Here is a 57,671-nt window from a genome sequence, read left to right on the forward strand (position 1 = left end):
TGAATATTTTAATCTATTGTCAGATATCGGCATTTATATTTGGAATTCTTTATGGTGAGTTCCTGGGATTCCCTCTGGCAAGTACACATGGAGAACACGGTGTGGTGCCAGGTTTGCTTCCATTCTGGGAAACAATAACCCTGTTCCCTTCAATTGGAGGTGAGGAATTTACATTCCCGATCCACAGGTCTCACATGGTAATGACAATGATTGCAATAAGTGTCTTTGTAGGACTGCTTCATTTAAACCTTGGTTTCCTATTCGGATTTTCAAACATTGCCAGACACCATGGTATGAAACATGCGGTCCTTGAAAAAGGCAGTTGGATCATTATCGAGCTTGGTGTGCTCGTTGCAGTTCTCGGCTATTTTGGCGTTGTTCCAGTGCTTACTTATCCAGGCGCTCTTATTCTCGTTATCGGCATTGTTATGCTCACCATGGGTGAGGGTATTAAAGGTCCGATCGAGTTGCCATCTCTAATGGGTAATGCACTTTCATACGCTCGTATTATAGCAGTAGGACTGTCTTCGATCTACATAGCAGGCACGGTAAATGATATTGCATTCAAGATGGTTTGGCCTGATCATTCTCAGATCGGCTTTACAGCAATAGCTGCAATACTTGTGTTCATACTCGGACATGGCCTTAACACTGTTCTGAGTATTATCGCTCCCGGACTGCATGCACTCAGGTTGCAGTATGTAGAATTCTTTGGAAAATTCTATGAAGGCGGGGGCAGAAAATTCAACCCATTCGGATATATAAGAAAATACACGGAGGAATAAAAAAATGACAGACGGAGCAACAGCAGGTCTCTTTTTGGACGCAGAAGGAATGAAAGCACTTGGTGCATCAATCGCAATCGCAGTAACTGGTCTTGCATCTGCAATAGCTGAAAAAGATATCGGTACAGCAGCAATCGGCGCAATGGCAGAAAACGAAGGATTATTCGGTAAAGGTCTAATCCTTACTGTCATTCCAGAAACCATTGTTATCTTCGGTCTTGTCGTTGCATTGCTTATCAATTCTGCTTAAATTTAAGAGCTTTCGCTCTTAAATCCCTTAGAGCATTGTTCTAAGCTTATTCGGGCTTTTTTTCCTTACCGAGTAAGCTTAGAACAGCTATAGTGCTCTAAGTTCCCCCTAGGTATCGTTGCACTCTAAGCAGCTTAGAGTTTTGCTCTAGGCTTTAGAGCACTTTTTTGCTCTAAATTTATTTGGAGGTGTAAGCATGGGACTAGAGATCGTTGTAAAGGACATCCAAGAGGGTGCAAGAGCTGAGGTTTCCCGTATAAAAGCCGAAGGCGATGCAAAAGCCTCCGAGATCATAAATGAAGCTAAAGAAATACAAAAGAAAATGCTCGGAGACAGCCTTGCCAAAGCGGAAGAAGACCTCCGAAATCTGCACCAGCAGGTCATATCAAGTGCAAACCTGGAAGTAAAAAGAATTACGCTTAATAAGCGTAAGGAACTTCTGGATAAAGTTTATAACCAGACAGTTGAAAAAATCAAGTCAATGCCAGCATCCAAAAAAGAAGAGCTGTTGAAGCACATTCTCAACAAGTACGAAGCAAGTGGTGCTAGAGTTTACTCTTCTAAGGATTCAGAAGAAATTGTCAAAAAGTTAACCTCTCTGACTTACGCTGGCAATATTGACTGCATCGGCGGAGTTATTCTGGAAAACGAAGATGGATCAATCAGGTTAGATTTTACATACGATTCAATCCTGAAAGACGTATATGAACGTTCATTGAAGCAGATATCTGATATATTATACGGGTGATGTTTAATGCCGCTTTTGGAGAAGCTCTGGGGGAGAAAACCCTCACGAAAATCCGATAAAAAGAAAAAAGGCAGTTCTAACTATCCTTATGCCGTAACCCGTGTCCGCGCGATGAAAAGTAAGCTGCTTCCTAAAGAAACGTACCCTCGACTTCTTAATATGGGGATTGACGAGATTACCCGCTTTATCCAAGAGTCTGAATATAAAAACGACGTTGACGAACTGGCAATGAAATATAGTGGTGGCGATCTGGCAGAACATGCATTGAACAGGAATCTCGCGCTAACCTATGATAAGTTGGTAAGAATAACTGCAGGAGAACTGAACTACCTCATTGTTGCATATCTAAAAAGATATGACATCTGGAATATTAAGACACTTCTCCGTGGTAAACTTTACAACGCATCTGTCGAAGATATCCTGGAATCTCTGATTGCTGCCGGGGAGTTTACTTACACTTCTATGTCAGAACTTGCAGCAAAGGCTACATACCAAGAAATCATTGATGCCCTGAAATATACCGAGTACTATCCCTTGCTGCAGAAGTTTGACGGAACTAACCTAGCATACATAGAAAACGAACTTGACAAGATGTATTATGCAGGCTTGTTTGAAGCAATCGGAAAGCCAAGAACCAAGGACCGCAAGCTCTTTACCAAAGTTGTCAGACTGGAAGTAGATGTTAAGAATCTTATAAACCTTTTCAGGCTGAAAAAGGCAGGAGTTACTCAGCTTGATGACATCATGCCCAACATGATTGAAGGTGGTCTCGAGTTAAATATCCAGAAACTGGCGTCTCTACCATATGACGAGTTTGTTAATGAGCTTCAAAGAACTCAGTACTGGGATGCAATCTCAGGCGTCGTAGGTTCAGAAATGACTTCTCTGACTGCTCTTGAGAGCAAGCTCACAAGATACTATCTTGAATCTTCAACCATTCTTTCGCATGTAGCTCCGATCACAGTTGTACCTATTCTGGACTATATCATTCATAAAAATAATGAGGCTAACAATCTCCGGATCATTTTCAGGGGTAAAGAGAGTGGCCTCAGTGATGAGTTAATCAAAGACCAGTTGGTGATTATTTAATGGAATTAGCAGTGATTGGAAAAAGCGAATTTGTTACAGGATTCAGGCTGGCTGGTATCAGTAAAGTTTACGAGACTGCTGATATCCAGGCTACTGAGTCCGTTGTAAGATCTGTGCTTGAAGATAAAAATGTTGGGATTCTTGTAATGCATAATGATGACATTAATAATCTGCCGGAAATTCTAAGGAAAACCTTAAATGAGTCTGTCCAGCCCACAGTAGTGGCACTAGGAGGCAGCGAAACAGGCTCAAGTTTAAGAGATAAAATAAGACAAGCGGTAGGTGTTGATTTGTGGAAGTAAAAGGCGAAATTTATCGTGTGGCTGGGCCTGTAGTTACCGCCATCGGCTTGGATGCAAAGATGTACGACCTTTGTAAAGTCGGTAATGAAGGGCTGATGGGTGAAGTTATCCAGATAGTAGGAAACAAGACCATCATCCAGGTTTACGAAGAGACAGCAGGCATAAAACCAGGAGAACCCTGTATAACTACAGGTATGTCTCTGTCAGTAGAGCTCGGTCCAGGTCTTCTTTCCAGTATTTATGATGGGGTTCAGAGGCCACTGCATATCCTGCTTGAAAAGACTGGTGGTTTCATTGGCAGGGGGATTACTGCAGATGGACTTGACCACAAAAAAGTCTGGGAATTCAAGCCTGTTGTCAAAAAAGGCGACCATGTAAATGGTGGAGACGTAATTGGTGTTGTTCAGGAAACCGTGAACATTGAACACAAGATTATGGTACCTCCTTACATCTCTGGTACAGTTGCTGATATAAAGAGCGGAGACTTTACTGTTGTAGATACAGTATGTACCTTAACTGATGGAACAGAACTGCAAATGATGCAGAAATGGCCAGTCAGGACACCAAGGCCAGTGAAGAGAAAACTTACTCCTGAAAAACCTCTGGTAACTGGACAGAGAATCCTTGACGGACTTTTCCCTGTCGCAAAGGGAGGCACTGCTGCAATTCCAGGACCTTTCGGATCAGGAAAAACCGTTACCCAGCAGCAGCTTGCAAAGTGGAGTGATACCGAGATTGTGGTTTACATCGGCTGCGGTGAACGCGGAAACGAGATGGCAGATGTTCTGTGGGAGTTCCCGGAACTTGAAGACCCGCAGACTGGAAGGCCACTTATGGAGCGTACCATTCTTGTCGCTAATACTTCAAACATGCCTGTGGCTGCAAGAGAAGCGTCTGTGTACACAGGAATGACACTTGCGGAATATTTCCGTGATATGGGATATGACGTCTCCCTTATGGCAGATTCCACCTCAAGGTGGGCAGAAGCCATGAGAGAAATCTCCTCTCGTCTTGAAGAAATGCCTGGTGAAGAAGGTTACCCGGCATATCTGTCTGCAAGGCTGGCAGAATTCTACGAGCGTGCTGGGGTTGCTGAGACCCTCTGTGGTGAGAAAGGTTCAATTACTGCCATCGGTGCGGTATCCCCTCCAGGCGGTGACTTCTCCGAGCCTGTCACTCAGAACACTCTGCGTATTGTGAAAGTATTCTGGGCTCTAGATGCAAAGTTATCCCAGAGGCGTCACTTCCCAGCAATCAACTGGCTGAACAGCTATAGCCTGTACAAAGATGATCTTAATGAATGGTTTAATGCTAATGTGGCTCCCGACTATGTCCCCATGAGGGAAAGGGCAATGGATATGCTGCAGACCGAATCCGAACTGCAGGAAATCGTGCAGCTTGTTGGTTCCGATGCACTGCCGGAAGAACAGCAGCTTCTGCTTGAGATTACCCGTATGATAAGGGAAGTTTTCCTGCAGCAGAATGCATTCCACCCAATAGACACTTACAGTCCGTTTGCAAAACAGTACAGGATCTTGCAGGCTATCATGAAATGGGGAGACGCTGCTATGGATACCCTGAAATCAGGTGTACCTATTTCAGAAATCCTCAAGATGGAATCAAAGGACGAGCTCCCCAAGGTCAAGTTCGAAGAGGATTTCGATGGTTCTATGAATGCGGTCCTTGCAAAGATGGATAAAGAATTTGCAGCCCTGGGAGGTAAGTAAGCATGGCAAAAGAGTATAAGACAATCACTCAGATTGCAGGGCCTCTTATCTTTGTCGAGAAAACAGAGCCTGTAGGTTACAAGGAAATCGTTAATATTAAAATGCCCGATGGGACCGTTCGCAGAGGCGAGGTGCTGGACTCTTCCTCCGACATTGTGGTTGTCCAGGTTTTCGAGGGTACTAGTGGGCTTGACAAGGATTGCGGTGTAATCTTCACCGGAGAAACCCTGAAGCTTCCTGCATCCATTGACCTTCTCGGCAGGATCCTCTCCGGTTCAGGAGAACCAAGGGACGGTGGACCAAGGATTGTGCCCGACCAGCTTCTGGATATTAACGGAGCTGCAATGAACCCGTATGCAAGGTTGCCTCCTAAAGACTTTATCCAGACAGGTATCTCCACAATCGATGGGACAAACACTCTGGTCCGTGGGCAGAAACTGCCTATTTTCTCAGCATCAGGTCTTCCGCACAATGAAATTGCTCTGCAGATCGCAAGGCAAGCTACTGTGCCCGGTTCTGAAACTGCTTTCGCAGTAGTATTTGCAGCAATGGGTATTACTAATGAAGAAGCCCAGTACTTCATGAGTGACTTCGAAAAGACAGGCGCTCTGGAAAGGGCAGTTGTGTTCCTGAACCTGGCAGATGACCCTGCTGTCGAACGTATAGTCACCCCACGTATGGCTCTCACAGCAGCCGAGTATCTGGCATACGAGCATGGCATGCACGTTCTCGTCATCTTGACTGACATTACCAACTATGCAGAGGCTCTCCGTCAGATGGGTGCCGCCCGTAACGAAGTGCCTGGACGTCGTGGATACCCAGGTTATATGTACACTGACCTTGCGACCCTCTACGAGCGTGCAGGTATTGTCAAAGGTGCAAAGGGATCAGTTACTCAGATTCCAATTCTCTCAATGCCTGGTGACGATATTACCCACCCGATTCCTGACCTTTCAGGATATATTACTGAAGGCCAGATCGTGGTTGCCAGAGAACTGCACAGGAAGGGTATTTACCCACCAATTAATGTGCTGCCGTCCCTGTCAAGGCTGATGAACTCAGGTATCGGAGCCGGCAAGACAAGGGAAGACCACAAGGCGGTTTCTGACCAGCTGTATGCAGCTTATGCAGAAGGGCGTGACCTTAGAGGTCTCGTGGCAATCGTCGGTAAGGAAGCTCTGTCCGAAAGAGACACCAAGTTCCTCGAGTTTGCAGATCTCTTTGAGGACAAGTTTGTCCGTCAGGGAAGAAACGAAAACAGGTCAATCGAAGAGACTCTGGAGATTGGATGGCAGATTCTCACTCACCTTCCTGAGAACCAGTTGGGTAGGATTGACAACAAATATATCCAGAAGTATCACCCAGCGCACAGAAAGAGTAAGTGATTGCCATGGCTCAGCAGGACGTAAAACCAACTCGGTCGGAGCTAATTAATCTCAAGAAAAAGATTAAGCTGTCTGAAAGCGGGCACAAGCTCCTGAAGATGAAAAGGGATGGTCTTATTCTTGAGTTCTTCAAGATCCTTAACGAAGCAAGGAACGTCAGAACCGAGCTGGATGCTGCCTATGCAAGAAGTACGGAAAAAATCAATCTAGCCTCTGCTGTGAATGGAATGATTGCAGTCCGATCAACTGCCTTTACAGCAAAGGAGTCTCCTGAAATCCAGCTTTCAGGGCACAACATTATGGGTGTTGTGGTGCCAAGGATCAGCTCTACTGGAGTTCGCAAATCCCTCTACGAGAGAGGCTACGGTATTATCGGGACAAACTCGTATATCGACGAGACTGCTGATGCCTATGAGGACCTTGTAGAAAAGATCATTACCGCTGCAGAGCTGGAAACAACAATGAAAAGGCTCCTTGATGAAATCGAGAGGACCAAGAGACGTGTAAACGCTCTCGAGTTCAAGGTCATTCCCGAGCTCATTGAAACCATGAAGTACATCCGTTTCGCCCTTGAAGAAATGGAAAGGGAAAACACCTTCAGGCTGAAGAGAATCAAGGCAAGAATTAGAGAGTAATCCTGATTTGAGCATGGCAGCGTGTAACGACCGACCGAATCTGGTTGAAAGAGCAATATATAAATTAGGTGAACCCGAAAACCAGGCCCGCCTGTTACAGGTGGCCTGGAGAATTTCCCTTTTAATGATGATTATGGGGTTCATCATTATAATAAAAACAATTTATCCCGAGTTTATGTGACCTGAATTTCAGGATATGAATAGTCCTGAAACCAGTCACAAACTCTTGTTTTATATAAGATTATCTGAATCTAGCATGTAATTTTTTATACCTCATGTAATTTTTACACTTGTTTTTGGTAAACACTATTTCCTGCTATCATTTAGTTTAATCTCGCATATGTTTAATTTTAAAACATCAGTTCAAAATTTTAATCTACTAGTAATACTGCTGAACGCTTTTAATTACTTAGAAAGCTATTTTAACGACAAGCTCAATCTTTATTTTATATGAAAAACGAAGCAAGGCTTCTCCATATTACCGGTACTGTGCAAGGGGTAGGCTTTCGCCCTTTTATATATCAGATTGCAAAGGCTCACGGACTTTTCGGATATGTGAAAAATCTGGGAAACTATGTGGAAATTCTTTTGGAAGGGAACCTGGAAAGCCTTGATAATTTTCTTGCAGATCTTCTGGAAAAAAAGCCCCCTCTCGCTAAAATTACGGAAATCAAAACAAAAAATGTCCCTGTTTCCGGGTATTCTGAATTTATTATTTTGCCCAGTGAATCTGGAGTTTTTGAAAATTCCATAATTCCCCCCGATACGGCTATTTGCGAACAGTGCAAGTCTGAAATTTTTGATCCTTCTTCGAGGTACTATCATTATCCTTTTACAGTCTGCACAAACTGCGGTCCTCGATATACGACTGTTCGATCCCTCCCTTATGACCGAAAAAACACCTCAATGGCAGATTTTCCTCTCTGCCCAGAGTGTGAGAAAGAGTATACTGACCCTCTTAATCGAAGGTACCATGCCCAGCCTGTCTGCTGCCCAAAATGCGGGCCGGAGATCTGGCTTTCGGACTCCGAGGGGAATGTACTGGCAAAAGGCTATAAAGCAATTGCATGTGCCTCGGATTTCCTCCAGCAAGGTTTTATCCTTGCTATAAAAGGTTTTGGAGGTTTTCATATTGCCTGTAACGCGCGAAAAGAGGAACCTGTAAAGGAACTCAGAAGACGGTTAAAGCGTCCGGAACAACCTTTTGCAGTTATGGCAAATAACGCTCGGGTTGTGGAAACTTTTGCAGAGGTTGAAGGTATAGGAGGGACGTATCTATCATCTTACCGCCGCCCTATTACTATACTTCCCAAGTCAAAGGAATTCAATTTGGCTGAATCAGTTTCTCCTGGTTTGCACAACATCGGTGTAATGCTCCCCTATACAGGCACGCAGACTCTGCTTTTTGACCGCATGCCTGATGCCGTATATGTCATGACCTCGGCAAATCTGCCAGGGAGGCCTATGGTCATAGAAAATAAAGAAGCGCTTGAAAAACTTAAGGGGATTGCCGATTATTTCCTGCTGCATAATAGAGTTGTTGCAAACCGGAACGATGATACTGTTATCCGGATTGTAAATGGGCAAGCAGCCTTTATACGGCGTTCAAGAGGCTATGTACCCGAACCTGTAGAACTGCCTTTTGAGGTCGAGGCTTCCATTGGCGTAGGAGCTGAGATGAACTCCACGGTTACTGTAGCAAAAGGAAAATTTGCCTATATCTCTCAGTATATCGGCAATACCAGCCATGTGGAAACCTTCAAATATCATTCCGAGGTTGTCAGGCACCTTATCCAGCTTACCGGAATCGAACCTCTTCGCTGGAGTTGTGACCTGCATCCCGCTTTTAACACAACTCGTTATGCGCTGAAGATGGGAGGAGAGAATACACTTAAAATTCAGCATCATATTGCCCACATGCTCGCACTTATGGCTGACAACTCCCTGCCTCTGGATTCAAAGATTCTTGGTATAGCCCTTGATGGCGTTGGATACGGCAGCGACGGCGCTATCTGGGGAGGAGAACTTTTTGAATCTTCTTATTTAGGACATGAACGCATTGGGCATTTACTTCCCCAGCCAATGCCTGGGGGAGACCTCGCATCGAAAATACCATCAAGAATGGTTCTGGGCATTCTTTTCGGGAAACTGGGGAGAGAAGAGCTTGAAAAACTTCCCCTTACTTTTCCGAAAGGAACTATGGAGTTATCAACTGTAATGAAACAGCTTGAGACAGGGGTAAATGTCATTCAAAGCAGCAGTACAGGCAGAGTACTTGATGCAGCTGCTGCAATGCTTGGGATCTGCGGAATAAGAACCTATGACGGGGAACCGGCAATGAAACTGGAATCTGCCGCGAGAATGAGTACACATGCCGTAGACCTTCCTGTGATCATCAAGAAAGACAGGAATACAGGTGTTCATGTACTTGACACAACCGAACTTCTTCTGGGGGTATATGAACTTTCCGGAAAGTATTCCTCATCTGATCTTGCTTTTGCGGTTGAGGAAAACCTTGCGAAAGGAATATCAGAAATTGCCATCTCTCTTGCGGCAAAAAAGGGACTTGAGAAGATAGGCCTCAGTGGTGGGGTTGCCTATAATGATCACATTACCTCGTGCATTGCAAGAAACGTTAAAGAAGCAGGTTTTGAATTTCTGGCTCATCACCAGGTTCCCTGTGGAGACGGATGTATTTCCTTCGGGCAGGCTCTTGCGGCAGGGTTGAGCATAAAGCTTAAGAAAGAATTTTGAGGAAAGTCCTGATTAACCGATATCCGATCTTCTGAGTGAATAAGTTTATATTTATTCTCAGGGGCTCAGATCTGGCACTCTTCCAGCATTCTTATTCATAACTATTTCTTTTTTTAGTAAACTTTGATCAATTTTATCATCATGCTGAAATTTGATCAGAAAGACTGAAACACAAAATTAAATAAATGATCCATGCTTAGATATGAGTGGGAGCATAAATGGGGCTAGGTAGTGTACGAATTAGAGTCGTGACAAATAGAGATGAAATTTCCAGCCTTAGAGCAGATGAGAAGGCAGTACACCTTGCTTTTAGACCATCGGCTAAGGATCTTTTCAGTCTGGTCAAGGCATGTCCAGGCATAGAATTACTTCAACTTCCCGCATCTTCCTATGATGGACTCTCAAAGTTTATCAGAATGTACCTTGCTTCTTCAGGTATTCATCTTGTAAAAGGAGATGTCAGCGGGCACTGGCATGATCTTAATAATTATTTTGTAATACCCGCTTATGTACTTGAAAAAATTAAAGAATTAAAAGTTCAGGGAAAAACCGAGGAAGAGATTATCGGGGAGGTTATGAATCTAAGGAAAATTAGTCCTGATATGATTCTCCACCTGCTTCACAGTTCATTCCTTACACCGAGCTCAGAACAGCCACGAATGAATAAAGTTTAAATAGAAGCTCCTGTTTCCGCTTCCTGCGGCTTACAGGCGTTTCCACCATTTTCTTGAGGCTTTCTGTTCTTCTATCTGCTTTAGCCCTTCAGATGCAAGTTTCTGTTGCGTCCGATATCTTCGGTTCTCTTCACTAAGCTTTGAAAACGCTTCTTCTTTACTTGCAAGTGTCATTTTTAACTGCTTTATGAATTCTTCTTTTTCTTTAAGCTGGACTAACAGTTTTTCTTCTCCTTCATAGCCTGAAAGCTGTTTCTCAAGCTTATTTATTTTTTCTTCAGCCGTGACAAGCATAGCTTCCAATGTATTTATTTTCTGTTCTTTCCTGGTAAGTTTTTCTTCAATTTTTCTTATTTCCCCAGCCTTTGAGATGACATCTTCAGCCAGCGTCTTAAGATCTTTATCTTTTATGGAGATATTTTCTCTAAGATCTTCGATTTCTTTTTCATTTTCCAGAAGTTTCTCCTCAAGGATGTTTATTTTTTCTCCTTTCTCCTTGAGTTCCTCAATAAGTCTTTCTATCTTTTCTTCTTTTTCGATGAGCCTGGATTCAAGATTCATAGTTTCTTCATTTTTATCCGCCAATTGCTCCTGAAGGGATCGCAGTTCCGAATCTTTATCCAGAAGAAGCTTTTCGCGCGCTTCAAGCTCTTTTTTTAATCTTTCCAGATCTTCTTCTTTGCCTTTAACCTGTTCACTAAGTGCTTTTATTCTCTGGACTTTTTCCTCAAGTTCGACCTCCAGCTTTTTCCATTCAGGCTGCTTGTGATCAGGCTGGGAACCAAGGGAATTCGACCCTAAACTCTCTGTGTCCTCCTGAGCAGTAAATGCCGGGGAGATTTCTTTTTCACCATAAGAAGCCTGTGGCTCTTTTTCATTAGAGAGAAGACTTATTTGCCCCCTGGCGTTTTCACAGATTCCAGCCCAGGCAAGAATAGAAGCTATCGGGGTTACTCTCTTAATTACAGTATCGCCTATACTGCAGCCATAGACTTTGCTCGCAATATGACCTTCAAGTGTGTCAAGGCCAAGGTTAGAGTCTCCCAATCTCGAATTTGTCGCGTTTCCTTTTTTTACCTTCCCACCATTTTCCCTTATAAAGTTAACAGCTTCGGAAAAGACTTCCCAGGGAAGAAATGGTTGGTTTTTCAGGTTGTCAACATAGACTCCATCCACTTCGGACCGAGCTTCAAAAAAACGTTTCCCGTTCATCAGCGGAATCTTTGCTGGATTTCCTTTCTTATCAAACTGGCTTTTTATTTTTGAGATAACAGGATCTTCCATGCGCGAGCCTCTTCAAAATAGTATATGGAGTATAATGAATACGACATTTTATAAAAATTGTGCGATTTTCCAGGCATGAATTCCGGTGTTTTGATCCTGGTGCGATTTAAGTTATTTCCGATGGAGTGGGTCTTCCTCTTCCGTAAATTCTCATTTCAGATCGATTTTTTTATAATTGCTTTTTAGATAAGCCCTTTAAATATTAGTTGACTTTTTATTATCAGCTAATTTCAAAAATTTCAGTTAATTTCTAAAAATTCTATAATTCTATAATCTTAGTTAACTCTTGAATATTATGTAATTTTAAAATATCAATTAATTTTGAAATACTGACCAATTTTAAAATATAGTTTCATCTTGAAATTTTAGCTAATTTTGAAAAATTTAAAACTGCCCTGACTTAAAGGAAAATAGATAATTTTCAGTAAAAAAATCGGATTTTTGTAAGTTTTGCTCTGCAGGTATCCTGTAAAATGTTCCCAAATATTTCGTTATGTCTTGTTAAAAACACTGTTCTACATATTGATTTTTGTTATTTAGATCTTAATTTTACAAAAATATCCGAAAAAACAAAAATAAAAATTGTTTTTAAATGATTCAAGCAAGATAGAAAAATATTTAATGAAGGATTTTTTACTATCATACAAAAAAAATAGGTAAATCTGGAGGATTAACTTTGAAAATAAGGGTTGTGAGTTCAAGAGACGAGATCTTTACACTGAATCCAAATGAGAGGGTAGTGCATCTGGCTTTCAGACCCTCAAATAAGGATATATTTTCGCTGGTTGAGAACTGTCCGAAGATTGAAGTTATACAGCTTCCTAAATCTTACAGGCGTACGGTTTCTAAATCTATAGAAATGTTCCTTGAAATGCAGCGTATCCAGCTCATCGAGGGTGATGTCTGGGGCCACAGGAAGGACATAAACGAGTATTACCGCATTCCTTCGTCAATCATTGAAGAAATAAGAGAACTCAAAACTGAAGGTAAATCTACTGAGGCTATTGAGGAAAAGATCTCAAGGGAAAGCAAACTTAACCCTGAGATGGTTGCTTACATTATTCGAAAGGATGTTACAGCCTGAGGAGCTAAAACAGTGGCTTTAACTTCCCTTTAATTTATTTCTTTTAAGCTTTTCACCTGCTATATTACAATTCAGGCTTTTTTCGCCATTCCGATTCTTCATAATCCAATTTTCTCTATACTTATAAAATATTATTATCTAGGCTCTGTAGAAATCCTTAATTTAATCCATAATAATTGTATTACTTTTTTGTTTATATTATAGACTATTAGTTTAACTTTTACTTCTTTTACTTGATTTCTAACCTTTCTTGCTCTTAATGTTTCTCCAAATTTTCTTTTTACAACAGATATTATTGTCTCTACTATATTCCTTCTATTGTATTTGATCTTATCAAAGTCTTTGTTTAATTGTTTTCTATATTTTCCGTTTATTCTCTTTCTTTTTCTTTCTCTCAAAGGTACTATTGAATCTGCTTTTATCTCTTCTCTTATTAGAGTATGAATTTCTTCGGAATCATATCCTTTATCCATCACATAACATTGAGACTTTCTTGACTTGTTTGATTGTCTTATCAGAGTCTTTGCATGCTTGACATCATGATCTGTTTTTTGGCTAATTTTCCATCCTAATATTACTTTTTTAATAGTGTCTACTGATATTGAAGTTTTAAGGAAGCTCCTTCGGAGCTTCCCTGTTCTCTTAGAATAATAATGACTTGCATAAGAACTCGTAAATCCTGTTGCATCAATTGCCGTAATGAGAACTTTTTCTCCATGTGAGTAAAATAGTTTTAGAGTTTTTGACAAAATTAGGTTAAACAATGAAGAGGGAATTCTGGACACAAACTTTTGAAGAGTAGTGTAATGAGGAACCTTATCAAGGTCAAGTTTTTCCTTTATACTGTTCATGAGGTCAACAAGTTCTACAAAGTCACGGTAGTCTGTACTTATATACTCCTTCAATAAAACAAGAACAAGAAGCTGATGTTGAGTATAAACACGTTTGGAATATTTGCAGGAGTAAAGGTTCAGTCTGGAAGACTGAACCGTTTTAAGACTGAGATCAATAAATTTAATATACTTATTTGATGACAATAGCAATTGCTCCTTTGTTTTTTGTGTGGACAAAAAAATTAAGGAGCATTTTTACAATTTTATTTTTATAATTTTTGGGTAAAAACAGAATTTAGAGGATTTCTACAGAGCCATTATCTAATATTATTCAATACTTTAAAATTTTAATTATTCTTTTATTTATTTAACTTTTTTATTTTCTATGATAATGCTTTCCAACATTTTGCAGACCTTTCTAGTATAAACTAAATGGGAGTGAACAAACTTTTAGAGATAAAGGTTCCCTTGTTTGTACTTACAACTGAAAAATACCTAACAAAATCATATTTAAAGTGCTGGAAAAAAGGAAAACCAGGTTTTAAAACCCAGTTTAAAACTCTGGTAGAAAAAGTGATTTTCTCTCATTCATATGAGAGGAGAAGTAAGTAGTGAAATAATAAGCAGGTAATTAAACAATATCCATTCAGGCAATAAATGGGCAGAGATAAAGCAGTGAAATCTCAGCAATCATCTTTTCATTCATCTATTGCTTTTTTATCCTCTATTGTTAAACCATATTACCAATCTTGTTTTGCCATCCTTTGGAAGCTCAATACAGCCTTCGATCTGTTCTACAAGAATATTTACAAGTTCAAGTCCCAATGAATCCGGATTTTTGAGATCAATTTCTGGGGGAAAACCTTTCCCATTATCCTCGATTGATAGTGTTTTTTAGAGCACGTCAAGATAGCCAGTTATTTATGGAAAGGCGATTAATATGAATACGGGAGGGACACCAGTGACCGCGACAAAATATTCTGCTGAACTGACATCGGTAGTAATGAACAAACTTCAAACTGCACCTGATGATTATATTGATGTTAGAGTCTTTCTGGAGCCGGATTCAATCCTTGAAAAAGTAAGTGCTGAGCTTGAAGCAAAAGGGATGAAAATCCGAACTATTATCGAGGGACCTGACGTTCAGGTCAGAGGTAGTATTGCAGTAAAGAATCTCAATGATATCAATGCAGTTGCCGAAGTGTATAGAATCGAGCACGATCATGTCCTTTGAAGGATGATCAAACATAAACCTGGATTGATCCTTTTGTTTAATCCTCTCTAATACTTTTTTACTTTATCAGGGTATTACTCACATGCATTTGGAATAATTATTTTTAAAAAAGATGATGAAAAATAAGAAGTCCAGAATCTGGGTTTTCAGGATGTCTGGAACTCCTTTTGCCTTATGCCCAGAAAAACCTCGAATTATGGTAAAATGTGATCTCTGCAACGCTGAGGTAATATTTCATGTGAAAAACAGGCGTGGAAAATCAATATTCTTCTTCTGGAATCCTGCAGCATTTTTGTGCCCTCCGCCGCCATATTGCTGGGCAATCTTGGCACAGTCAGGTGAATTCGGGTTCTCTGAATCAGACCTCAGGCTGAATACTACCATATCTTCTACTGCCTGCCACATGACAGCAATATCATATTCAGGCTTCTTGTAGATGAATTCCCCTAGCTCGGAAATATTCCCTGTAGTGTTTACAAGCCTGGCTCTCCAATTATGAAAAGTAAAATCAATCCCACGATCGAAGGCTTTCTGAAGTTTGTACTTTTGAGCCTCCAGGAGCAATTCACCAATGGAGATCATTTTATTTACGGTTTCTTCGTATTCCGAACCAAGAAGCACGTCCCACACAGGATCGTCAGGAGTCTTGACCATCAGGCTGAAACCTGCACTGAATGCCCTTGTATCCGGGTATTCAAACGTCCACATATCCTTATCCCCTATATAGGCAACAGCCGGAGGGGGCGAAATATTCTCAGGATGAGTGTACTCCCATGTAAGCATGCAGGCTGCCTTTTCAAGAGACCGAATTCCCGGAATACTGCTTGAGCCCCACAGTTCGGGGAACTTTTCCATAGCAGTCCTGTGATGATCTATCCATATCAGCTTAGACCCGCAAATCTTTACGAATTCTTCCATTCTGTCACTTGAAAAATCAACAAGCCACACTTTTTCAGCTTCGTTTATTTCTTCCTCAGTCCATGACTCCTTTCCGTAGTTTATAGCAACAAACTTTATGGAAAATTCGTTTTTGTCGTAGTAATTCGCAGCGACAGCAGCTGCACAACTCCCATCGTTATCATCATGGTAATAAATCAAAATAGTGCGTTTCTCATCAGTCATTTCCTGTTCTCCTTACTTTAAAGGATCTCCTCTCAATTCTAGCTTGTTCTCACGTGTGCTTAGTTCCGGAAGTACCTGCTAGCCATACTTTTTCAAACTATTATACGCTGGAGTACAATTTATAGAACTTCTATCAATCACTAAAATGAAATATGTATTCATTTGTCTGTAATAAAATAAAGGGTGTGGTTAGGAATCTTCTAAATATTTTATTTTTATAACTATAATAAATAAAAACAGAGTATTATAAACCGAACATTTAATTTTATTCTTTGACTATTTCCCTAAAAAAATTCAGATTTGGTAAATATAATCCTGCATTTTTAAATTGCTGATCCCGGTTTGGAATCCATGCAGGTTTTATGAGTACAGGAGATTCTGAAATTTAATCTCATAAAGCCTTGACTATGATAAAACATCAATTATAAGTCTCACACTTTGATGTAACCTGCATCAGACGGCTGGTTATATTTTACCTTGAGCATATTCTGAGCACAGGTTCTAAACAGATTTTCTTTAGAAATTTTATACCATTATTCCGATATAATCAAGTATCCTATCATAGGCAAATATATAAAAAACAATCAGTAAGTTACAAGGAAAATAATGAGTTACCTGCCGAAGATAGGATGCATGTCGCAACTGTATATTTGTGTACACTCTCTACAATTAGAATTCAGATACGTCCATCTTAAACTTAAGATGGACTATCAAAATATTTTAGATCATAAATTTAGGGACGTTACATAATAAAACAGAGTAGAAAATAATCATAACTGCCGTTCCGGTATATAGGACAAATCCTGTGGGTTTGTTTTCTTGAACAGGTAGTTGTCAAGAGTTAATAAATTCAAGCAATTTGCCACACCTTTTTTCACACCTTTTTTCACATTTTTTTAAAGATTGTTATTTTTAATTGTAAACACTGATTATTTTTAAAATTCATGGAAATGATGTTTATTATGGATGCATGGATGCCAATAGGCTGCCTCTGGCGTTAAAGAATCCATTCATTTACCTATACTAATTTTTGGCAATTTAGTATGCCAGGAATTTCCAGCGTTCAAATTCTCCTCAAGAAATTCCCTTTTAATTCCCTGAACGGTGAGCTTTACGGTGAACTGTAGAAGCCTTTGTGAGGGGATTAAATCAAATAATAATTTAAATAATAATATTTTTAAATATTTAATTTATATAATTATATTAGGGGCTGAAATGGGGAATAAAATTAGCTGCAAAAACGGGGAAGCACTAAAATCAACATTAAAACCCCTTGAGGCGGTACAGGATTTTGTGAGAAATTCCTAGAGAATAAAGGAGACATAATGAAGGGATGCGCCAAAATGAAAAAATTTTGTAATATCTGCGGTCGGGAACTGCTGGAAAATGTGCCGGTCGTCGATACCAGCCAGGATATGATACCAATAAAGTTCGAGGAGGTTCGCGGGGATAATTCCGATTTGATATGCATTGAGTGTGCAGTTGAATCGGTCGAGTATCCACCCTTCTTATGTTCCAGATGCGGACAGCCAGTCGAGTTCGGTGAGCACTTCTATGTATTAAGGGTAGGAACCCTAAAACCCAGTGGTCCGAAGATAGACCTTAAAGAAGTATCCCCTGACGAAAAATGCATCTGTGTAACGTGCTATGAAGAGCTCATGATTCCTGAAGAGGAAGAAGGGTAACAAACGGATAGCTCTGTTCCCTGCTCCGCAGTTAGTTTTTAATCCCAGGCAGAATAAGGGTCAAGTTCTGGAGATATTACAGGTGGAAAAAACAGAACTGATTTTCAGTTCTGTTCATAGCTTTTTCTTTTTTTTTAGTTTTATCTAGGTTTCAATCCTGAATCTGGATTAAACTCTGAGGATTGTAGGATTCTTAAACTGCTACGGAACACTAAAATTCTATAGGTTCAAAAATAAGATTTCAGTATGAAATGCGTACAGTTATCCAGATATCTCAGCAAAGAGATCGTTGAATCTGAAGAAGATGAAATTTAAAAAAGAAACAAAAATTAAAAGAGCCTCGGGCGGGATTTGAACCCGCGACCTCGTCCTTACCAAGGACGCGCTATACCCCTAAGCCACCAAGGCACTATTATTCTAAGAGCATCTCCAAAATATCACACCAGAGATATAAACCTTTCGACTGATATCACTAACATTTGAAAAATCTCTTATGTCTACTGGAAATTTTGTGGACAAAATTAAAATAATTTGGGAAACGGGTTTCAAAAAAAGCCTGAATATTTCGATTTTATTACTTAGTCTGATCTTTTCTTTATATCTTTTATTTTCCTTTATAAGCACCAGCGCTCATCGATCGGGAAGCGCTCGTTGATCCACATGAGAGTGCGGTTGTTGTGAACTATTTTGTAGGAACGGGAAAGTACAGATATGCCGTCGAAGGTTGGTTCGCCTTCAAGGATTTCGAGTTCCTCCATGTCGCGCCGGGTTTCGAGATTGTGGCTGCGCAGGATACGACCGATAGGGATGTCTGCCCGCATGAGTTGTTCCCGCATGGTATCAGGCATTCGTTCCAGGGGAGAGAGGGATCTTGCATAGACAAAGACTGTGCCGCCTGCAGAGAGCCATACTGCCCGGTCGTTTACTTCACTGCCTTCTTCCACATCGAGAAGATCAGCAATTGGTTTATCGGCTTTGATGATGTGCTGGGACTCAGTAGTCACGCTCACCGGCTGCCTGGTCATTATCTCCAGGAGGAATGTCACCGAACCGTCGGTTCCGCAGCAGACCCGCAGGCAGGTTGGAATCTCAAAACTTTTTAGTTTTTCAAGAAAATCGGTGTTCAAAAAGATACCTCAAGCTAAGGATTGCAAAATAACAGAAATCTCAAAGTTTCAAAACAGTGTTAGGTCGTCAGGAGTTTTAATCTCCTCCGACATCTTTCTTTGCCATTTTTACGCGTTCTTTTGCTGTGTATCCAGTCGCTTTATACAGAAAATCCCTGAAGACCTTATTTGTCTGCAGGATAATCTCGTCATCAGTTACAGTTTTGTCGGAAACCGTATCCACAAATAGCCTTTTATTATCAATCCAGACTTTTATCTTTGACATAGCTCCATAGGAAGTCTCAAGGACACCTGCGTCTCTGGAGATCTCCCCGGGAAAGCACTCTTTCATTACCGAGTAAATCCTGTCAATATCAGGTTTAAAACCGCGTTTTAATTTATACTGTTGCATTTCTACCCTCTTATAAAAGATTTTCATCTCAGATAAAGTTTGCTTAGAACAGGCTAGCTTAGAACCTTTTCCCTCGCATTAACTTATTATTACTTTATTTGTTGTTTTTATACTTCTTTTATATTTGTTGCTTTTTATACTTCTTTTATAGCAGTTCTTTTCTGTAGATTTATTCCTGACTTGATTTATTCCTGACTTACTTTCAACAATTTATATCCAATTATGTCTGGAATTTTATTTAGTTTATTGATTTTTGGGGTATATTCATAGTTCCAGAGCTATACTTCGAGAGCTGAATATTCGCTTCATGGCAGATAATGCCTTTGAGAATCAATCATAAATATGATTATGTCTTATCATAAATTGATATAAAAAGAAGTCTGCTTATATTTCTCTTACCCGATGTACGTTTGTGACATAATTGCCATTGCCTCAACAATAAAAAAACAAAAAGCCCTGCTTGCTATAGTTAAATCGGTTTTTTTGACTGAAACTGATAAAACTGGCAGAAGTTATAAGTAATAAAACAAAAAGGTGACTTAAATGCATAAAACATTGAATCTGGAAGAATTAATTGCTTCAAAGCAGCTTGAAAAAGAAAAAGCCGAAAAAAGCGATGATTTACCAACTGAAGAATTATACGACCTTATAATCCCTCCAGGCACGGTTGTATCTATTATTTATGATATTGTTGAAGAATTCGGTCTCGAACCTTTAACCAGGAAAGTTTTTGTCGACATAGCAAACAGCGAAGAAAGGGAACTCCTGGTTTTGCGCGGTCCACTGGAGAAGGTTCAGGCAGCCGAAAAGTTCCTCTACGAAGAAATGAAAGCCTGGGTAGAAAGTCAATAATCTCGCTAATCTTTCAGGTAATCCAGTTGAATTTTGCTTACCTCTTTAAATTTCTTCAGGCCCGTGGCCTGGGGAAAATAAATCTCGAATCGCAATACGGATAGGAATGCCTTATTGCTTTTTGATAAATTTTTTAAGAAAAAGTTTTATTCAGAACCAATACCTGTAATACTTTCTTTTGAGAAATCAAATACTGTTACTCTACCGCTTTTATCATATATATCGAGTTTCGAGCCTGCCTCAATTTTTCCGATAACGGCAGCAGTAAGCCCAGCTTCTTCAAAAACCTTTATGCATTCCTCTGCTTTTTCTGCTTTTGCAGTAAATACATAACCTGTTCCGGGATGCATTTTAAGCCATTGCTCAAAATCCACGTTATCGGGCTTTGGGATGGCTTCGAGGTCTACGGTTGCGCCAACTTTGCTCGTTTCACAGAGCATCCCAAGCGTACCTATAGTTCCGGGATTGCTTATGTCTTTGCCTGCAGTGACAAGTTTTCGCGCTGCAATTTTCTGGGTGACGAGATAAGTTTCCCTTATTTTCATTGGCGTTTTAAAAGAGGTCGTATCCCAGCTGTAAGGGGAATTTGGTCCAATTCTTCCGTCCATATCGTAAGCCGCTATAACAAGCTCTCCGGGACGGGCGGTGTCGCTCCGAATCACACAATCTCTTTTGACTATGCCGATAATAGCAACTGAAATGGAATTATACTCCGTATCAGGATGGACATGGCCGCCTACAACCGGAACCCCGAACTTCCTTACTCCTTCAGCCAGCCCTTCCATAAGTTCTCTGCAAGCAGTATCGGAACTTGAGGATGCTACGTCCACCATAGCAAGGGGCTTTCCACCCATTGCTGCAATATCGTTTACATTCACAACTACAGCTCCGTAGCCTGCCCACCAGGGACTGGCGTCCAGTATCCTTCCCCATATCCCATCTGCCGCAAAGAGGATAACATCGTCTCCTCCTATATCGATAACTGCTGCATCGTCTCCAAAATCAACAATTGCGTTCTTATATTCCGGGCGGACGGCCTCGAAAATTGAAACAATGTCCTCAATCTGTTTTTTTCGAGTAACCCCTTCAAAGGTTTTTATCCTTTCTGCGAGCTCTTCTAGGTTCAATGTCAGGCTTCCTTTTGTTTTTTAAATTGATACGGGTACATAGTAATACAGATGCAGGTAATCAGCATACAGGTAAAAACAATAATCAGTACTGGTACGAATAACCATTAGCAAATACTTATGGCTAATCAGTACTACCGGTATAATCTATTAGTAGCACAAACTCAGGTAAATAAGTGATTCATGTGTGAATATACGGGTACAAATAATAATGTTACTAAGCTATCAAGAGCTTCTATAGCTTACAAACCTTTCCCTGTGAAAGATACTCTGAGATGTTTCGGTGAGTACCTATTCAGCTTATCCTTTATCTCTTTTTTTCTTTGTTTCAAAGGAGAAAAGCGATAGCTTTTTATTAAGTTCGTGTATCCTATTAGGCAACCTAATTTATATTTTCAAATATATAAAGATCTCTTACTAAAAAGATCAGGAGTGAAAAACATGGTAGCAAAAGTTAATGTCGACCTCTGTACTGGCTGTGGAAGCTGTGTAGACGAATGCCCTGCCGCTGCAATTTCCCTCAACGATGATGGTATTGCAACAGTAGATGAAAGTGAATGCCTTGATTGCGGCTCATGCGAGGACGCCTGCCCCAACAATGCAATCACAATTGAGTAACGTTTTTTAAGTACGATTTAAGCGCGTCTTTAAAAAAGATCTGAGAAGCGGAGTGTTCCTGCTCCGCCTCGAAGGTTTCTCATCCAGAATTCTGGTTTGAGACTCTTTTCCAATTCCAGTGCTAAAATGCCTGACGGTAATTGTGTGATATTGCAGTTATCGGGCTCCTACCCTTAAGCTTTCTGTTTTCCGTCTTCCTTAAGGATTTTTCTTGCCCTTTCGGCATCTTCTTTTGTCTGGATTTTTATAAGCTTTCTGCGTTCTTCGCTCATCTGTGACATGTCCTGAGAAAGAAGTCCGTAAGCGTCAGCTCTACACTGCCTGCAGTGACGCATTTGCAGGACGTAAGGTTCACATGCCTGCTGAGCAGCTTTTCGCTCTTCTGGAGTAGGAGGCTCAATATTTGCAAAGGCTCCCTGGCTGATAAGGGGCATGATGTTCATTATATAAACCCCGAGTTCGTTGAGTTTTCTGGCAATCTCAACCACGTGTTTGTCATTAATTCCCGGAATGAGTACAGTGTTAACCTTGACAACTATGCCTGCATCAACAGCCGCTTTGACGCCTTCAAGCTGGTTTTTTACCTGAATTTTTGCGCCTTCAATTCCCTTATAAATCTTTCCATGATAGACTATATGATCCACGATTTTTGCCTGGATCTCGGGATCGATTGCATTTATCGTTACCGTTAATGTAGAAACTCCCACGCGCAGAATATCTTCCAGCTTTTCGGGAAGAAGTAGTCCGTTTGTACTCATACAGAGCGTGAGATCAGGAAATTCCTTTTTTATCAATTCAAAGGTTTCAAAGGTCTCTTTATTAGCAAGAGGATCGCCAGGGCCTGCAATCCCGACAACCTTGATGAATGGATAATCTTTAATGACCTGCCTCGTCTTCTCAAGGGCTTCCTGTGGAGTAAGAACTTTGCTAGTAACTCCCGGGCGACTCTCGTTTACACAATCAAAATCCCTGACGCAGAAGTTACACTGTATATTGCATGATGGAGCCACAGCCAGATGAATCCTCCCGTACTTGTGCTGGGCTTTTCTGTCGTAGCAGGGATGTTCGGCAATCTTTCTCAGGAGCTCCTCTTCAAATTTAGGGCTGTCAATATCACAACATATAAGATTATTTTCTTCAGGCAAATGCGTTTTCCTCCATTCGGAATTTAAAAGTACAGCAGAACCTCAGTACAGGGGATCTTTAAAAGTACAGCAGAACCTCAGTACAAGGAGGATCTCAGGATATCTAACCAAATTTATGATGCGCCCCTTGATATACATTTTGGAATTTCTCAGGAATCCGGGAGAATCTGGAAGTACTCTCCTGAGCTCCTGGCCATTTGAGCTTATAGAGTTTATATTATATATTAATATCAATCAAATTATATAATATTCACTTAATATCAAAGTAAGTACCAGGTTTGCTCATTATGAAAAATTGTCCATTTCACACCATTTTCCTTCTCCTTCCCAGATTCTGACCAGGAGGGGGAATCCAAACTTTTCCGAGAGGCGGGAGTGAATATGCAGGCAAAGGTGTTCTGAACTGGGAAATTCAAGGATATCATTTAACAGCATATGATCATATTCTTGCAGGGTTTCCTTTATTCCCTTCTTCAGGTCATAAAAGTCTATTACCATCCCATTTTCTCTTACCTCTCCTTCTATTATGACCTCGATTTTATATGTATGCCCATGTACTCTTCCGCATTTTCCATGCCCTGGAAGGTAATGGGCACTATCGATATAATCAATAACTCCCAGTCTCATTTTTGCCATTTATAATACGCCCCGTTTTAGTTAAGCATTTTACCATTCATTTTTCTAATTTTGATGCTCTTTTACTCTTCTCATTTAAAGTTATAAGCAACCCCACATCCTGTGTGTCTGTGGAATAACTCGTGTGTCTATAATTTCAAGCAGGCTCTTCTGCAACTCCATAATACTTTTTACGGATGCTTGTATAGAACCAGGCTTCATCAGGTCACGACCAATCGGAGTTTCAGGCTGGAGGATTACACAGGACACATAAGGAGCTATGGCTTCTACAGCCCGCTTTATGGCTTCCAGCTCCGTATCTCTGTTCACTACGATCTTGCAGAAACAATCCCTTGAATGGGTTTTTCTTAAAAGCCTGAAGCATTCTACTGTATTTTCCATGTGTTCTTTCCGGGCTTCACGTCCAATACCCCTGAGCGATTCAGGAAGTTTGAAATCTCCTGAAACATAAGCAACCTTTTCGCTCAGCTTCTTTGCCTGTTCAGGCAGGGTCATATTGGACTCAAGATAAAGCGGCGAGGCTATATTCAGCTTTTTTATAAAATCTGCGTACAGTAGAGGTTCTCCTCCGGTCAGGGAGACTGAATGGAGATGTTTAAAAGGCTGCAGCATAGCTTCCAGATGGGTAACACTTATAGGGTTCTTGATTTTTTCAAAGTAGCCGCTCCCTTCCACCTTCTCATAATTGCAGGTTCCAGGATTTGCAAAGTCCGTATCACAGTAGTTGCAATTGAGGTTGCAACCCGAAAAGCGGACAAAAGCCTGCCTTACGCCAAGATATGGACCCTCTCCCTGGACAGAGCAGAAAATTTCTCTTATAGGGGCAGAGATAATCTCTGAAGCTGACATTATACCACCCCCAGGGGTCTTGACTTTCTCAGGTCCTTTTCTATATCTTCAAACTCGCGGACGTAAGCCTCCCCTACTGCTTGCATGAAGCTTGCAATCTGTCTATCATCTATTATCCCGGCTTCTTTCAGATTCCCGTATACATCATGAGAAACGTTAATCCCAAAATGGATTTTCTGAGAAACTGCAGAGGTGCTGGCAATCGAGACTGTTAGCTTTTTCCCTTTCAGGAAAAGGTCATCTCCTTCCCTCGTTGTCTGCACACCAATATCCGCAAGGTATTCTCTCACAAGGGCTGTAAAGAGCCGCTGCCGGGTATAGACCAGTTTCAGGTCAGTAGAATCAAAATGTTCTATAATGAAACTTATCATATCTTCGGACAAGATTGATTCATTTGCTCGGCGGTCCTCAAGGTCAATCATATGCTCGATTTTCACGTCGCAGGCTCCCCTAAAAACTACAACTGAGTCTTCCTGAACTCCAAAATTGTTGTAAGCCCAGAGAGAGGAAATCTGGCTTCCGTCATAATCGAGTTTCTCAGGTAAGATAATGCACTTCATAGAATTCTCTCTGTAAGTTTCTCTGATGGTATCCTGGAAGCTTTTCACAGGTTTTCTTAATCTTCTGCAGGTCTTCCTGTAACTCTTTCTTAATCCACTTCTATGGCATCGACTGGCTCTTCTCGCTCAGATTCCAAGCCTTTTGAGAAGAGGATCTTTTACGCCTGCATTTTCAAATGCACGTGCTCGGCGCACGCAGCTCTCACATTTTTCGCAGGGTTTTTCTCCTTCATGATAGCAGCTCCAACTGTATTCAAGAGGAGCTTTTGCCTCAAGAGCTCTTCTGACAATTTCGGTTTTTCCAAGTTCAACCAGAGGAGCCAGGATTTTTACGCCATTCTGGGTAGAATATGAAAAAGCCTTTTCCATTGCCTGCACATATGCAAGAGAATTGTCAGGGAAGGTTCTGGCTTCTTCACCGTTAAAGCCAACTATAATGTAATCACATTTCCTGCTCTCAGCAAAACTAGCTGTGATATTGAGCATTACCCCGTTTCTGTTTGGAACCCAGACTGCCTTTGCAGAAGCATCTGTAATTTCTGCAGGTGCTCCTTCGTCAATATCCTCGAGTGATATGGATGGAACTTCAAGATCCCTGTTAACAAGGGATGTAGATGTTATTTCCGAAAGCCAGTCTAACTTTATAACCCTGTGCTCAATCCCGTAATATTCGCATACCTTGCGCGAGTACGCAATTTCCTTTTCTCTGGCTCTCTGCCCGTAATCAAAGGTAATAGCCATCTCAATGTCATGATCTTTCGCAGCTATTGCAAGCGCAGCGACCGAGTCAAGCCCACCGCTCAGGAGAGTTATAGCCTTCATTTTTACTCACTACTTAAACTTACCATCCTGATTCATTAATTAAACCGATTGGTTAAATTCTACATGGAATTCTACACGAAATTATACTGTTTATCTAGATTTAACAGAAGCTCTCCTGAGTTACTCTTTCAGGATTTCCCAGAATATGTTCTATTAAGAGTCTCTGGATATTCTCCCGGGATTATTCCAATAATACCAGCAACTCGTATTTAAAAGTAATTATTTCCGTGATGAGGATTTCTTCCAGTGTAACAATGAAAATATATCTCCGGTTTAAGTATGAAACCTGGATCTAAAACCTGATTATAAAAGCAATTTTTAAAATTTTACTAGTAAGTTTCACTTATAATCTCAATTCTTAAAGAAGACTCCAAAAAATCTGTTTTAGCAAATTCTTTTTAGTAGACCCAGCCATATATTAGATAGGGATATTTAATAGAAGAGGTGGGACCATTTGATAGGGATTCTTTCAGACTCGCATGATAACATGAATGCCCTCCGGAAAGCGGTGGAATTTTTTAATGAGAGGGGAGTAAAAGCGGTGCTGCATGCAGGTGATATTATTTCTCCTTTTACTGTAAGAGCCTTTGAGGAACTGAAGCCAAAACTCTATTTTGTGTTTGGAAATAATGATGGCGATAAACTAACACTTACAAAGCGGTTTGAAGAAATCGGAGCTGTTTCCTGCGGGGATTTCGGAGATCTGACGATTGACGGACTGCATATTGCCCTCCTGCATGGGACAAATGAAGCTATGGTAAAAGCACTTGCCAGATCAGGGGAATTTGATGTGGTAATCCGGGGCCATACCCATGAGCCGAATGTTAAAATTATCGAAGGGGTTACAGTGATAAATCCGGGAGAATCCTCGGGCGTGCTTTCTGGAAAATCAACAGTTGCTGTTCTTGAGATTGCAAACCTTAACGTTGAGATAACTCAGCTTGAGTTGGACTGACTCAACTCATTTCCCATTTTTAGAATTTCTAGAATTTCTCTTCTAATATTTTTCGGGGCGGCGGCTGCCCACAAAGGGGTTGATGCGGTTGAGAATGCAGCAGTATCATATGGCTTCAAGACTTTTGCCCTGAATGGCTGTACGGATCGCTGTGACACTAAAAAGCTTGATGAAGACGGAATGAAAGCTGACGTATATCTAATGGTTACTGAACTCGGGATTGAAAAAGCAACTCCTTCGATAACTGCAGGGAAAACATTAATTATCTCTGTTTATGAAAACTAAAAGCAGTTCAGTCACTAACGATTAAAAAGGATTCTGTCACCATGTCTCCTGAAAAATCTGCAAAGAATTTCACTTCTCATCTCCCTGAGGATTTCGATGCACGAATTTTCAGCATCCTCCCTTACTACTCATGTTTTCATCAGGAAACCATTAATTTCATCAAATCTTTGCCATCCAGCCCGAGAATATGGCTGGATACAGGATGTGGAACCGGATCTCTTGTTAATAAAGCAGTCAGGCAATTTCCGGCTACAAAATTCCTTTTGTTTGATCCTTCGGAAGGTATGCTGAGCCAAGCAAGAAAAAAACTGTCATCCTGCCTTGCTGACAGGTTGGAATTTCTGGAAGCATCGACTACTCAGGAATTTTCTCAGGAATTGGAGGAGCAGCCGGACGTTATAACTGCAATACAGTGCCATCACTACCTTTCCCGCGAGGATAGGGCTAAAGCTACAGCTGTATGTTATAATCTTCTGAAAGAAGGCGGGGTTTACATTACCTTTGAGAATATCAGGCCACTTACCGAAGAAGGTATTATTCTAGGAAAACGATATTGGCATAATTTCCAGGTTGTTCACGGCAGAACTGAAGAAGAAATAGAGGAAAATCTGAAGCGTTTTGACACAGAGTATTTTCCCATAACTGTTGAAGAACATCTAAAGCTCCTGAGAGAAACAGGATTCCGCACTGTAGAGTTATTCTGGTACTCTTACATGCAGGCTGGATTTTACTGCATTAAATGATTCAATTTCCTTTTGTGGAGATTTCATTTTGCAGATCTCATTTACTCATATGCTCTTTAGGGATATGTAAAGCATAAGATCAATCAGAGATTTAGATATTCAAATCAGAGATTTAGATATTCAAGATTTTAAGATCTATTTGGAATAAGAGTCTAACTAAAATGATTTATTCTAAAGTTTAATGGATTTCTCGAAACTTTATAGTCTCGGAAATCCTGAAAAAAGAAATGAATTAGTATGAAGAATAACTTCTCCTCTCAGTTCTTGTTTCTCTTGCGTAATTTCCGCTGCTATTGCGGTAACTGCTGCGAGGAGTGTCGCTGCGCATGCTGCTGCGAGATTCACTGGTATCCCTTGAGTTTCTCCCCCTTGATCTCTGGGCAAGTTCTACAAGAGGTTTTCTACCTCTCTTTTTGTCTTTGAAGATCTCTAGCAGGGCTTCGGCTTGAGCAAAGGGCACTGTTACGAAGGAAAAGTGTGGGAATATTTCGGCATCTCTGATCATCAGATCCTTTTCTCCGGTTTCTTCCTGTATGAACTCGCACAGCTTTTCGGGAGTCATGCCGTCGGCTTTACCCATGGCAATGAAAAGCCTGGTTTTGCCTTTCCGGTCGACGTATGAGCTTCTAGAAATTTCTGCGTACATGCTTTCATCGAACATCTCCTTGAAAGCGTACTTCAACAAGGCAGCCAAAATTTTTTCGGCTGGGTATTCGTCAAGGAGCTTTTCGCTCATTTCAAGGCAGTCGCCATATTCCTCAGTTTTTATAATGTCTTCGAGTTCGGCTTTTACTCTTGCTCGTTTGGCTTTTATTACGTCCTTTATCTCGGGGATTCGACCTTTCTTCATTTCAGATTTTGACGTCTTTTTAATATAAGTGAGCCGCCTGTATTCCGTGGATGTCACGAAAGTGATTGCAGTTCCTTGCTTTCCTGCTCTGCCCGTCCTTCCTATCCTGTGCACGTAGGATTCTGGGTCCTGAGGCAGGGAATAGTTGATAACGTGGGTCAGGTCCATTATATCGATACCGCGGGCTGCAACGTCGGTTGCTACAAGAATATTTATCTTCTGCTTCCTGAACCGGTTCAGGATCTTCTCCCTTTCATTCTGGGAAAGGTCGCCGTGCAGGGCATCGGCTGTGTATCCTCTGTCTCCAAGTTTCTGGGCAAGTTGAGCGGTATCGGTTTTTGTCCTGCAGAACACAAGCCCATAGAATTCGTCCTCAATATCGATAATTCTGCACAGGGCCTCGAATTTGTCATTCTCATGAACCTCAAAGTAGATCTGCTCGGTCAGGTTTGCAACAAGTTCTTCTTTCTCAATGGCAACATACTCATAATTCCGCATGTATTTTTTGGCGATGCCAAGGATGGGTTTCGGCATTGTAGCTGAAAAGAAAAGCATGCGCTTCTCAGGTCCGGTTGCCTTTAAGATCTCTTTAATTTCGTCAATAAAGCCCATATTGAGCATCTCGTCGGCTTCGTCCAGTACGAAATATTTAATGTGCTCAAGGTTCAGGCTCTTCCGCTCAAGGTGGTCTATTACCCTTCCAGGAGTTCCCACAACGATATCAACCCCACTTTTTAGCATCCTGAGCTGCTGGGTCATGGACTGTCCTCCATATATCGGGAAGATATGCAGCTTTTTGTCTCCTTTCAGGGAGTTTAGTTCTTCTGAAACCTGGATTGCCAGTTCTCGGGTCGGAGTCAGGATTATTGCCTGTACATAACCTGATTTTTCGGGGATTTTTTCTATAATGGGGGCTCCAAAAGCCGTTGTTTTACCGGTTCCTGTCTGAGCCTGCCCTATAATATCACAATTTCCTTTCAAAAAAAGCGGGATAACTTTTTCCTGAATTGGGGTTGGTTCTTCAAACCCTTTCTTTTTAAGGGCTTTTAACATGCTGTCAGAAAGTCCAAGTGCCTTAAATTTTGCTAATTTTTCCATGTACTCACTCTAATATTGAAATTTATTTTTTACAGATTGTGTAACTTGCAGACCTGCTGCTTATATAATCTACCGCATACCCATATTCTTTAAAGGAGAAGCCACTTATCAAACAGGTACATGATACCGTTAAGAACAGGTAAACACGCCGTATAAATGGTTAATATCCCCGGGATGCGAGAAGGTGCCTAAGGAACAGGGAAATCCACAACCCATATAAATAAACTTATACAGCAAAAATTCGATTTCTTGGATAAGTTCCAGACGCTTTTTTGAGTTCTTCCCTGTGATACAGGCAGACTGAATTACTGGATTAAATAATATACAAACTGAATTACTAGATTAAATAATTACAGACTAAATTACTGGATTAAATGATATTAATTAATAGCCTTTAGCTTGAATAGTAACCCTGTAACCCTTTTTTCCTGTATATATCCTTTTGCTACCCCTCTAATGAGGTTCTTAATTATAAAGCTTTCTATTGTCCGGAACTACCTTTGAGGCAGGTGTTTCTTGTTTTTAGGTAAATCTTTCAGGTATCGGTTGTGTTATGAGCAGCATTGCAGATACAGGTAATAATCACGTTAAAGGCAATGTTTAAAAATTAAAGAATATGCTTACAGATAGGATGGTAGAAAGTTTTCAATATGCTTGCTCAGTAGTACCAGCCCTGGAGTCCAAGTTCATCAGTCAGCATTTCTTTAAGAATATTAAGCCTATTCATGGAATATCGGATCTGTTCAGGTTTATCGAGCACTTCTTCGCACCCGGTCTCTTCCTGTATTGTCGTGACCCTCACAAGCTCGGCAAAATTAGCGCACTCATCCAGAAAACTGTTGAACAGCTTACGAGCCTTTATAAGATTTTCAGAAGTCTTGAAATCGGGCTGGATGGTTTTTTCATACTCTGCTCTCTGTTTCATTTCTGAGACCAGGAGGCGTGATTCTACATAATCCCTGGCGTTCAGAAGATCCCCAAGCTTCCTGATATCATTCCCTACGCGCTGGGTAAAGTAAGCAATTTCAAAAGCCCACTGCTTATCAAAATTAATTTCTGGGCCCGCATTGGTAAACGGAATTCTGCTTGTCAGTCCGTCCATCTCCTGTTGTTCATATTTGCTTTCTTTCTTATTAATATACTAGAGGAAAGAATAAAAGCTTAACTAAATTCACAGGCTCTTTAATGTGTTTTTTGGTGTCTTTCCGGAATGATCGCGGAATTCTATACGTAATTTCAGAAAATTCCACTTTAGGGCTAAAGGCAGGCTTGAAAAACGAATTTTTGGTACGACTGGTGGACTGAAAGCTGACATTCATGTGGCATGGATTCGGCAGGAATAAGAACTGCAATCTTGAAAAAGTAAAAAGCTTAAAAACAGGAAATTAAAAGAAAAATAATGTTCCAAAGAAAAGTAATGTTCCGTAAAAAAGTGTGTTAAGTAGACGAGATATCATTATACCTGTAACCATTGCAAATGAAAGTATTTTTTGTTTGAATGGCTATTGAGGGAATCCTTTAGAAAGGATCCCCTTAACTGCCATGCTTAGACCGGAGAATGTTCAGTATTGTTTTTCATGTTAATTACTTTCAAAGTTAAAAGCATTATCAAAAAGAAAAATTTAAATTAAATTCTTATTTTGATGATGCTTTTGCTGCTTTTGGTTTGTCCACTATCGGAACTGACACTTTTAAAGTTTCTTTTGCACCAGTCTTTGTCCTTTGATTAGATACTGATAGACAGTCTTTCGGGCAGTTAGCAACACATTCAGTACACATTATGCATCTGAATAAGTTAATTTCCCACGTTTTATCAGCTTTGGTAACTGTAATCGCATCCGGAGGACATTTCTTTTGACACAGCCCACAGAGGATACAGTTCTCAGGATTAAAAACAATACTTCCTTTAAACTCTTTGAAAGGTTCCCTTATTTCGAAGGGGTAAAGTCTGGTAGCAGGTTTACGAGAAATATTTGTTAGAACAAGGTTCAACATACCCATAATATCACCCTTCTTTTATCTTTCAGTGCAGCTAATGCAGGGATCTATAGTAAGTACAACTATAGGCACATCTGCGAGCTTCACGCCTGGGAGCGTCAGTAACAGCGAGGGTATATTTGCAAAGGTAGGAGTTCTTACTTTAAGCCTTTGCAGGTTTTTAGTACCATTACCTTTTACGTAATATACAACCTCACCTCTGGGCTGCTCAGTTCTCATAATAGCTTCACCAGTAGGGAAGCCTTTTATGGGTGTTGCAATGTCCCCATTGGGCAGCTTGGAAAGCGCATTCCTTATCAGCTTAATTGACTCGTATAATTCAGTGATTCTTACTTTAGTTCTGGCGTAACAATCACCATCTTGCTCGACAGCTGTCTTGAAACCTAGATCCTTATAGATATCCCAGTCTGGTGTGTTTCTTACATCAATAGCGTTCCCGCTTCCTCTAAGTGTAGGACCGGCAGTTCCAGCTTCATATGCGAGCTGTTTTGACATTGTAGCTAATCCTACACATCTTTTCTTAACGGTGTAATTGTTTACGAACACTTTTTCGATATTTTTGACCTGTGCTTCCACTGTATCGAGCATTTTCTCAATCATGTCAATATGCTCATTAGTCAGGTCTTTGGTAACTCCTCCAACTTTCGATATTGAGTGTATAACTCTGTTTCCAGTGATTCTCTCCAGTACATCCAGTACTCCCTCTCTGTACTTCCAGCACTCGTAAAAGAGGCTTTCAAATCCGAAACCATCGGCGAACAGACCAAGCCAGAGCAGGTGACTGTGGATTCTGTTGAGTTCACCAACTATTACTCTTATATACTGCGCTCTCTCTGGGATTTCAACATCGAATAGTTTCTCGACTGCTCGTGTATAAGTGATACCATGGAGGGCACTGCAAATTCCGCATATTCTTTCGCAAATATATGTGGTTTGGTTATAGTCTTTCGTGTCTATGAATTTCTCAAGCCCTCTGTGAACATAACCCAGTGAGGGAAGTGCTCCAACAACGACATCGTTGTCAATCTCAAGTTTTAAAGACACTGGTTCAGGTAAAACGGGATGTTGAGGACCAAACGGTATTACGGTTGTCATATGATTCTCCTCTCAAATTGCTTTAAGCCAAGGGAGTTTTTGGACTGTTTGGCGTTAAGTAAAGGTGGCCTTTGTAGTCTATTGCTAAACCTTCGAAAGTCAATCCGAAGAGATCCTGGTACTCATTCTCGATCAAAAGTGCACATAAATAAATTCCTGATATACTCTTGGGTTTCTCACCTGGTTTCACAAAGTACCTTAGATTTTTTAATTTGTTGTCCTTCTCAAAGAGATATAGAAGATCGTGACCTTCGTTAGCTTTCTGGCATATTATAGTAGAGAATCGGTAGCCATCATTTTTTAAGCCCTCAACCGTTTTTAGCAGCTCGTCGCTGCTTTTCATCTCTGTGGCGTCTATGGTGTTATCAAGCATTCGATGCCACCTCTTTTCCTTTCAATTTTACCTCTTGTCCTTTAATGTTCCCTTTCTTCTTCTCTTCAAGTATTGAAAGTGCTGCTACTACACCATCAAGTATGGCTTCAGGTCTTGGGGTGCATCCGGGAACATATGCATCTACAGGTATGATCTGGTCAACTCCACCTATCACGTTGTAACAGTTATGGAATATTCCGCCAGTGGATGCACAAGCGCCAACTGCTAGAACTACTTTGGGATCAGGAATCTGGTTGTAGATGTTTTTAAGCACGTTTACATTTTTGTAATTTACCGCGCCTGTAACCACCATTATATCTGCTTGTTTGGGAGTACCTATGTTTAAAACACCAAATCTTTCAGCATCATATAGAGGAGTAAGACAGGCTACTACTTCAATATCACAGCCATTACAGCTGTTACAATTCACATGTACAATCCATGGGGATTTTGCCAAACTCATATGTCTCCCTCTTTCACACTAATTTTACTTGGCTAAAGTACAGGTATGCTATGTTTACTATGGAAAGTATCAGTAAAACCGACCAGCTCAGCTTGAGCATCCACTGCCAGTAAACTCTTGCAGTAATGTTGTCTATAAGAGTTACAGTAAAGAATGCAGCCGCAGACAAAAGTATACCTATCAGTGGGTTTACTGCCCAGAATACGAAGATAAGTCCTGTCAAGAACACGTATTCATAGAAGTGCCCAATCTCAATTCCGGCCAAGCCTGGTCCTGAATATTCGGTCGTCATACCTTTAACCAGCTCCTGGTGAGCATGGTGAGAGGTTGAATAATCAAATGGTGATTTTTTCAATTTTATATTCAGAACAACAAACATTGCTATGAATATAAGAGGTGTATAAAACAGCAGAGGTTTATCTGCTTGTACTACTGCGGATAACTTAAAGGTGCCTGTAAGCAAGTATATTGCAAGAGCATACAGTATTAAAATTGGTTCATAAGCCAGTACAGCCATGATTTCTCTTGAACTTCCTAGCCTGGCGTATGGAGAACCAGTACTCATTCCTCCTACAATAAGAGCTACTGAAGATACTGTGTACACAAATATTATCATCAGAATATCTGCTTGGAACACTAACATCAAGAGGCTTAGAATTAAGAAGGCTACATATATTACCACGTAGAAGTTCTGAGAGGGGTTTACAACCATATTGTCTTTGCTAAGAAGCTTCTTGACGTCGTAGTATGGCTGCAAAAGAGGAGGACCTACTCTACCCTGCAATCTTGCAGTAATTATTCTGTCAATCCCTGCGTATAAGCAGCCGATGATAGGAGCTACAAATATAACAAGAGCAGCTATTAAAATATCGGTTGCATTCATATTAATACTCCTCCTGCCAAAAATGCAATCATAATCAGAAGTATGGAAATTGCATATCCGAATGTTGTAAGTTTACTTTCTCCAAAGATATCCTGGAGGTAAATATTAGAGACGTTGCTTTTATCGTAGGCGCAAAGTCCGTTCCTGAACATTAATTTGTCCGTTTCCAAGTTGTTTTCCCCACACATATAATAGTCAACTTTACGGGGAGTAAACATATTCCTGGTAGCGAAGTAGATCAAGATAGCCAGAACAAGCGCTGCAAATATTGCTGCGTAAGCAAATGCCCCTATCTCGGAAGCAAATTGTCCAGCCTCTCCTGAGATATCAGGAGCAGCTTTGAGCAGAATCTCTACCTGGGGTCTAACGAAGTAATCATACACTGTAAACACAAGTATGCTTGTTACTACTATGGCTAATCCAAGGAATGACAGCGGGAAATATGTTTCCGATTTTTTGTGATGAACTGCGCTTTTATCCATGGTGGTTGATAATATTGTTCCCATCCATTTAGCATAATAAACCGTAGTAAGTGCACTCCCAAGTATAAGGAATATTATCACCACAGGGTTGCTTGCAGCAGCTTCCATTGATACCCATTTTGTAAGCAGCACACCAAAGGGAGGTAACAGCATTGATACCATTCCCAAAGCTGCAAGCGTGGTGAGAAGGGGAGCTTTATTTATTAACCCTGACATGTCCTCGATATCTCTGCTTCCTATAGTGTGCTCAATTTCACCTGTGCACAGGAACAGGAGGGCTTTTGAGATTGCGTGGAACAGAATAAGCATAATTGCAGCAGCTACAGCCAGAGGTGTACCAATTCCGGCGCTTGCGATAATTAATCCCAGGTTTGCAATAGTTGAATAAGCGAGGACTCTCTTGGCATTTCTCTGGGATAAGGCTAAAGCCGAGCACATAACGAAGGTAAAGCTACCATAAACCGCTATAGCTGTCCCAAGACTCGTGCCTGCAAAAGCTGGCACCAGTTTAACAACTAAAAACACACCAGCATTAACCATTGTGCTTGAGTGCAGTAAGGCAGAAACCGGGGTTGGAGCTACCATTGCGCCTAAGAGCCAGCTCTGGAAAGGCATCTGAGCAGATTTTGCAAAGGCTCCGATACAGAGTAAGACAACAGGAAGAGCTACAGTAGCCATTGCTGCTGCATTAGTTCCAGCATAAGTTCCAATTCCAGAAAGGGTACCTATATTATAATTAGTAGCGAGAATAATTATGCCTACTGATAAAGCAATTCCACCAACCAAGTTTAAAGCCAGAGCTCTGAAACCGTTGTTAATTCCTTCTTCATCCATGTTGTATGAGATCAGCACGAAAGAACACAGAGTTGTGAGTTCCCAGAAAAGGAACAGCCATCCAAGCGTGTCAACCATTACCAGACCATTCATGGCTGCAAGGAAAAAGCTCATTGTAAAGTAGAAAGTTTTTTGTCTGTTTAAATGCCTGTGTTCTTCATATTCGTCCATATAACCGGTTGCAAATAATATAATTGCAGTACCGACTATATTAACGATTAATATCATGACCTGAGAAAATTGATCAATATTAAAAGAAGCGCTTTCAACATGAGGAACATTGGTAAAAGTGTAAGCAAATATAGCTGCCGAAATTATTCCTAGTACAAGTGTAGGCCAGTTTTTATATTTTGCTGACACGGCAAGAATAAATAATATCACCAGTACTTCGAATATAAGGACAATGTTCTCATACATTGCTAAATTTGGTTCTGTAATTTCGACTACTCCAGTACCATCCAATACTAAATTAACTGATAAAGCTACTCCTATTATGAAAAAAGCCCAGGCCAAATACTTGTACATCGATTTGGGAAGGGCTACGAATAAAAGCGAAAACAGTATGGGTACTGCAATTAATAGCATAACAGTGTTTTCTATCATACAGCGTATCCTCCGATCTATTAATCCTCCGATCTGTCTTTCTCTGACTTATATGGTGGAATTTACACAATTGAAAAATAAATCAGATATATACAACGTTTTTATAACCCATTTTTTATATTCCCGAAAGGTTTAATTACCGATTTCCCAGTTCAACTGCGCAATTCCTGAGCATATAAGAATATGGACTAATAATCCACAAATATTATAATATTCTTATATCAAAATCACAAGAAATAATAATTTGCGAATAATGTCGATATAAATTCGACACGTTGCCAAATCTTTATTATAGCAAAGCCATATTTAAAGATAGTGATTTTCTTTTTACTTTTATATTACTAACAAGAATAATGGACAATTTAGCCCCCGGTTATTGTTTTTCTTCTTGTTTTGTATTTTATAGTCGGAATACTATGAAATACTAACAGATAATACCAAATAGTTTTAGTATACTATTAAAGTATTATAAATTAGCATGCACATAGCTCTATTTAAATGTAGTGATTTTAGTTTATTTTTATATTGTTCCTGATATTTATTTGTTGGACAGCCTCCGGATCTCGTAATTTTTTAGATTTAATATCAAAATAAATATTAAACAATAATATCAATTTATACAATAATTAATATAACAAAGATATATTTAAAGAAAGTGATTTTATCTTTATTTTTATATAAATATTGTTATATACTGGACAGATAATGACTTCTAATATAAAAATGCTACTGGGAATCCGGCTAATGAATAACTTAGACAAAAGCAGTATAATAATAAAGAACATCCCTGTTATGAAAAAATTGATTGAAATTTTGAACGCGATTAAGTTGCTGAACGCTGCTAAAATTGTATTTTTGAGAACGCTGATTGAGGGTTAAAACATAGTTAAATGTTATATTTGTGGAAAGGACGAAAACTCTCTGCTTAGAGTAAAGCACAGGAGACTTGGGACAATAAAGCTCTGCTTTGAGTGCTGGGAAGTGGAAAGCGGCAACCATAGTCTCCTTCCTTCATGTGGAGGGTGGGATTGTTGCAAGTGAGTATATCCTGAAATATCTTGTAATTAGCATTTTTCACTCTATTTTTTTCCATTCAGAGATTTGCAAGCTTCTTCATTCTTTTGATATTATCCAGGCTTGGGACTTTACCTGCTTTTTCTTGTATTTCTCTCTGCTTTTTTACCTGTATACTATCGTAGAATTCTAAACGTTTTGGCATTTCAATAATTAAGGAATAGCCTAAATCAGTGTATTTATATATATTTCTAGCAATATTGGAAGACCATGCTTAAAATTGAATCCAGATGTATCTCCCAAAAAAGATGCTTTGCGTATACTATTCTCCTGTTTATCCTTGCCGGCATTTTTGAGATAGGAGGTGGATACCTTCTGTGGTTATGGCTACGTGAGGGCAGGGAGCTTATCTTTGCATTTGCTGGGGCAATTATCCTTTTTTTATATGGAGTCGTGCCGACTTTCCAACCGTCCTACTTCCACAGGATATATGCAACTTATGGAGGCATTTTTGTTGTTATGTCCCTCTTATGGGGCTGGATCTTCGATAAAATTCCTCCTGATTTTTATGATATCATCGGTGCCTTGATTATTCTTATTGGAGTGTCAATTATTTACTACTGGCCAAGAGAAAGTGATAACAATTGATTGATCCTGCCATTTCTCTTGCACTGTTTTTCCTGGCTGCACTCTTTGAAATTGGAGGAGGTTACCTTGTCTGGTTGTGGTTAAGAGAGAACAAAGGGATAACACTCGGGCTGCTTGGAGGATTAACATTAACCATTTACGGGATAATTCCAACCTTCCAGCCAGCACACTTCGGCAGGGTCTATGCTGCCTACGGTGGAATTTTTATTGTCTCTTCCCTAATCTGGGGAGTTCTTGTAGATAAAAAAAACCCGGATAAGTACGAGATAATAGGGGCATTGATCGCACTTGTAGGTGTGATGATAATGTTCTACGTGCCTCGTTAAGTAAGTATACAGGAAGGAACAGGTTTTATCAGGAAGGATTAGGTTCTATTCTGACCCTTTTAAAGTAGAAGATACCAAATAAATGCGGGATAGGCTAGTTGAAGATAGAAAACGTGAATTTTATGGAAATCGTTTTTACTATCCATAAAAACTCAGCTTTCTGTAAAATCTGCGTTTTTTGTTTTCGTTTTTAGCCCTTAATCTCCTTCGTTTCCAAGGAAAAAACAGGACTTTTATGTAGCTGCTTTTACATGTGATTATGAAGTCAAGATTTGCAGTCCAGCCAACAGCCTAAGTTAACTGAGTTCAACCCGAAAGTTTGTACGCTTGAATGTATTAATATAGAGAGCTTTTCCTCATTGTTCCGTGTAAATATAAAAAAATCATAAAACTGAAAGTGAAGTGTTATCTGCAATTCATATGTTATATGCGGCTTCACCATGCTGCGTTTTGTCAAGCCCGATGTTTTCTTCACTTTCAGTTACTTTGAGCCCTATTGTTCTATTAAGTACAAAGCCGATAAGGAGGGTACAGACACTTGCGTATATAATTGTAAAGACTACGCCCTCAAGCTGAACCAGCAGCTGGCTGAAGTTTCCAAGGAGAAGACCTTCGCTGCCTACGCTTGCATATACGCCTGTTAGAAGTGCACCGATTATTCCGCCAACTCCATGAACTCCGAAGGCATCGAGTGAATCATCATATCCAAATCTGTTTTTGAGCATCACAGCCTGATAACACATAAAGCTTGCAATCGCACCTATTGGAATTGCTGCTATAGGCGTGACAAATCCGGCAGCTGGAGTTATTGCGACAAGCCCTGACAGAACCCCAGTTGCAAATCCAAGGGCAGTAGGATATCCCAGGTGATACCATTCAATTACCATCCAGACAAACCCTGCTGCTGCGGGGGCTACTATTGTTGTAATGAATGCAAGTGTTGCAATTTCATTTGCAGCAAGAGCTGAGCCTGCGTTGAATCCGAACCATCCAAACCAGAGAATCCCGGCACCAAGGAGGGTTAGAGTAATGTTATGCGGCTTCAGGACGTCAACGCCATATCCTCTTCTCTTTCCGAGGTAAGTCAGTATTGCAAGCGAGGAAATACCTGCTGTTATATGGACAACCGTGCCGCCTGCAAAGTCCAGAGCTTCCCCAGTGAGGAATCCGCCTCCCCAGACCCAGTGACATACAGGTGCATAGATTATGAGTCCCCAGAGCACAATGAACGCGATATAAGACTTGAACTTAACACGTCCCACAATTGCACCTGAAATAAGAGCAGGTGTAATTATTGCAAACATTCCCTGAAATGCTACAAATGCATAAGTTGGAATTGTCCCTGTTACCGAATATGCGTCAATCCCTTTAAGGAATGCGTGTTCAAGGCTGCCCACAAACCAGTTGCCTTCTCCAAAAGCAAGTGAGTAGCCTACTAAAACCCATACCAGAGCCATAACGCCCATGGCAACGAATGAGTGCATCATGCTGCTCAGGACGTTTTTACGCTGGACCAGCCCGCCGTAGAATAGTGCCAGCCCGGGAACCATTAGTAATACCAGTGCAGATGAAATCAGTACCCATACTGTATCTGCAGTTTCGATAGCCATATTTATCCCCTCATAAAGCGTCAGATCCGGTTTCGTTAGTACGAATCCGTATTACGTCATCAAGTGGCAGCACAAATATCTTGCCGCTTCCGAGGTAGCCGTCATTGCCTTTCGCTCCAGTTTTTATTGCCTCGATAATCGGTTGAAGGAAATGATCTTCAACTGCGATTTCAATCTTGATTTTCTCAAGCAGGTTTGCCTCATATTCTGTTGCCCTGTAGATCTCCAGGTATCCTTTCTGGGCGCCATAGCCGGCAACTGATGAAACTGTTAATCTATTTACCTCAAGTTTCTGAAGCTCTCGTTTGACCGCATCAAGTCTTTCCGGCCTTATTATAGCGATTACATACTTCATCTTGACCACCAATCGGTAGCCTATATCCTACTTAATAATATTTAAATCAATCCATCTATATATTAAATATTTATATAGTTTGGCAGAAAATTCATAAAGTAGATTGTGATCTTTGCAGGTTAAGAGCTCAATATAAATTCTCAGCATTTCTAAGGCTACTGTAGCTATCTAAAAATTAGAATTTGGGCTGCCGTATGAGTTCGATTTCTTTCCCGCTTATGCTGTAAGAGACCTTTTATTCCCCGAGAACAAACTCAGAGCTATGTTCAGAGAAATTGGAAGTGTAAGAAATAAGGCTGATGAGGTTTCCCTGCAGATCCTCGCCCTTTTCAGAGAGAGCATCAGTGAGATCCACCTGAACGAGCCTGAATCCGTATCAGACTACTTCAAGCCTGAATATTCCCATTATATCGTGGTGCATACGCCCCTTGATATCCGATTCCCTGAGAAAAGGGAAGAGTGGAATATGCGCTTTTGCAGGGATGTCGGAGTATCGATTGTGGAATGTATTGTAGCAGAAACCGACAGGATTTACGTAAAAGGGCTTATTGCGGTTAACGGCTCAAAGGTCTATGCCATCCTTCCCTTTACAACAATAGATGCGGAAAAAACAAAACAGGCAACGTTTCCTGAAGACCGCATGGCTCGTATCCGGGCGCAGGTACTTCCTGCCGTGCTTCCTGACATAATAGGGGAAACAATCCTCGATATTGGCAGCGGTTTCGGAAGCCTCACTCTGGAGCTTGCAAAAAACAACCCGGATTCGAAGGTTTACGGGATCGATATTCATGACTCTCTTACCGGACAGTCACAGATGAATGCTGATATCCTTGGCGTGACGAATGTGGAATTCAGAACAGGAAACGCCTATGCCCTGCCTTTTGAATCCGAATTTGCGGAAGTGGCTACCTGTTTCTTCATGCTCCACCACCTCGAAGACATTAAATTTGCCCTGTTCGAAATTAAGAGAGTGCTTAAAAACGGAGGCTTGCTAATTGCAGTAGAACCGCTTGCACATCAGCACCACCACGGTCCCCAGTTCTCGGAAGTTGAATGGAAGGCGCTTTTTGAGGATGTCGGCTTCGCAGTCGAGGTTGAGAATATGGAAGGAGCAGCGATTCTGAAAGCTGTAAAAAAGATGTGATATCTGAATGTTTCGGGAAAGAATTAATAAACAGTCCCCTGCAAATTGCAAAACAAAAATGAAAACAGGAAGATCTTTCTATGTTCCCAGACGCCTCTTATGATGTAATTGTGGTAGGCACAGGTCCTGCAGGATCTACATCTGCCCTCTACGCTGCAAAAAACGGTGCTTCAGTACTTCTTCTTGATAAAAAAAAAGAGATAGGGAATCCTATTCAATGTGCTGGTTTTCTGCCCGATGCGTCTGAAATTCAGGCTCTGTTACGTGACGCCAGGCTACCGGATACGCTGAAAAACTATCCTGATTCCTGCGTACTACAGAGAATTGATACACAACGCATTTTCCCTCCTAACTGTAATATAAAAGAGTTCGCTGTCAGAGGTGCAGTCCTTGATCGGCGCAAATATGACCAGTTCCTCGCCGAGAAGGCAGCAAGAGCCGGGGCTGAACTCATGGTCAAAACTCGCGTAACGAGAATTGAGGGCACGATGGTTGAAACCTCAGGAATCTTCGGAAAGCATAGAATCAAAGCAAAAGCTATCATAGGAGCTGACGGTCCCAATTCCCTTGTCGCAAAATCAAGTGGGCTTTTGCCTAATCCTAAATCAAGAGAGATTTCTGTTGCTATTGAATACCAGGTCAGGAATGTGGATATTGACCCTTCTGCCCTGGAAATGTATTTCGGAAAGGACTTTGTGCCAGGCGGTTATGCATGGATTTTTCCCGAGGGTAAAGATCGTGCAAATGTGGGAGTAGGGATTCGAAGCAGGTTGGCTGAAAAAGGGGTTTCTGCAAGGGAATACTTGCACCGTTTTATGAGGAGCCATCCTCTTGCAGAAAAGAAATTGAAAGACGGCATAATAATGAATGTGATTGCAGGCATTATTCCTGTCAATGGCGCTCCGGAAAAAACTTCAACTGAGAACTCACTAATTGTAGGGGACGCAGCCGGACAGATCTTTGCAACAAACGGAGGCGGAATCCCTCCTGCAATGATTGCCGGAAAAGTGGCAGGAGAAACAGCAGCCGAATTTGTAGCCGGGAAATGCAGGCTTGAAGAATATGACCGACGCTGGCGAGCTCAGTTCGGATCTGAGCTTAAAACATCGGTGCAGGCAAGGCAGCTTATGGATGGAATTATGAAATCCGATGTTCTCATGAATGCAGCTTTCAAGCTTATTTCCCCAGAGCAGATGAAAATCATGCAATGCGGAAAACTCCCCTCTACCGTTAAACTCGGGCTCCAGGCGCTAAACCGGGCAAAAAAAGCTTGAACGCAAGCCTTTTCAAAAAAGGCTTGAGCGAAAACCTTTTGAGAAAAGGTTTTATCGAAAACGGCATGGCGGCGTGAGAAACTGAGAATTCGGGTTTCCGATTTTACACTTCTGTCCTTTCCACAGTTGTTTCTTCTTTCTCTTCCTCTTTTGCTTCTTTCTCTCTCGCTTTTGCTTCGGCTGCTTTCATTTTTCTTAATTCGGTTTCAGCATCTTCTTTATTGTACTTTGCTTCCGGATAGGAAGGTCGGATCTCAAGGGCTTTTTCAAAGGAAGCAATAGCTTCTTCGTATCGCTTGAGGACTACGAATTCAAGTCCCCTGAGGTTCCAGACTCCTGCGAAATCAGGCTTTAGCTTCAGAACCTTATCAAAATACTCAATTTTTTTCTCAGGATCGGTTTCTCTGACTGCAAGCGCATACCACTCCTCTGCGGTTTTGCCTTCCACCTTCTTCTTGAATAAGCTGTCCAAAAATCCCAATGATATCACTTCTCCCTTGTGAGATTGTCTGGCAGGTAGAAATAAATAATTATTCTCTTGGACAGAATGATATAACAAGGAATAACCCATACAAAGTACAACCCAAAGCAAGGCATTGAACCAAAAATAAAATCAAGTAAGTTTCATAACATTAAGAATTCGGTATGTTTAAAAAGAAATCTTAAAAATGAAAAATTTGAAAGCTTACTGTGCAAGCATCTGTGCTTCGTTCAATAAGCTTCCAAAATCAGAAGTCATTACAATTTTGGTAATGTTTCCTGAGGTAGTTACATTGTAGATTACTCCGCGTTCGGTGGAGTTTGCCTTCAAAGTCTCGATTTTTTCAGTGAATTCGGGTTCTGGATTGAGATAAAGGGACGTCTGCGTATAATTTCCATCACCGAGTTTTCTGAAATCCATGTAGACCTGATCAGCCGGGATATCAGTGGAGTTTGTCTTTGTAATTACTCGCTGGTAGATACTCCCTTCAGGATTCGCTTGACTCAGGAGGGCATCATATTCTGTTGTAGCAGTTGCATTTCCTTCCAGTATATCGATTACATTTCTCGCACTCTGGTGGGAGCCAAGAATAACAGGGCTTCCGGCTACGTTCCAGATATCATAGGTACTGTTTGTCCTTGCAAGGAGATAGTAGTTTTTGTATGGGATTGCTCCTATAGGTGCAAAGATTTTCTGTTCTGGAATCAGATGAAGTTCAAACTCGTTGCTGCCATTAACATAATTTGTATTATAGACTTTTGTTACATTTGCTCCATACAGCCAGTTCAGCATGCTTGTATTTCCAACAATTTGTTCAAACGGCGTTCCTGCCGCTTTTTGAAGGTCTACATAGGTTGCACTTATTGCTCCCTGGGGGGTCATGTTCAAGCCGTCGGCAATGGAGTTGAACTTATGGTGAACCTGCTTGCCAGGAATCTGAGAAAAAGGGATTATGAGACCTTCCTCTACATTTTCTGTAGAGGAAATATCATTATTGCTATTTTTATCTGAGTTGCCTGTAAAGTATATCATGCAGGCTGACAGAAGCATTGTTAATGCTATAAAAACAGCCAGAAACTTCTGGTTTTTTGTTGCTGGGTCCTTTCGTTTCATCAATGAAACCTCATAACGCAAAGTTAATTTTTCTGACAGTAGAGATCATGTATTTGATATCTATAAAATTATCTAAGTACATTGTCTAAATATAATGGTTTGAGATCTGCAGGATGAAAAGGTTTTCTAATGTTTCCTCCTACATTGGATCCTGAATCTCAGACCGGTAATGGGGGATTAAAGCTGAATTCTTCTGCCCTGAGCAAAACTACCGTTCTTATCACTCAAGGGTGAGAATTTTGAGCATATTTGTGCCTCCGGGCTTTCCTAAAGAAGGACCCTGGGTGAAAACAACGATATCTCCGCTTTTTACAAACTCTAGTTTTTTAGCTTTTTCGGTGGCTTCTTTTTCCCAACTCTCTATTGTCTCTTTTACGAGGACGGGATAAACCCCATAGGATAGAGTGAGGAAGCCGCAGGTTCTTGGGACGCGGCTGAAAGCAAGAATCCAGGTATCGGGCTTGAAACGCGAAATCCTGCGCGGGGTTGCTCCACTCCTTGTGGGTGTCAGTACGGCTGCTACTGGCAATTTCTGCAGGGCTTCATGCACCTGGAGAGTTATTACCTCGTCCACTGACATTTCCCTTTCCATTATTCCCTTGATTATCGTGTCAAGACCCCATTTTGTCCGAGATCGCCAGTTTTCGGTAGTTTTTGCAATTTTTGCCATCATCTCAACGGCCTCTACGGGATAATTGCCAACCGCTGTTTCTTCCGAAAGCATTACCGCATCCGTGCCGTCAAGGATTGCGTTGGCAACATCTGTCGCCTCTGCACGGGTAGGCCTTATATTATCGGTCATTGAAGCCAGCATGTGAGTGGCTGTAATTACTGGAATTCCAAGAAGCTTCGCACTGTAGATAAGCTCTTTCTGGGCTGAAGGAACTTCCTGGATAGGGATTTCAACTCCGAGGTCTCCTCTGGCGATCATAAGTGCATCAGTTTCTTTTAGAATCTCTTGAATATTCTCCACAGCCTGCCGGCGCTCGATTTTAGCAACAATATATACAGACTTTCCTCTGGCTGCAGCAAAATCCCGGACCTTACGAATATCCTCAACACTTTCTATGAAAGAGATGCTGAAAGTGTCTATCCCCTCATTCAGAGCGAACTCAAGGATTTTGAGATCATTTCCAGTTATAGGATCAATGAGAATCTTCGCTCCGGGAAGGTTAAGTCCTTTATGAGAATAAAGCTGCCCCCCGACAAGAACCTCGCAAATAACATCTTTTCCCGAGATTTCCAGGCAGCGAAGCTGGATAAATCCGTCACTTAAGTAAATAAGGCTTCCTGGGGTTACACTTTCCGGAAGCTGCTTGTAATTTACAGGAATGCGTTTCTCATTTCCCAGAATCTCGTCAACCGTAAGGGTCACAAAGTTTCCTTTATGAAGCATGATCGGCTCTTTTTCCAGCTTCCCTATGCGGATCTTCGGGCCTGGAAGGTCGGCAAGGATTGTAATCGGCATGTCAAGCTCTGCTGCCACCCTGCGTACTCTCCGGATTACTTCACTATGGCTCTCAAAGTCTCCGTGAGAAAAATTTATCCTTGCCACATTCATGCCAGCGAGCAAAAGTCCCCTGATAACTTCCTCGGAAGAGGAAGCCGGGCCTATGGTGCAGACTATTTTTGTCTTATGGTCCGGAATTTGCATGTTCACACGGCCTTTAAGCTTAAACTCTGATCAATGCGCCTTCTACCCCTAATCGGGTCTTCTGGAATCTACTCATTTGCCTTTGTATATCTTAAGGGCATCTTCAACGCTTGAGTCTTCAACAGTTATTGCATATATAGCATTACACATGCGGATAGCCTCTTCCAGAGGTTTCTGGTGGATATTTCTCCCTGTTGCATTTCCTTGCGCGCCGGAAATATGGATCTGGTCATAGAGTTTCCTCAGGAAGGTTTCGACTTCATCGCTTGAACCGCCTGCACAAACCACTTTGGTGCGCCCTGCGGCTTTAATGGCTTCCTTAAAGATCTCAGCAGATTCTGCTCCTTCCTTCTTGGGATAATTGACCTTTACAAAGTCTGTGCCAAGGCAGGCTCCGACTCCAGTTGCTCCTGCAATAAGGTGTGGGTCTTTTTCGTCTTTTACAGCAGCTCCACGCGGGTAAATCCAGAGCACTGATACCATGCCGTGCTGGTGGGCGTTGTAAACTACCTGAGCAGCCTGCACAAGCATTTCGGCTTCAAACTCGCTGCCAAGATAAATTGTATATCCTACGCCAAGAATTTTGAACCCGCTGTTTTCCTTAAACTCAACGACCTGTTCAACATCATACCAGAGATTGCTGAAGGGATCTGCCTGCGCGGTCTTAACAAGGTTTGTTTTGGAGTTTATTTTTACAAGGTATGGCACGTCCCTGTAATCCATGCCGTAGCGAGCAATAAGCCCTAGCTGCGTTGCGAAAACTCCAATTTTTGACCTGGAGGCTATCCTGAAAAGGTGTTCGGGATCAGCGTCATCTTCAGGAATACCTTCACCGTAAAAATCATCATTGAGATGTTCTACCTTCTGGTCTCCTGCAAAAAGCATTAACCTGCCGGTTCCCCTTGTGATCTCCATATAGTTGTCGATGTATGTCTCACGCATTGCTTTCGGAACATCTAAAGGTACAATTACTTCCTCTCTACTAATTGAAACCATGTGTAAACCTCAATTTTGTTGATAGCAATTAGCTGGATGGTAGTATTATTGTTAAACTGTATTTATCTATAATCCTTCTTAGTACCTTATCCCCTTTTCTACATTTATAATTTCTCTATTAAGTATTGGTATTTTTGCTCAGGAATTGTATATGTTAACATTTTCCTGAAATCTCTGACTCCCCTATATGAATATAAAAACTATTCAATTAAAAACAGGTATGTTCTGGAGATTTAAAAATTTAATCAATAAGCAGATTCAGGTAAAATTAAATCTGAACTAAATTGAGTAAATAGAATTCAAAGTGCATTATATAATATAATCTAAAGTAAATTGGGGTAAAATAAAATCTGAAGTATATTTAACAGTTAGAGCAAGCTTTGAAAAGGATCGGACAATTGTACAAGCACTAATGCGGTTTAGAAAAAACAAATGCTAAATCTTTTTTAATAAACAGAAAGCAAAAATAGCAAGAAAGTGATACAAATTTTGTATATTTTAAAAAAGTATGGAATTTACGCCGCTTGCAGGGCTCGAACCTACGACATTCTGGTTAACAGCCAGACACTCTACCAACTGAGTTAAAGCGGCTCTCTGATAGGAGATTTATGTTTTAACCCTTGAATCCCTTTATAAAAGATTTATTTGATATAAAGTTTATGGGCCTAACCGGATTTGAACCGGTGACCGCTCGGTTATGAGCCGAGCGCTCTAACCTGACTGAGCTACAGGCCCCCTACTGTTGTGTTATTAGTAACAATCTAGCACGGCTTTAATAATAAATTTTTTGCATATGTACCTTCTATTCTGGATGAATAGTAAAAAATGCAAAAAATTTTACGCCGCTTGTAGGACTCGAACCTACGACATTCTGGTTAACAGCCAGACACTCTACCAACTGAGTTAAAGCGGCTCACATTATCGGATGTGCCCGTTTTGCCCACCCAATGGCGAACATTCCTAAAGCGATAATATTATTTATATATTTCGCTTAAAACAGTTTTCAAAACAGCATCCAGGCTGAAGAATCAGATAGCTTGAGGAGCTGCTAATCTGGAGTATGAACCCTGTAAGCATCTGTTTCTTCCAGTTTGCTTATTTTTCAGTTTGCTTATTTTTTACTCTTCAATCCTCTTCCGTTCGTTAAATATATACCTTATTTAATTGCCATTCAACTTGTTTTATTACTAATATTCTTTTTAACTCTTATTGAACTAATACAATTAAGTTGATATTATTTGATACGACCTAAAACTTATATCCTTTCAGGAATAATATATTTGACTAGCTTGTTGTAATATTATGCAGCGAGAACGGGCAGGTCTGATTTTTAAGCAAGACGTTCATTAGCTTAAAATGCCTTTATCTGAGGTCCTGTCCGAGGAATCAATGTGTTGTCAGTTAAAGGTTAAAAACGGCTTTTTAATTTAACTAAAGATTTAAGGTCAGTTACTTTCCCAGACTGATGATATCCTTTCAGGCCTTTTATGTACTGTCAGGGTATCTTTTCGGCTTATTGGTTTTGACCATTAAATCTTATAGTTTAAAAATGGAAATCCAAGGGGGTTTATTTACGAAACGGCTAAAAATATGTCCAAAATGCCATGCTAAACTGAAAGTGAGCTCAGATGGAGAGACCCAGTACTGTAGTATTTGTAAGTACTGGACAAGAGTGGGTACTGCAAGACTGGATTCTATCATGATTTATGGATGAGGATTTTGCAATGGGGAATACAAGTATTTCTATGTTTTGCAGTGTATGCCAGACAAAGTTGAAGCGTCAGGTTCTTGGTTCTAACATTTTTTACTACTGCCGAAACTGCGGGTGTGTGAGTTCGGAAGCATATTTGACAGGGGGGGTAGAAGTCTTCCAATCTCAGAATTCAACATCTGTAAACAGGGCAGCTTCGCCTTTAAGCTTTATGAAGACGTCCGAATCAATGTAATTAAGACCGGAAGTGAAAAAAAGGAGTTTAATGTTAGAAAAGTTGAGAAAAATTAGCTTTTAAAGAATGTTAATGGCTCACAATTCAGTTTTAATTTTTAATAATTTTACTTCTTATTCTATTTTTGCTTATTATTTTTTCTCTATTTGTTATGCGAGAGTAACCGCCTATTTTTCGTTAATTTAAACTTTATAGCCGATATGATGCTTTCAAGCTGAAAAAGAGATTAAAAGAATTCCTTGAAATTGCTTATTCCCTTGAAATTGCCTATTCCCTTGAAATTGCCCATTCGAATAAAAAGTAAAAATAAATGGCTTGTTAAACAAGCATATTCTTTTGTATAATCTATTAAAACCAGTCATAGAAGGCGTAAGGAAGCTGTTTTTCATTGCCCTGCTTTGAGCAGTTTGCATAAGCTTTCTATTTCTGCCCTGAAATCATCTTGGGTGATTCCGTAAAGACCTGCAAGGTACATGGCGCCACCAGCACCTGCACCTTCCTTGATTGTACCTGTTTCATACTTATGTAGCCCTTTGAGCTCGGATTTTCCAAACCCGGGATCTGCAACATAGACCACGGGTACGCCAAGCGCTCTAGTAAGTTCGGTAAAGCTCGCGGATTTATCTTCCACAACATAGCGGGTAGTGGCAATTGCCAGCTTTTCCGTATTTAAACCAAGGTGCTTGATCAGGGCGTACACTGCTGCCATCTGGGTTCCCCCTGCAAGCACTACACTGATATCAGTGCCCTGGAAGCCTGCAACAAGACCTACAACAGCAGGCATCATTGGGTCTCCCATACAGGCAATAGCTTTCATGGGATCATCCTTCAGGCAGCCAAAGGTCAAGCCTGAGGCTTTCATGCCTTCTTCAACAACCCGTTTTTTCAGTTCAAGAGGATTCTTATCGGCACTGCTGCTGACACTTCCGTTATATCCAAGAGCCATTAAAACTCCCATAGCCGTTGTTGTGCCGCCAGGAATACTTTCCCCGATAACCACGTGGTCTACCTGGTTTCTGAGCCTTTTGGCGAGGAGCTTTGCCCTCTCGTAGATTCCCTGTACATCCTTGACTGCAATTGGTTCCCTTATATCTTCCCCAGGTTGAGCCTTCAGGTCAATATACGGTACATCCGGAGTTACAATAAGGCCGGAGTTAATGAAATGATAGGGAGCATCCGTGAGCTTCAGCGCTGAGCGAGTCATAATAGCAGGAGTAGGAGTATCGTAAGGGGGAGTCATGGGGAGAACGGGTACACTGATAATATTTCCCGTTTCTATAAGTTCCGCATCTCCTGCAGGTGTATAGTCTGTAAGTTCAGCCGTTTTTCCTGCAGCTGAGAGCTTCGGGATATGTGCGGTTTTGGTGTTGGAAAGCACGCATAAAAACATTGGTCTTCTTGGTTTTCTGGTTACTTCCGGTTCGATCCAGGCCATATAGTATCTCCTTAATAAAGTGCAAATTAGTCCCGAAACCGTTGAGCTGCAACCCTTTTACGAAAAGGATTGACCGAAACCGTTGCACCGGTTTATCACGCCTCCACGTCGGTTTTTGATCAAACTTTTTTCTAAAAAGTTTGCGCTCAAGCAGTTTTTTCAAAAGGCTTGTAGTCAAACTTTTTCGTAAAAAGTTTATGTTTATTACGTCAGGTAGGGGTTCGGGATAAGGTTCTCAAATACAAAATTTTGCTGTCTTCACTCAAGCCTTTTTTGAGAAGGCTTGCGGACAAATTCTTTTTTGAAAAAGTTTATGAGATAAATAAAGCAATTCTTCTTGAATTCTAATGAAAATTCTCCAACCTACTATTTAATATTTATCCACTAACAAATATAATTTAATACTGCTCAAGTTAAATTTACTTTATTTCTCTTTCTTTTCGAACCCAGACACTTAGCCAGGGAAAATTTTACATTAAAGATCGGTTGAGTAAACTCCTGAATTTAACTCGGTACTGATGGTCTCGGGTTAATTCAGGCTGTAAGATATGTAAAGTAAAAAAGAAATATGAGAGCAGGGGCGGGTCAGTAGTCGGCTCTCTTGGTTATGCTGAACAGTTTTTAGCTTTAGTATGTCCTTGCTATATACACGCGAGTTTCGGTTTCTCCACCGCAGACAGGACACTTTTCTTTTCGTCTGTTTTTCTGTTCAAGAGGGATTCCCAGGATACCTGCACCTATCCTGTCTTCCATAACAAGCCCGCATTCTTTATTTCCGCACCAGGGGATTGTTGCAACACCTTCCTGGATTTTCTCCTTTACTTCTTCCAGTTCCATACATTCAAATATGCGGCTTTCAAGCTCGGTTTTTGCCTTTTGATAGAGGTTTTCGTGGATAGCTTCGAATCTTGAGCGCACACTGGTCTCGATTTCAGGGAGTGGGATCTGCTCTTTTTCTCCAGTGTCTCTCCTGACAGCCACAGCAACATTATTTTGCAGGTCACGGGGTCCGATTTCAAGCCTGAGGGGTACGCCCTTCATTTCCCACTTGTAGTACTTTGCTCCGGGACGGAGGTCACTTGCATCGAGTTCAACTCTGATGCCAGTTTTCTTCAGGCGTTCCTGCATATCCCTGCAAGCAGCCAGCACTTCTTCCGCTTCCTTCTTGAAGATAATCGGGATAATTACAACCTGCACAGGTGCGATTTCCGGGGGCAAAACCAGCCCTTTATCGTCTCCATGAATGGATATTGTAGCTGCAATCGATCTCTCTGAAATCCCGTAACAGGTCTGGTGGGCATAAAGCTGCTCTCCATTAGGTGCCTCATACTTAATATCGAAAGTCCTTGCAAAATTGTCGCCCAGATGGTGAACTGTACCTATCTGAAGAGTTTTTCCGTCAGGCATTATGGTGTCAATAGCATCGGTATAATCCGCACCCGGGAATTTATCCCAGTCAGGTCTTCTTGACCGGAGCACAGGGACTCCAAGCCTGCGGTATATTTCGGTATAGAGCTTGATAGCTTCTTTAACCTGAGCTTCAGCATCTTCCCAGGTAGCGTGTACAGTATGGGCTTCTTTAAAGGAAGTAATCTCTCTGAGCCTTATGAGGGGGCGAGTATGCTTTGTTTCGTAACGGAAAGTGTTGACTATCTGGTAGAGCTTGAGAGGGAAATCTGCATGGGACCTGATCCACATCTTATACATCGGGTAAATGGCAGTTTCACTTGTTGGGCGAAGGGCAAGAGGGATATCTAGCGGATCTCTTCCTCCGTGAGTTACCCAATATACCTCATCCTCAAAGCCTTTGATATGTTCAGCTTCTTTCATGAACTCATTTTCAGGAATAAGTAGCGGAAAAAGAGCTTCCTGATGCCCGCTGTTGTCAAGGATTTCCCTTATAATATTGTAAGTATTCCTGCGAATTGCAAAGCCGAAGGGATACCAGACATAGAGCCCTTTTACAGGATAGCGGACATCCATTATTTCGGCCATCCACAGGAGTTCGTTATACCATTCGCTAAATTCCTCTTTTGGAGGGAGTGCTGCTTCTTTTTCGCTTTCTGCCATACCTTCACCGTGTTATCGAAATTTGAATAAACCTTAAATCCTTAGGCTTACAAAAATAAATTTTGAATGCGTCAAATAACTGTCAACTTCATTTGAAATTCTAAATTAGTTAGATAAATCCTTATTGGTTAAATACATCCTTAATTGGGTTAAATACATCCTTAATTAGGTTAAATACATCCTTAATTAGGTTAAATACATCTTTAAGTTGATTGAATAAACTTTTGAATGATTAAATAATTTCTTAAGCCAGCTAAATTACTTCTAAGTTTCCAAGCTTTAAGAAATGTAAGTTCCTGCTTTATGTCCTAGATGCCAATTGTAATCTTTTTGATTAAACACACAGTTCATCGGACTAATTTAAAGATTTGCCCTCAGATTTGCCCTCAGATTGGTACGATTTTGGTATAAAAGTTAATAACTTGGAAGCATCCGGAATCATCAGGCTGCGAAAAATCAGAAAAAAGGAATTAGTCTCCTCCGAGGGGCTGAACATTATCTGAAACATCATTTGTGAGTTCGGATTTATCAACATCGAAAACGATCATGCCGGTGTTTAGCTTCTCGGCTTCTTCTTTGGAGAGCTTGACTGATTTAGCTTTCTTTGAGATAATTGCGCTATTTCCAAGGGGATCTTCGATTATGACTGTGATTTTTCTTTTGCCTTGGATCACTTCTTCGAGCATACACAGGAGTTCCTGGCTGCGCGAGGTTTTCTCTTCGTCTCCTTGTACCCATCTGCTAGCGGTAATAAGGACATTCCTTACCCGGTGCAGTACACCTTCTATGTTCGTTACGTAAGACTCTGAAACCGATCCGGGTTCGATAATAACCCCCATTTCCGGGATGCGGATTGTTCCTGAGGTTGAACGGATGACCCTTGCATCCAGGTCTTCCCAGTTTTCGACTGGCATCTCATAGCGCATGGGTTCCTTACTTGAGAGAATCATGGTATCTGCAAAACGGAAACTGCATTGGCATCTTGCACTGACATACATGATCTCCCCGAAATAGGGAATATTATCTCTCTGCCAGTTCATCACAAGATCTCTCTGGCACAGAGGACAGCAGATACTTGTTTTAAACCCTTCCTGTTTTAAAAAATCTATATTCAATATTTTCCACCAGTTATTTTGGATCTGTCGATTTTAATACCTGTTGGGGTCACTATCACGGTGTTTCCTTTGACACCGGCGATATCCCCGTGAACATCGATAACAACATCTTTCAATTCTTTTAGCACTCTATCTCTTAACAGGTCATCGCCCCTGATATTCGAAATGTCTACCATCAGGATATTTCCGTTATAAATTTCCTGCTTTAGCTGGGACACCTGGTTAAGACTTGAGACTTCTGCGATCTTTACATAGGTTTCTGCAGGCTCATCCTCGAGAACTTCTTCATACTTGCTGAGATCAATTTCAGTATAATCCTCGGGGTTTGTTGGACTTTTATTAACATTGCTGCCAAGGAGCTTGTCTATGAGTTTTGCCATTTTGTGCACACCTTTCGTATTTTTTAAAATTCGAATAGCACTGTCCTATATTGAGATCTATATTAATTAATTTTGCTATTATAAAGCTGATCCTGATTTTCTTTCTGTCTCTGAAAGTTTTCGCTCCCTGCCCACGAGTTTCGTTTAATAAAAATATGTTTGTTTTATGAGGCTATTAGAATTCCATTTTCCAAAGTTTATCTCCTACATGGGTTATTGATTTTATGGCTTTACCTGAAGTTGCTTCGACCATTTCCTGCCCTCCCATAAGGGCTTTTCCTATTGCAAGAGCTTTTTTGTGAGTCTCTTCTACTACAATTACCAGGTCTCCTTCTTTTATCTCGGGGTCGGCAGCTACGATTCCCGGAGCCATTATATCCGCACCATTTGAAACGAAACGGACAGCTCCTTTATCCACGGTTACCACACGTTTTTGAAGTCCCATTTCAAGAGCTCCGCGAACAGTAGGGAAAGGATGTCCTTCAATCTCGAGAAGCAAAGGCTTGCCATCCACAAGGATAATAGAGTATTCTTCAAGTGTAATTTTTTCCAGGGTTTTGTTTTCCAGTCCTGATATCTCCTCGCCAAAAGTGGATGCAAGGTCTTTCAACATTTTGTTTTTGACATTCTTCCTCAGCTGAACTCTTGACTTTACTTTCAATTAATCACCGGATTTCAAATGTTATGTGTTATTTATAGCATAGGGTTTTTGTGCTTTTTAAAGCTTGTGTGGAATGCTGTGGGTTTCTTAGACAATTCTCTTTTCTCTGTTTTTCGCAATTTTAATCAGAGGGTATTTTACTCAAGTTCTACAAAGAGCGTTGCAAGCAATACAAAGGCACTTCCGAGAAACACAGTCTCATAACCAAAAGGCTCCAGGAAAAAACTTCCGAAAATAGGGCCCAGCCCGAGCCCGGCATAAATTCCGGTATTGAAAATTCCCATCGCAAAGCCGCTTGAACTGATTCTGGAAACTGCCATAATCAACCCTACGACTGCAGTTCCTCCTCCTGTACCCATCAGGAAGAAAGCAAGTAATGGAAGCTTTACTGACAGAAAGATACCTGCTGATGCTAGGACTATTCCTGCCTTCACTATGTTTTTTGAATTAACGGCTATCCTGCCTGCAATCAGGGAACTCAACATTGCAGCCAGATAAGAAGCTGAGATTGCCAGCCCAAGTTCGGGTTTTGTCAGGAAGCCAGCGCTGTAATCAGCATAATTTGCAGTTATCAAGCCTGTAGCTCCATAAAGAAGTATTGTAATTCCCAGGATTTTCCCTAAATCGGTTTTAAGCAGGCTTTCTATAGTTTTTTCCAGGCAGCTTCTTATCTCGTGGAGTAATGGGAGATCCTGCTGATTTCTTGTAGGATTTCTATTTTCAGGCAGTGTAAACTTCTTCCCTATTCTATTCGGAACAAGTTGTTCTCCAGCTTCTGATATGAGGAGGATACAGAAAAGGAATGCGAGGAAGGTGAAGCTAATTATTGCAGTTTTAATTCCAAAACCGGCAAGCAATCCTGAGAATAAGACGCCTGCAGCCAGCCCGGCGTTTAGTAAGAAATTAAATTCTCCAAGGCTTTGCTGGCTGTCTTCCCATTCTGCAATTATAGAGAAAGCTGCAGGGAAAAAAGCCCCACATCCTACTCCCTCTAAGAATCTTGAGATCCCAAGAATCCACAGGTTGTCTGAGAATGCGATAAAGGATCCCGTAAAAGCAGTCAGCAGCATTCCGAATCTTAACATCTTCAGGTTTCCTATGCGATCTGCCAGGATTCCAAGAGGTACAAGGGTAAGCAGAGCTCCCATAAAATATCCTGAAAATATAAGGGTTGATATTGCAGAACTTCCGCTATTTCCGGCAAGTTCCGGTAGAACAGGGATTACTGCATTTGAAAGACCCTGGAGTGCGAAAACTGAAGAATAGAGTGTTGGTTTTCTGAAGTTCATAGGCATTTTGATTTCCTGCTGAGAGTATCTCATTCCCTGAGTATAAGGGTGCCTGCCAGGATACATCCATTTGCGATAAATAGTTTCTCAAAACTCATAACATCTGTAAAAAGCCCTGCAATAATCGGGGCAAGAGAGAGCCCTGCATAAATAGTTGTGTTAAAAAGCCCCATTGCAAGACCCCTGTCAGCATTCATTCTGGCGACAGCCAGTGCAAAACCTACAGTTGCGACCCCAGCTCCTCCTCCAAGGCTTGAGAATCCAAACAGAGGATATTTTATTGCAAAAAGAACCCCAAGCGCGGAAAATCCCATCCCGATTCGAATTAAGGTTTTTTCATTTACTTTAAAATGCCCTCCAATCAGGGAGGCAACCATTGTACAGACATAAAGGCTGGAAATTGAGATCCCAAGCTGGGCTTTTGTTATAGTGCCGAAGCTATAATCTGGATAGTAAGCTACAAGCACTCCAATGGCTCCGTTAAGCAGGAAGGAACTGAGCCAGAGACCTGAGTTCCCACGATTCAGGAGCTCCTTAATTTCCCTATAAGGCTTTCTGAAAAGGTCAGAATTTTCTGGAACCTTAAATATATCCTCTTTCCCTTTGCTCTCAGGGTCAACCAGCCCTCTGTATTTGGAAATCAGATAAATGGTCAAAAGGAAAGCGATGATTGTAAAGATAACAATTGCTCCTTTAAGGTATGTATCTGCCAGCATCCCTGAGAGAAAGGCTCCTGCTGCCAGGCCGCCATTAAAAAGGAAAACAAACTCCCCTATATAGCGCCCCGGATTCCTGAGTTTTGATAACATTGTAAAGGCGGCAGGTAAAAAGGCTCCACAGGCAAAACCTTCTATCAATCTTGCAATCAAAAGGATCCATAGGTTTTCGGAGAGCAGAATAATCAATCCTGAGATAGCCGTCAAAATGATGCCCAGTCCTATGAACTTTAAATTTCCGAACTTGTCCGCGAGAATCCCAGATGGAAGCATTGTTCCTAGGGCTCCGAGGAAATAAGCTGAAAAGAGCATGCTTGAGGCAAGTCCTCCAGAGTAGAGATTACTCAGATCCGCAAGCTCCGGAAGGATGGGGATAACAGCATTAGAGAGCCCCATTATCGTAAAAGCCGCTCCATAAATTAAAAAAAGCCTGTGAAAGTTCATAGCACTAAAAACCCTTAATTAAGTATATAGTTTCTTGTCACGGCAGTTCTCTAAAATCTGTCTCCTGATGCTAAAAATAGCTCTGGTAAACCTTTAAAGGCTTTATTCAACTATTGACAGGATTTCTAGCTTTTACATATTTTGGTCTATACTAAGAAAATTGGGCTTAATTCTCAATCACTGCTTGCTACTGAAATAACACCGCTTGCTACTGAAATATGACTCTTTTATTATAATAATCCGGATCGAATGCATAGCTATTTATATAATTAGTTTGAATAGGGATATTTGTGAGTAATGTGAGCGGGAATCTTTTTTTCACATACCATACCCCCCACTCCCCATATGACCCCCCACTCCCCAACCCGCTCACACTACTTCTACTTATAGTTTAATAAATAGCATTAGAAATCCTTTTCTTATTTTTTTCAGGCTTTATTAGAAATCCTTTTCTATTTTTTTCAGGCTTTCAGCTCACTACTCTTTCTAATTTTAGTACTCTTTCTCAAATTTCAGTGCTAATTCTTTAGCCTTCGAGCTCTCTTTTTTAGCCTCAGGTAATGAAGAAATAACATCTTAAAGACTTATTCTTACAGTATTAAGAGAAGCTCAATGCCTGC

At 40.9% G+C, this 57,671-nt stretch carries 54 protein-coding genes and 4 tRNA genes (1 of these 58 cut by a window edge); 22 read left to right on the forward strand and 36 right to left on the reverse strand.

Annotated elements, in window-relative coordinates:
* From MSTHT_RS12055 to MSTHT_RS12105, 10 genes are all read left to right on the forward strand, one after another.
* On the forward strand, window positions 1-785 hold the end of the coding sequence (locus MSTHT_RS12055) for a V-type ATP synthase subunit I (RefSeq protein ID WP_181952195.1). The gene continues 1,165 nt to the left of window position 1, outside the view; the window shows 785 of its 1,950 coding nt (coding positions 1,166-1,950); its start codon lies beyond the left edge, outside the window; the stop codon is at window positions 783-785.
* A 4-nt stretch (window positions 786-789) separates the two neighbouring features.
* Window positions 790-1,035 carry an ATP synthase gene (locus MSTHT_RS12060; RefSeq protein WP_048167994.1) on the forward strand — a complete coding sequence of 82 codons (246 nt, stop codon included), beginning with the start codon at window positions 790-792 and terminating at the stop codon, window positions 1,033-1,035.
* Window positions 1,036-1,231: 196 nt separating this feature from the next.
* Window positions 1,232-1,783: a V-type ATP synthase subunit E gene (locus MSTHT_RS12065; protein WP_048167995.1), complete on the forward strand. Its 552-nt coding sequence runs from the start codon at window positions 1,232-1,234 to the stop codon at window positions 1,781-1,783.
* 6 nt (window positions 1,784-1,789) lie between these two features.
* A complete protein-coding gene (locus tag MSTHT_RS12070; protein WP_048167996.1) occupies window positions 1,790-2,872 on the forward strand; it encodes a V-type ATP synthase subunit C in 1,083 nt (360 codons plus the stop codon).
* Complete coding sequence (locus tag MSTHT_RS12075; RefSeq protein ID WP_048167997.1) at window positions 2,872-3,174, forward strand: V-type ATP synthase subunit F; 303 nt, start codon at window positions 2,872-2,874, stop codon at window positions 3,172-3,174. The genes MSTHT_RS12070 and MSTHT_RS12075 overlap by 1 nt, the downstream gene beginning before the upstream one ends.
* The gene (locus MSTHT_RS12080) at window positions 3,165-4,901 is read left to right on the forward strand and encodes an ATP synthase subunit A (protein ID WP_048167998.1); all 1,737 of its coding nucleotides are present in this window, start codon (window positions 3,165-3,167) and stop codon (window positions 4,899-4,901) included. Before MSTHT_RS12075 ends, MSTHT_RS12080 begins: the two co-directional genes overlap by 10 nt.
* 2 nt (window positions 4,902-4,903) lie before the next feature.
* Window positions 4,904-6,286 carry an ATP synthase subunit B gene (locus MSTHT_RS12085; RefSeq protein ID WP_048167999.1) on the forward strand — a complete coding sequence of 461 codons (1,383 nt, stop codon included), beginning with the start codon at window positions 4,904-4,906 and terminating at the stop codon, window positions 6,284-6,286.
* A 5-nt stretch (window positions 6,287-6,291) separates the two neighbouring features.
* Entirely contained in the window at window positions 6,292-6,921 is a 630-nt protein-coding gene (locus MSTHT_RS12090) for a V-type ATP synthase subunit D (RefSeq protein WP_181952194.1), read from the forward strand.
* A gap of 450 nt (window positions 6,922-7,371) precedes the next feature.
* Window positions 7,372-9,675 (forward strand): carbamoyltransferase HypF, encoded by a 2,304-nt coding sequence (hypF, locus tag MSTHT_RS12100; protein ID WP_048168002.1) that lies wholly within the window; start codon window positions 7,372-7,374, stop codon window positions 9,673-9,675.
* Between the two features lie 218 nt (window positions 9,676-9,893).
* On the forward strand, window positions 9,894-10,349 hold the full coding sequence (locus MSTHT_RS12105; protein ID WP_048168003.1) for a DUF1699 family protein: 456 nt from the start codon (window positions 9,894-9,896) through the stop codon (window positions 10,347-10,349).
* A 30-nt stretch (window positions 10,350-10,379) separates the two neighbouring features.
* On the opposite strand, the gene MSTHT_RS12110 is transcribed toward MSTHT_RS12105, so the two are convergent.
* Complete coding sequence (locus MSTHT_RS12110; protein ID WP_048168004.1) at window positions 10,380-11,633, reverse strand: coiled-coil domain-containing protein; 1,254 nt, start codon at window positions 11,631-11,633, stop codon at window positions 10,380-10,382.
* Between the two features lie 676 nt (window positions 11,634-12,309).
* On the opposite strand from MSTHT_RS12110, the gene MSTHT_RS12115 reads away from it, so the two are divergent.
* The gene (locus tag MSTHT_RS12115) at window positions 12,310-12,717 is read left to right on the forward strand and encodes a DUF1699 family protein (protein ID WP_048168005.1); all 408 of its coding nucleotides are present in this window, start codon (window positions 12,310-12,312) and stop codon (window positions 12,715-12,717) included.
* Between the two features lie 134 nt (window positions 12,718-12,851).
* On the opposite strand, the gene MSTHT_RS12120 is transcribed toward MSTHT_RS12115, so the two are convergent.
* Complete coding sequence (locus MSTHT_RS12120; RefSeq protein ID WP_048168006.1) at window positions 12,852-13,754, reverse strand: IS5 family transposase; 903 nt, start codon at window positions 13,752-13,754, stop codon at window positions 12,852-12,854.
* A 757-nt stretch (window positions 13,755-14,511) separates the two neighbouring features.
* Here MSTHT_RS12120 and MSTHT_RS12130 point away from each other — a divergent pair.
* Window positions 14,512-14,784 carry a hypothetical protein gene (locus MSTHT_RS12130; RefSeq protein WP_148704397.1) on the forward strand — a complete coding sequence of 91 codons (273 nt, stop codon included), beginning with the start codon at window positions 14,512-14,514 and terminating at the stop codon, window positions 14,782-14,784.
* 234 nt (window positions 14,785-15,018) lie between these two features.
* Here the strand turns inward: MSTHT_RS12130 and MSTHT_RS12135 are convergent, their stop codons facing one another.
* Entirely contained in the window at window positions 15,019-15,906 is an 888-nt protein-coding gene (locus tag MSTHT_RS12135; RefSeq protein ID WP_048168009.1) for a DHH family phosphoesterase, read from the reverse strand.
* 1,343 nt (window positions 15,907-17,249) lie between these two features.
* Between MSTHT_RS12135 and MSTHT_RS12140 the strand changes: the two genes are divergently transcribed.
* The gene (locus MSTHT_RS12140; RefSeq protein ID WP_231588091.1) at window positions 17,250-17,591 is read left to right on the forward strand and encodes a hypothetical protein; all 342 of its coding nucleotides are present in this window, start codon (window positions 17,250-17,252) and stop codon (window positions 17,589-17,591) included.
* A 336-nt stretch (window positions 17,592-17,927) separates the two neighbouring features.
* Here MSTHT_RS12140 and MSTHT_RS12145 read toward each other — a convergent pair.
* The 3 genes from MSTHT_RS12145 to MSTHT_RS12155 all read right to left on the reverse strand — a co-directional run bounded on the left by MSTHT_RS12145 (window position 17,928) and on the right by MSTHT_RS12155 (window position 19,109).
* Window positions 17,928-17,999 (reverse strand) — tRNA-Thr (locus tag MSTHT_RS12145).
* Between the two features lie 206 nt (window positions 18,000-18,205).
* Window positions 18,206-18,718, reverse strand: coding sequence for a chorismate--pyruvate lyase family protein (locus MSTHT_RS12150; RefSeq protein WP_082086841.1), 513 nt, complete (start codon window positions 18,716-18,718; stop codon window positions 18,206-18,208).
* A gap of 76 nt (window positions 18,719-18,794) precedes the next feature.
* Window positions 18,795-19,109 (reverse strand): DUF5611 family protein, encoded by a 315-nt coding sequence (locus MSTHT_RS12155; protein ID WP_048168011.1) that lies wholly within the window; start codon window positions 19,107-19,109, stop codon window positions 18,795-18,797.
* Window positions 19,110-19,652: 543 nt separating this feature from the next.
* Here MSTHT_RS12155 and MSTHT_RS12160 point away from each other — a divergent pair.
* The gene (locus MSTHT_RS12160) at window positions 19,653-19,961 is read left to right on the forward strand and encodes a hypothetical protein (protein ID WP_048168012.1); all 309 of its coding nucleotides are present in this window, start codon (window positions 19,653-19,655) and stop codon (window positions 19,959-19,961) included.
* A gap of 146 nt (window positions 19,962-20,107) precedes the next feature.
* Here the strand turns inward: MSTHT_RS12160 and MSTHT_RS12165 are convergent, their stop codons facing one another.
* Window positions 20,108-21,088: a methanogenesis marker 2 protein gene (locus MSTHT_RS12165; protein ID WP_048168013.1), complete on the reverse strand. Its 981-nt coding sequence runs from the start codon at window positions 21,086-21,088 to the stop codon at window positions 20,108-20,110.
* A gap of 441 nt (window positions 21,089-21,529) precedes the next feature.
* On the opposite strand from MSTHT_RS12165, the gene MSTHT_RS12170 reads away from it, so the two are divergent.
* Window positions 21,530-21,706, forward strand: coding sequence for a 4Fe-4S binding protein (locus MSTHT_RS12170; RefSeq protein ID WP_048168014.1), 177 nt, complete (start codon window positions 21,530-21,532; stop codon window positions 21,704-21,706).
* 173 nt (window positions 21,707-21,879) lie between these two features.
* Here MSTHT_RS12170 and nifB read toward each other — a convergent pair whose 3' ends face one another.
* The 5 genes from nifB to queC all read right to left on the reverse strand — a co-directional run bounded on the left by nifB (window position 21,880) and on the right by queC (window position 25,718).
* Window positions 21,880-22,851: a nitrogenase cofactor biosynthesis protein NifB gene (gene nifB, locus MSTHT_RS12175; RefSeq protein ID WP_048168015.1), complete on the reverse strand. Its 972-nt coding sequence runs from the start codon at window positions 22,849-22,851 to the stop codon at window positions 21,880-21,882.
* Between the two features lie 285 nt (window positions 22,852-23,136).
* Window positions 23,137-23,487, reverse strand: coding sequence for a 6-carboxytetrahydropterin synthase QueD (queD, locus tag MSTHT_RS12180; protein WP_048168016.1), 351 nt, complete (start codon window positions 23,485-23,487; stop codon window positions 23,137-23,139).
* An 81-nt stretch (window positions 23,488-23,568) separates the two neighbouring features.
* The gene (locus tag MSTHT_RS12185) at window positions 23,569-24,336 is read right to left on the reverse strand and encodes a 7-carboxy-7-deazaguanine synthase QueE (protein WP_048168017.1); all 768 of its coding nucleotides are present in this window, start codon (window positions 24,334-24,336) and stop codon (window positions 23,569-23,571) included.
* Window positions 24,336-24,896, reverse strand: a complete 561-nt coding sequence (locus tag MSTHT_RS12190; protein WP_048168578.1) for a DUF366 family protein — start codon at window positions 24,894-24,896, stop codon at window positions 24,336-24,338. Before MSTHT_RS12190 ends, MSTHT_RS12185 begins: the two co-directional genes overlap by 1 nt.
* A gap of 126 nt (window positions 24,897-25,022) precedes the next feature.
* The gene (gene queC, locus MSTHT_RS12195) at window positions 25,023-25,718 is read right to left on the reverse strand and encodes a 7-cyano-7-deazaguanine synthase QueC (RefSeq protein WP_048168018.1); all 696 of its coding nucleotides are present in this window, start codon (window positions 25,716-25,718) and stop codon (window positions 25,023-25,025) included.
* A gap of 454 nt (window positions 25,719-26,172) precedes the next feature.
* Between queC and MSTHT_RS12200 the strand changes: the two genes are divergently transcribed.
* Genes MSTHT_RS12200 through MSTHT_RS12205 form a run of 3 tightly spaced genes read left to right on the forward strand, consistent with a single transcriptional unit; the run spans window position 26,173 to window position 27,701 of the window.
* Window positions 26,173-26,673, forward strand: a complete 501-nt coding sequence (locus tag MSTHT_RS12200; RefSeq protein ID WP_048168019.1) for a metallophosphoesterase — start codon at window positions 26,173-26,175, stop codon at window positions 26,671-26,673.
* Between the two features lie 45 nt (window positions 26,674-26,718).
* Window positions 26,719-26,958, forward strand: coding sequence for a putative zinc-binding protein (locus MSTHT_RS15535; RefSeq protein ID WP_259274543.1), 240 nt, complete (start codon window positions 26,719-26,721; stop codon window positions 26,956-26,958).
* 41 nt (window positions 26,959-26,999) lie between these two features.
* Window positions 27,000-27,701 (forward strand): class I SAM-dependent methyltransferase, encoded by a 702-nt coding sequence (locus tag MSTHT_RS12205; RefSeq protein WP_048168020.1) that lies wholly within the window; start codon window positions 27,000-27,002, stop codon window positions 27,699-27,701.
* Window positions 27,702-27,933: 232 nt separating this feature from the next.
* Here MSTHT_RS12205 and MSTHT_RS12210 read toward each other — a convergent pair whose 3' ends face one another.
* The 8 genes from MSTHT_RS12210 to MSTHT_RS12245 all read right to left on the reverse strand — a co-directional run bounded on the left by MSTHT_RS12210 (window position 27,934) and on the right by MSTHT_RS12245 (window position 36,380).
* On the reverse strand, window positions 27,934-29,649 hold the full coding sequence (locus MSTHT_RS12210; protein ID WP_048168021.1) for a DEAD/DEAH box helicase: 1,716 nt from the start codon (window positions 29,647-29,649) through the stop codon (window positions 27,934-27,936).
* A gap of 658 nt (window positions 29,650-30,307) precedes the next feature.
* Window positions 30,308-30,751, reverse strand: coding sequence for a hypothetical protein (locus MSTHT_RS12215; protein WP_048168022.1), 444 nt, complete (start codon window positions 30,749-30,751; stop codon window positions 30,308-30,310).
* 533 nt (window positions 30,752-31,284) lie between these two features.
* Window positions 31,285-31,644 (reverse strand): 4Fe-4S dicluster domain-containing protein, encoded by a 360-nt coding sequence (locus tag MSTHT_RS12220; protein ID WP_231588092.1) that lies wholly within the window; start codon window positions 31,642-31,644, stop codon window positions 31,285-31,287.
* A gap of 21 nt (window positions 31,645-31,665) precedes the next feature.
* Entirely contained in the window at window positions 31,666-32,742 is a 1,077-nt protein-coding gene (locus tag MSTHT_RS12225; protein ID WP_048168024.1) for a hydrogenase large subunit, read from the reverse strand.
* Window positions 32,743-32,764: 22 nt separating this feature from the next.
* Window positions 32,765-33,115: an NADH-quinone oxidoreductase subunit C gene (locus MSTHT_RS12230; protein ID WP_048168025.1), complete on the reverse strand. Its 351-nt coding sequence runs from the start codon at window positions 33,113-33,115 to the stop codon at window positions 32,765-32,767.
* Window positions 33,108-33,578, reverse strand: a complete 471-nt coding sequence (locus MSTHT_RS12235) for an NADH-quinone oxidoreductase subunit B family protein (RefSeq protein ID WP_048168026.1) — start codon at window positions 33,576-33,578, stop codon at window positions 33,108-33,110. The genes MSTHT_RS12230 and MSTHT_RS12235 overlap by 8 nt, the downstream gene beginning before the upstream one ends.
* A gap of 13 nt (window positions 33,579-33,591) precedes the next feature.
* Window positions 33,592-34,461 (reverse strand): respiratory chain complex I subunit 1 family protein, encoded by an 870-nt coding sequence (locus MSTHT_RS12240; protein ID WP_048168027.1) that lies wholly within the window; start codon window positions 34,459-34,461, stop codon window positions 33,592-33,594.
* Window positions 34,458-36,380 (reverse strand): NADH-quinone oxidoreductase subunit 5 family protein, encoded by a 1,923-nt coding sequence (locus MSTHT_RS12245; RefSeq protein ID WP_048168028.1) that lies wholly within the window; start codon window positions 36,378-36,380, stop codon window positions 34,458-34,460. Before MSTHT_RS12245 ends, MSTHT_RS12240 begins: the two co-directional genes overlap by 4 nt.
* A 1,284-nt stretch (window positions 36,381-37,664) precedes the next feature.
* Between MSTHT_RS12245 and MSTHT_RS12255 the strand changes: the two genes are divergently transcribed.
* Window positions 37,665-38,042, forward strand: coding sequence for a YnfA family protein (locus tag MSTHT_RS12255; protein ID WP_082086843.1), 378 nt, complete (start codon window positions 37,665-37,667; stop codon window positions 38,040-38,042).
* Window positions 38,039-38,368 carry a YnfA family protein gene (locus tag MSTHT_RS12260; RefSeq protein WP_197071750.1) on the forward strand — a complete coding sequence of 110 codons (330 nt, stop codon included), beginning with the start codon at window positions 38,039-38,041 and terminating at the stop codon, window positions 38,366-38,368. Before MSTHT_RS12255 ends, MSTHT_RS12260 begins: the two co-directional genes overlap by 4 nt.
* Window positions 38,369-38,784: 416 nt before the next feature.
* Here MSTHT_RS12260 and MSTHT_RS12265 read toward each other — a convergent pair whose 3' ends face one another.
* Window positions 38,785-39,978: an ammonium transporter gene (locus tag MSTHT_RS12265; RefSeq protein ID WP_048168030.1), complete on the reverse strand. Its 1,194-nt coding sequence runs from the start codon at window positions 39,976-39,978 to the stop codon at window positions 38,785-38,787.
* A gap of 10 nt (window positions 39,979-39,988) precedes the next feature.
* Complete coding sequence (locus MSTHT_RS12270) at window positions 39,989-40,333, reverse strand: P-II family nitrogen regulator (protein WP_048168031.1); 345 nt, start codon at window positions 40,331-40,333, stop codon at window positions 39,989-39,991.
* A gap of 262 nt (window positions 40,334-40,595) precedes the next feature.
* Here MSTHT_RS12270 and MSTHT_RS12275 point away from each other — a divergent pair, with 262 nt between their 5' ends.
* Together MSTHT_RS12275 and MSTHT_RS12280 are read left to right on the forward strand one after the other, a co-directional pair.
* Window positions 40,596-41,477, forward strand: coding sequence for a class I SAM-dependent methyltransferase (locus MSTHT_RS12275; RefSeq protein ID WP_048168032.1), 882 nt, complete (start codon window positions 40,596-40,598; stop codon window positions 41,475-41,477).
* Window positions 41,478-41,557: 80 nt separating this feature from the next.
* Entirely contained in the window at window positions 41,558-42,751 is a 1,194-nt protein-coding gene (locus MSTHT_RS12280) for a geranylgeranyl reductase family protein (RefSeq protein WP_048168033.1), read from the forward strand.
* A gap of 103 nt (window positions 42,752-42,854) precedes the next feature.
* Here MSTHT_RS12280 and MSTHT_RS12285 read toward each other — a convergent pair whose 3' ends face one another.
* The 14 genes from MSTHT_RS12285 to MSTHT_RS12350 all read right to left on the reverse strand — a co-directional run bounded on the left by MSTHT_RS12285 (window position 42,855) and on the right by MSTHT_RS12350 (window position 57,051).
* Window positions 42,855-43,232, reverse strand: coding sequence for a tetratricopeptide repeat protein (locus MSTHT_RS12285; RefSeq protein WP_082086844.1), 378 nt, complete (start codon window positions 43,230-43,232; stop codon window positions 42,855-42,857).
* Window positions 43,233-43,436: 204 nt separating this feature from the next.
* Window positions 43,437-44,345 carry a hypothetical protein gene (locus MSTHT_RS12290; protein WP_048168034.1) on the reverse strand — a complete coding sequence of 303 codons (909 nt, stop codon included), beginning with the start codon at window positions 44,343-44,345 and terminating at the stop codon, window positions 43,437-43,439.
* 220 nt (window positions 44,346-44,565) lie between these two features.
* Window positions 44,566-45,999 carry a pyruvate kinase gene (gene pyk / locus MSTHT_RS12295; protein ID WP_048168035.1) on the reverse strand — a complete coding sequence of 478 codons (1,434 nt, stop codon included), beginning with the start codon at window positions 45,997-45,999 and terminating at the stop codon, window positions 44,566-44,568.
* A 72-nt stretch (window positions 46,000-46,071) separates the two neighbouring features.
* On the reverse strand, window positions 46,072-46,995 hold the full coding sequence (locus MSTHT_RS12300) for a beta/alpha barrel domain-containing protein (RefSeq protein WP_048168036.1): 924 nt from the start codon (window positions 46,993-46,995) through the stop codon (window positions 46,072-46,074).
* Window positions 46,996-47,513: 518 nt separating this feature from the next.
* Window positions 47,514-47,586: transfer RNA gene (locus MSTHT_RS12305), tRNA-Asn, on the reverse strand.
* Window positions 47,587-47,655: 69 nt separating this feature from the next.
* A tRNA-Ile gene (locus MSTHT_RS12310) sits at window positions 47,656-47,730 on the reverse strand.
* Between the two features lie 105 nt (window positions 47,731-47,835).
* Window positions 47,836-47,908 (reverse strand) — tRNA-Asn (locus tag MSTHT_RS12315).
* 1,418 nt (window positions 47,909-49,326) lie between these two features.
* Window positions 49,327-50,376: a nicotinate mononucleotide-dependent phosphoribosyltransferase CobT gene (gene cobT / locus MSTHT_RS12320; RefSeq protein WP_048168037.1), complete on the reverse strand. Its 1,050-nt coding sequence runs from the start codon at window positions 50,374-50,376 to the stop codon at window positions 49,327-49,329.
* Window positions 50,377-51,003: 627 nt separating this feature from the next.
* Window positions 51,004-52,446 carry a proline--tRNA ligase gene (proS, locus tag MSTHT_RS12325; RefSeq protein WP_048168038.1) on the reverse strand — a complete coding sequence of 481 codons (1,443 nt, stop codon included), beginning with the start codon at window positions 52,444-52,446 and terminating at the stop codon, window positions 51,004-51,006.
* 470 nt (window positions 52,447-52,916) lie between these two features.
* Window positions 52,917-53,561, reverse strand: coding sequence for a ZPR1 zinc finger domain-containing protein (locus tag MSTHT_RS12330; protein ID WP_048168039.1), 645 nt, complete (start codon window positions 53,559-53,561; stop codon window positions 52,917-52,919).
* On the reverse strand, window positions 53,558-53,941 hold the full coding sequence (locus MSTHT_RS12335) for a cell division protein SepF (protein ID WP_048168040.1): 384 nt from the start codon (window positions 53,939-53,941) through the stop codon (window positions 53,558-53,560). The genes MSTHT_RS12330 and MSTHT_RS12335 overlap by 4 nt, the downstream gene beginning before the upstream one ends.
* Before the next feature lie 175 nt (window positions 53,942-54,116).
* The gene (locus MSTHT_RS12340; RefSeq protein WP_048168041.1) at window positions 54,117-54,602 is read right to left on the reverse strand and encodes an RNA-binding protein; all 486 of its coding nucleotides are present in this window, start codon (window positions 54,600-54,602) and stop codon (window positions 54,117-54,119) included.
* A 137-nt stretch (window positions 54,603-54,739) separates the two neighbouring features.
* Window positions 54,740-55,897: an MFS transporter gene (locus MSTHT_RS12345; protein WP_231588095.1), complete on the reverse strand. Its 1,158-nt coding sequence runs from the start codon at window positions 55,895-55,897 to the stop codon at window positions 54,740-54,742.
* Between the two features lie 23 nt (window positions 55,898-55,920).
* Complete coding sequence (locus MSTHT_RS12350; RefSeq protein WP_048168042.1) at window positions 55,921-57,051, reverse strand: MFS transporter; 1,131 nt, start codon at window positions 57,049-57,051, stop codon at window positions 55,921-55,923.
* Window positions 57,052-57,671: the final 620 nt, after the last annotated feature.

The sequence above is a fragment of the Methanosarcina thermophila TM-1 genome (assembly GCF_000969885.1).
GTDB classification, from domain to species: domain Archaea; phylum Halobacteriota; class Methanosarcinia; order Methanosarcinales; family Methanosarcinaceae; genus Methanosarcina; species Methanosarcina thermophila.

What these genes read in the sequence shown, in the direction of transcription:
- MSTHT_RS12060 (WP_048167994.1), top strand. Translation starts at nt 790, where the DNA reads ATGACAGACGGAGCAACAGCAGGTCTCTTTTTGGACGCAGAAGGAATG.
- MSTHT_RS12065 (WP_048167995.1), top strand. Translation starts at nt 1,232, where the DNA reads ATGGGACTAGAGATCGTTGTAAAGGACATCCAAGAGGGTGCAAGAGCT.
- MSTHT_RS12070 (WP_048167996.1), top strand. Translation starts at nt 1,790, where the DNA reads ATGCCGCTTTTGGAGAAGCTCTGGGGGAGAAAACCCTCACGAAAATCC.
- MSTHT_RS12075 (WP_048167997.1), top strand. Translation starts at nt 2,872, where the DNA reads ATGGAATTAGCAGTGATTGGAAAAAGCGAATTTGTTACAGGATTCAGG.
- MSTHT_RS12085 (WP_048167999.1), top strand. Translation starts at nt 4,904, where the DNA reads ATGGCAAAAGAGTATAAGACAATCACTCAGATTGCAGGGCCTCTTATC.
- MSTHT_RS12090 (WP_181952194.1), top strand. Translation starts at nt 6,292, where the DNA reads ATGGCTCAGCAGGACGTAAAACCAACTCGGTCGGAGCTAATTAATCTC.
- hypF (WP_048168002.1), top strand. Translation starts at nt 7,372, where the DNA reads ATGAAAAACGAAGCAAGGCTTCTCCATATTACCGGTACTGTGCAAGGG.
- MSTHT_RS12105 (WP_048168003.1), top strand. Translation starts at nt 9,894, where the DNA reads ATGGGGCTAGGTAGTGTACGAATTAGAGTCGTGACAAATAGAGATGAA.
- MSTHT_RS12110 (WP_048168004.1), bottom strand. Translation starts at nt 11,633, where the DNA reads ATGGAAGATCCTGTTATCTCAAAAATAAAAAGCCAGTTTGATAAGAAA.
- MSTHT_RS12135 (WP_048168009.1), bottom strand. Translation starts at nt 15,906, where the DNA reads ATGACTGATGAGAAACGCACTATTTTGATTTATTACCATGATGATAAC.
- MSTHT_RS12140 (WP_231588091.1), top strand. Translation starts at nt 17,250, where the DNA reads ATGAAAAAATTTTGTAATATCTGCGGTCGGGAACTGCTGGAAAATGTG.
- MSTHT_RS12155 (WP_048168011.1), bottom strand. Translation starts at nt 19,109, where the DNA reads ATGCAACAGTATAAATTAAAACGCGGTTTTAAACCTGATATTGACAGG.
- MSTHT_RS12160 (WP_048168012.1), top strand. Translation starts at nt 19,653, where the DNA reads ATGCATAAAACATTGAATCTGGAAGAATTAATTGCTTCAAAGCAGCTT.
- MSTHT_RS12170 (WP_048168014.1), top strand. Translation starts at nt 21,530, where the DNA reads ATGGTAGCAAAAGTTAATGTCGACCTCTGTACTGGCTGTGGAAGCTGT.
- queD (WP_048168016.1), bottom strand. Translation starts at nt 23,487, where the DNA reads ATGGCAAAAATGAGACTGGGAGTTATTGATTATATCGATAGTGCCCAT.
- MSTHT_RS12185 (WP_048168017.1), bottom strand. Translation starts at nt 24,336, where the DNA reads ATGTCAGCTTCAGAGATTATCTCTGCCCCTATAAGAGAAATTTTCTGC.
- MSTHT_RS12190 (WP_048168578.1), bottom strand. Translation starts at nt 24,896, where the DNA reads ATGAAGTGCATTATCTTACCTGAGAAACTCGATTATGACGGAAGCCAG.
- queC (WP_048168018.1), bottom strand. Translation starts at nt 25,718, where the DNA reads ATGAAGGCTATAACTCTCCTGAGCGGTGGGCTTGACTCGGTCGCTGCG.
- MSTHT_RS12205 (WP_048168020.1), top strand. Translation starts at nt 27,000, where the DNA reads ATGTCTCCTGAAAAATCTGCAAAGAATTTCACTTCTCATCTCCCTGAG.
- MSTHT_RS12210 (WP_048168021.1), bottom strand. Translation starts at nt 29,649, where the DNA reads ATGGAAAAATTAGCAAAATTTAAGGCACTTGGACTTTCTGACAGCATG.
- MSTHT_RS12215 (WP_048168022.1), bottom strand. Translation starts at nt 30,751, where the DNA reads ATGGACGGACTGACAAGCAGAATTCCGTTTACCAATGCGGGCCCAGAA.
- MSTHT_RS12220 (WP_231588092.1), bottom strand. Translation starts at nt 31,644, where the DNA reads ATGTTGAACCTTGTTCTAACAAATATTTCTCGTAAACCTGCTACCAGA.
- MSTHT_RS12225 (WP_048168024.1), bottom strand. Translation starts at nt 32,742, where the DNA reads ATGACAACCGTAATACCGTTTGGTCCTCAACATCCCGTTTTACCTGAA.
- MSTHT_RS12230 (WP_048168025.1), bottom strand. Translation starts at nt 33,115, where the DNA reads ATGCTTGATAACACCATAGACGCCACAGAGATGAAAAGCAGCGACGAG.
- MSTHT_RS12235 (WP_048168026.1), bottom strand. Translation starts at nt 33,578, where the DNA reads ATGAGTTTGGCAAAATCCCCATGGATTGTACATGTGAATTGTAACAGC.
- MSTHT_RS12240 (WP_048168027.1), bottom strand. Translation starts at nt 34,461, where the DNA reads ATGAATGCAACCGATATTTTAATAGCTGCTCTTGTTATATTTGTAGCT.
- MSTHT_RS12245 (WP_048168028.1), bottom strand. Translation starts at nt 36,380, where the DNA reads ATGATAGAAAACACTGTTATGCTATTAATTGCAGTACCCATACTGTTT.
- MSTHT_RS12255 (WP_082086843.1), top strand. Translation starts at nt 37,665, where the DNA reads ATGCTTAAAATTGAATCCAGATGTATCTCCCAAAAAAGATGCTTTGCG.
- MSTHT_RS12265 (WP_048168030.1), bottom strand. Translation starts at nt 39,978, where the DNA reads ATGGCTATCGAAACTGCAGATACAGTATGGGTACTGATTTCATCTGCA.
- MSTHT_RS12270 (WP_048168031.1), bottom strand. Translation starts at nt 40,333, where the DNA reads ATGAAGTATGTAATCGCTATAATAAGGCCGGAAAGACTTGATGCGGTC.
- MSTHT_RS12275 (WP_048168032.1), top strand. Translation starts at nt 40,596, where the DNA reads ATGTTCAGAGAAATTGGAAGTGTAAGAAATAAGGCTGATGAGGTTTCC.
- MSTHT_RS12280 (WP_048168033.1), top strand. Translation starts at nt 41,558, where the DNA reads ATGTTCCCAGACGCCTCTTATGATGTAATTGTGGTAGGCACAGGTCCT.
- MSTHT_RS12290 (WP_048168034.1), bottom strand. Translation starts at nt 44,345, where the DNA reads ATGAAACGAAAGGACCCAGCAACAAAAAACCAGAAGTTTCTGGCTGTT.
- pyk (WP_048168035.1), bottom strand. Translation starts at nt 45,999, where the DNA reads ATGCAAATTCCGGACCATAAGACAAAAATAGTCTGCACCATAGGCCCG.
- MSTHT_RS12300 (WP_048168036.1), bottom strand. Translation starts at nt 46,995, where the DNA reads ATGGTTTCAATTAGTAGAGAGGAAGTAATTGTACCTTTAGATGTTCCG.
- cobT (WP_048168037.1), bottom strand. Translation starts at nt 50,376, where the DNA reads ATGGCCTGGATCGAACCGGAAGTAACCAGAAAACCAAGAAGACCAATG.
- proS (WP_048168038.1), bottom strand. Translation starts at nt 52,446, where the DNA reads ATGGCAGAAAGCGAAAAAGAAGCAGCACTCCCTCCAAAAGAGGAATTT.
- MSTHT_RS12335 (WP_048168040.1), bottom strand. Translation starts at nt 53,941, where the DNA reads ATGGCAAAACTCATAGACAAGCTCCTTGGCAGCAATGTTAATAAAAGT.
- MSTHT_RS12345 (WP_231588095.1), bottom strand. Translation starts at nt 55,897, where the DNA reads ATGCCTATGAACTTCAGAAAACCAACACTCTATTCTTCAGTTTTCGCA.
- MSTHT_RS12350 (WP_048168042.1), bottom strand. Translation starts at nt 57,051, where the DNA reads ATGAACTTTCACAGGCTTTTTTTAATTTATGGAGCGGCTTTTACGATA.